General features: G+C 47.5%; 47 protein-coding genes (2 of these 47 only partly in view). 37 read left to right on the forward strand and 10 right to left on the reverse strand.

All coding sequences use genetic code 11. The features are described 5' to 3' along the window. A protein-coding gene (locus QQL66_RS19515; RefSeq protein WP_284383797.1) for an LPP20 family lipoprotein crosses the window boundary here: on the forward strand, positions 1–414 show its 3' portion. It extends 222 nt beyond the left edge of the window; 414 of the gene's 636 nt are visible here — the last part of the coding sequence; its start codon lies beyond the left edge, outside the window; its stop codon occupies positions 412–414. Between the two features lie 91 nt (positions 415–505). Further along, the gene (locus QQL66_RS19520; RefSeq protein ID WP_284383798.1) at positions 506–1699 is read left to right on the forward strand and encodes a flagellar assembly protein T N-terminal domain-containing protein; all 1194 of its coding nucleotides are present in this window, start codon (positions 506–508) and stop codon (positions 1697–1699) included. 86 nt (positions 1700–1785) lie between these two features. Here the strand turns inward: QQL66_RS19520 and QQL66_RS19525 are convergent, their stop codons facing one another. Continuing rightward, positions 1786–2307 carry a DUF4136 domain-containing protein gene (locus QQL66_RS19525; protein ID WP_284383800.1) on the reverse strand — a complete coding sequence of 174 codons (522 nt, stop codon included), beginning with the start codon at positions 2305–2307 and terminating at the stop codon, positions 1786–1788. A gap of 135 nt (positions 2308–2442) precedes the next feature. Between QQL66_RS19525 and QQL66_RS19530 the strand changes: the two genes are divergently transcribed. Continuing rightward, positions 2443–4086, forward strand: coding sequence for an alpha-D-glucose phosphate-specific phosphoglucomutase (locus tag QQL66_RS19530; protein ID WP_284383802.1), 1644 nt, complete (start codon positions 2443–2445; stop codon positions 4084–4086). 91 nt (positions 4087–4177) lie between these two features. On the opposite strand, the gene glpE is transcribed toward QQL66_RS19530, so the two are convergent. The 7 genes from glpE to QQL66_RS19565 form a co-directional block, all read right to left on the reverse strand. Next, the gene (glpE, locus tag QQL66_RS19535; protein ID WP_284383804.1) at positions 4178–4492 is read right to left on the reverse strand and encodes a thiosulfate sulfurtransferase GlpE; all 315 of its coding nucleotides are present in this window, start codon (positions 4490–4492) and stop codon (positions 4178–4180) included. 47 nt (positions 4493–4539) lie between these two features. Continuing rightward, on the reverse strand, positions 4540–5358 hold the full coding sequence (locus QQL66_RS19540) for a symmetrical bis(5'-nucleosyl)-tetraphosphatase (RefSeq protein WP_284383805.1): 819 nt from the start codon (positions 5356–5358) through the stop codon (positions 4540–4542). A gap of 92 nt (positions 5359–5450) precedes the next feature. Further along, positions 5451–5837: a Co2+/Mg2+ efflux protein ApaG gene (gene apaG, locus QQL66_RS19545; protein ID WP_284383806.1), complete on the reverse strand. Its 387-nt coding sequence runs from the start codon at positions 5835–5837 to the stop codon at positions 5451–5453. 102 nt (positions 5838–5939) lie between these two features. Further along, complete coding sequence (rsmA, locus tag QQL66_RS19550) at positions 5940–6728, reverse strand: 16S rRNA (adenine(1518)-N(6)/adenine(1519)-N(6))-dimethyltransferase RsmA (RefSeq protein WP_284383807.1); 789 nt, start codon at positions 6726–6728, stop codon at positions 5940–5942. Between the two features lie 40 nt (positions 6729–6768). After that, the gene (gene pdxA / locus QQL66_RS19555) at positions 6769–7737 is read right to left on the reverse strand and encodes a 4-hydroxythreonine-4-phosphate dehydrogenase PdxA (protein ID WP_284383808.1); all 969 of its coding nucleotides are present in this window, start codon (positions 7735–7737) and stop codon (positions 6769–6771) included. A 75-nt stretch (positions 7738–7812) separates the two neighbouring features. Beyond that, positions 7813–9153, reverse strand: a complete 1341-nt coding sequence (locus QQL66_RS19560; RefSeq protein WP_284383809.1) for a peptidylprolyl isomerase — start codon at positions 9151–9153, stop codon at positions 7813–7815. Then, on the reverse strand, positions 9143–11641 hold the full coding sequence (locus QQL66_RS19565; protein WP_284383810.1) for an LPS-assembly protein LptD: 2499 nt from the start codon (positions 11639–11641) through the stop codon (positions 9143–9145). The genes QQL66_RS19560 and QQL66_RS19565 overlap by 11 nt, the downstream gene beginning before the upstream one ends. Before the next feature lie 300 nt (positions 11642–11941). Here QQL66_RS19565 and QQL66_RS19570 point away from each other — a divergent pair, with 300 nt between their 5' ends. The 3 genes from QQL66_RS19570 to djlA are packed head-to-tail and all read left to right on the forward strand — an operon-like array spanning position 11942 to position 14580. Next, on the forward strand, positions 11942–13003 hold the full coding sequence (locus tag QQL66_RS19570; protein ID WP_284383811.1) for an aminoglycoside phosphotransferase family protein: 1062 nt from the start codon (positions 11942–11944) through the stop codon (positions 13001–13003). Positions 13004–13040: 37 nt separating this feature from the next. Beyond that, complete coding sequence (murU, locus tag QQL66_RS19575) at positions 13041–13784, forward strand: N-acetylmuramate alpha-1-phosphate uridylyltransferase MurU (protein WP_284383812.1); 744 nt, start codon at positions 13041–13043, stop codon at positions 13782–13784. After that, the gene (gene djlA, locus QQL66_RS19580; RefSeq protein ID WP_284383814.1) at positions 13777–14580 is read left to right on the forward strand and encodes a co-chaperone DjlA; all 804 of its coding nucleotides are present in this window, start codon (positions 13777–13779) and stop codon (positions 14578–14580) included. The genes murU and djlA overlap by 8 nt, the downstream gene beginning before the upstream one ends. Positions 14581–14602: 22 nt before the next feature. On the opposite strand, the gene QQL66_RS19585 is transcribed toward djlA, so the two are convergent. Beyond that, positions 14603–15841 (reverse strand): DUF3530 family protein, encoded by a 1239-nt coding sequence (locus tag QQL66_RS19585; RefSeq protein WP_284383815.1) that lies wholly within the window; start codon positions 15839–15841, stop codon positions 14603–14605. Positions 15842–16118: 277 nt separating this feature from the next. On the opposite strand from QQL66_RS19585, the gene rpe reads away from it, so the two are divergent. The 10 genes from rpe to QQL66_RS19635 all read left to right on the forward strand — a co-directional run bounded on the left by rpe (position 16119) and on the right by QQL66_RS19635 (position 29589). Beyond that, positions 16119–16802 carry a ribulose-phosphate 3-epimerase gene (rpe, locus tag QQL66_RS19590; RefSeq protein ID WP_284383816.1) on the forward strand — a complete coding sequence of 228 codons (684 nt, stop codon included), beginning with the start codon at positions 16119–16121 and terminating at the stop codon, positions 16800–16802. Between the two features lies 1 nt (position 16803). Next, entirely contained in the window at positions 16804–17529 is a 726-nt protein-coding gene (locus QQL66_RS19595) for a phosphoglycolate phosphatase (RefSeq protein ID WP_284383817.1), read from the forward strand. 166 nt (positions 17530–17695) lie between these two features. Beyond that, on the forward strand, positions 17696–19189 hold the full coding sequence (gene trpE, locus QQL66_RS19600; RefSeq protein WP_284383818.1) for an anthranilate synthase component I: 1494 nt from the start codon (positions 17696–17698) through the stop codon (positions 19187–19189). A gap of 103 nt (positions 19190–19292) precedes the next feature. Further along, positions 19293–19880: an anthranilate synthase component II gene (locus tag QQL66_RS19605; RefSeq protein WP_284383819.1), complete on the forward strand. Its 588-nt coding sequence runs from the start codon at positions 19293–19295 to the stop codon at positions 19878–19880. An 88-nt stretch (positions 19881–19968) separates the two neighbouring features. Next, positions 19969–21000, forward strand: a complete 1032-nt coding sequence (trpD, locus tag QQL66_RS19610; RefSeq protein WP_284383820.1) for an anthranilate phosphoribosyltransferase — start codon at positions 19969–19971, stop codon at positions 20998–21000. 71 nt (positions 21001–21071) lie between these two features. Continuing rightward, the gene (gene trpC / locus QQL66_RS19615; RefSeq protein ID WP_284383821.1) at positions 21072–21866 is read left to right on the forward strand and encodes an indole-3-glycerol phosphate synthase TrpC; all 795 of its coding nucleotides are present in this window, start codon (positions 21072–21074) and stop codon (positions 21864–21866) included. Between the two features lie 197 nt (positions 21867–22063). Further along, positions 22064–23506 carry an exodeoxyribonuclease I gene (gene sbcB, locus QQL66_RS19620; protein WP_284383823.1) on the forward strand — a complete coding sequence of 481 codons (1443 nt, stop codon included), beginning with the start codon at positions 22064–22066 and terminating at the stop codon, positions 23504–23506. A 210-nt stretch (positions 23507–23716) separates the two neighbouring features. Next, positions 23717–25186, forward strand: coding sequence for a NarK family nitrate/nitrite MFS transporter (locus tag QQL66_RS19625; protein WP_284383824.1), 1470 nt, complete (start codon positions 23717–23719; stop codon positions 25184–25186). Between the two features lie 248 nt (positions 25187–25434). After that, a complete protein-coding gene (locus QQL66_RS19630; protein WP_284383825.1) occupies positions 25435–27654 on the forward strand; it encodes a molybdopterin oxidoreductase family protein in 2220 nt (739 codons plus the stop codon). Positions 27655–27669: 15 nt separating this feature from the next. Then, positions 27670–29589, forward strand: coding sequence for a DmsC/YnfH family molybdoenzyme membrane anchor subunit (locus QQL66_RS19635; RefSeq protein ID WP_284383826.1), 1920 nt, complete (start codon positions 27670–27672; stop codon positions 29587–29589). A gap of 144 nt (positions 29590–29733) precedes the next feature. On the opposite strand, the gene QQL66_RS19640 is transcribed toward QQL66_RS19635, so the two are convergent. After that, positions 29734–30564 (reverse strand): tetratricopeptide repeat protein, encoded by an 831-nt coding sequence (locus tag QQL66_RS19640; protein WP_284383827.1) that lies wholly within the window; start codon positions 30562–30564, stop codon positions 29734–29736. A 607-nt stretch (positions 30565–31171) separates the two neighbouring features. Here QQL66_RS19640 and nirB point away from each other — a divergent pair. From nirB to QQL66_RS19745, 21 genes are all read left to right on the forward strand, one after another. Next, the gene (gene nirB, locus QQL66_RS19645; RefSeq protein ID WP_284383828.1) at positions 31172–33715 is read left to right on the forward strand and encodes a nitrite reductase large subunit NirB; all 2544 of its coding nucleotides are present in this window, start codon (positions 31172–31174) and stop codon (positions 33713–33715) included. Positions 33716–33785: 70 nt separating this feature from the next. After that, positions 33786–34115, forward strand: coding sequence for a nitrite reductase small subunit NirD (gene nirD / locus QQL66_RS19650; protein WP_284383829.1), 330 nt, complete (start codon positions 33786–33788; stop codon positions 34113–34115). Positions 34116–34441: 326 nt separating this feature from the next. Further along, positions 34442–35026 carry an ANTAR domain-containing response regulator gene (locus QQL66_RS19655; RefSeq protein WP_284383830.1) on the forward strand — a complete coding sequence of 195 codons (585 nt, stop codon included), beginning with the start codon at positions 34442–34444 and terminating at the stop codon, positions 35024–35026. Between the two features lie 610 nt (positions 35027–35636). After that, on the forward strand, positions 35637–37010 hold the full coding sequence (locus QQL66_RS19660) for a CmpA/NrtA family ABC transporter substrate-binding protein (RefSeq protein ID WP_284383832.1): 1374 nt from the start codon (positions 35637–35639) through the stop codon (positions 37008–37010). A 126-nt stretch (positions 37011–37136) separates the two neighbouring features. Further along, complete coding sequence (locus QQL66_RS19665; protein WP_284383834.1) at positions 37137–38135, forward strand: ABC transporter permease; 999 nt, start codon at positions 37137–37139, stop codon at positions 38133–38135. Between the two features lie 38 nt (positions 38136–38173). After that, positions 38174–39016 carry an ABC transporter ATP-binding protein gene (locus tag QQL66_RS19670; protein WP_284383835.1) on the forward strand — a complete coding sequence of 281 codons (843 nt, stop codon included), beginning with the start codon at positions 38174–38176 and terminating at the stop codon, positions 39014–39016. Positions 39017–39188: 172 nt separating this feature from the next. After that, complete coding sequence (locus QQL66_RS19675; RefSeq protein WP_284383836.1) at positions 39189–40436, forward strand: alginate export family protein; 1248 nt, start codon at positions 39189–39191, stop codon at positions 40434–40436. Between the two features lie 192 nt (positions 40437–40628). Then, on the forward strand, positions 40629–42713 hold the full coding sequence (locus QQL66_RS19680) for an FAD-dependent oxidoreductase (protein WP_284383837.1): 2085 nt from the start codon (positions 40629–40631) through the stop codon (positions 42711–42713). 27 nt (positions 42714–42740) lie between these two features. Further along, entirely contained in the window at positions 42741–44195 is a 1455-nt protein-coding gene (locus QQL66_RS19685) for a cytochrome c3 family protein (RefSeq protein WP_284383838.1), read from the forward strand. Positions 44196–44429: 234 nt separating this feature from the next. Further along, on the forward strand, positions 44430–45029 hold the full coding sequence (locus QQL66_RS19690) for a Tll0287-like domain-containing protein (protein ID WP_284383839.1): 600 nt from the start codon (positions 44430–44432) through the stop codon (positions 45027–45029). 95 nt (positions 45030–45124) lie between these two features. Continuing rightward, on the forward strand, positions 45125–45469 hold the full coding sequence (locus tag QQL66_RS19695; protein WP_284383840.1) for a c-type cytochrome: 345 nt from the start codon (positions 45125–45127) through the stop codon (positions 45467–45469). A gap of 43 nt (positions 45470–45512) precedes the next feature. Continuing rightward, positions 45513–45866, forward strand: a complete 354-nt coding sequence (locus tag QQL66_RS19700; protein WP_284383841.1) for a group I truncated hemoglobin — start codon at positions 45513–45515, stop codon at positions 45864–45866. 60 nt (positions 45867–45926) lie between these two features. Beyond that, the gene (locus QQL66_RS19705; RefSeq protein WP_284383842.1) at positions 45927–46904 is read left to right on the forward strand and encodes a 2Fe-2S iron-sulfur cluster-binding protein; all 978 of its coding nucleotides are present in this window, start codon (positions 45927–45929) and stop codon (positions 46902–46904) included. Between the two features lie 404 nt (positions 46905–47308). Next, the gene (locus tag QQL66_RS19710; RefSeq protein WP_284383843.1) at positions 47309–48565 is read left to right on the forward strand and encodes an alginate export family protein; all 1257 of its coding nucleotides are present in this window, start codon (positions 47309–47311) and stop codon (positions 48563–48565) included. Positions 48566–48801: 236 nt separating this feature from the next. Next, complete coding sequence (locus tag QQL66_RS19715; protein ID WP_284383844.1) at positions 48802–49635, forward strand: CvfB family protein; 834 nt, start codon at positions 48802–48804, stop codon at positions 49633–49635. Between the two features lie 337 nt (positions 49636–49972). Continuing rightward, a complete protein-coding gene (locus tag QQL66_RS19720; RefSeq protein WP_284383845.1) occupies positions 49973–50923 on the forward strand; it encodes a hypothetical protein in 951 nt (316 codons plus the stop codon). 2 nt (positions 50924–50925) lie between these two features. Then, positions 50926–51789, forward strand: a complete 864-nt coding sequence (locus tag QQL66_RS19725) for an HAD-IIB family hydrolase (RefSeq protein WP_284383846.1) — start codon at positions 50926–50928, stop codon at positions 51787–51789. A 62-nt stretch (positions 51790–51851) separates the two neighbouring features. Continuing rightward, on the forward strand, positions 51852–53075 hold the full coding sequence (locus QQL66_RS19730) for a glycosyltransferase family protein (RefSeq protein ID WP_284383847.1): 1224 nt from the start codon (positions 51852–51854) through the stop codon (positions 53073–53075). Positions 53076–53189: 114 nt separating this feature from the next. Further along, a complete protein-coding gene (locus tag QQL66_RS19735) occupies positions 53190–55037 on the forward strand; it encodes a sugar phosphorylase (RefSeq protein ID WP_284383848.1) in 1848 nt (615 codons plus the stop codon). A 413-nt stretch (positions 55038–55450) separates the two neighbouring features. Then, positions 55451–56668 carry an NAD(P)/FAD-dependent oxidoreductase gene (locus QQL66_RS19740; protein ID WP_284383849.1) on the forward strand — a complete coding sequence of 406 codons (1218 nt, stop codon included), beginning with the start codon at positions 55451–55453 and terminating at the stop codon, positions 56666–56668. Positions 56669–56785: 117 nt separating this feature from the next. Then, positions 56786–57671: the 5' portion of a nitrate reductase gene (locus QQL66_RS19745; protein ID WP_284383850.1), read on the forward strand. The gene runs 1856 nt beyond the window's last position; the window shows 886 of its 2742 coding nt (coding positions 1–886); it begins with the start codon at positions 56786–56788; its stop codon lies off the right edge, out of view.

Consider the following 57671-nt stretch of genomic DNA (forward strand, 5'->3'; position numbering starts at 1 on the left):
ATTCAAAACAACAAAAAATTGAATGCTGCTCAGCAACAATTGATGGGAATGAGAGCGTCCAAGCTGGATGCCTACCGCGCGATGGCAGAGCGTGTGTATGGTACGGCATTGGAAGGTGGATCAAGCATTGAAAACTTGATCATGCAGGACGACCGTTTTAAAACCTACGTAGATGCGTTTGTTCACGGTGCTAAAGTTGTTAGCTCTGAAAAGAAAAAAGACGGTATTTTTGAAACCGTACTTGAGATGACTTTGGATAAAGAGTTCTTTGTTTGTCTTTCTGATGTGAACTATCTCACCAGCAACACCGATTGCCGCTCACCATTGCCGCCTCAGCACCAAGGCCGTTCTAATTATTATCAGCAGAACAAACATATACGTGCAGGCCATAAGCGCAGCTACTTTTTGGACTAACTGAGGCGTAATGCTTCAGTTTGGTCTGAGTTGAAAAACTCGAAGAAAGTAAAGAGCTTGTAAGTTGGGTGAACAAAGAGCAGGTGAGAGTATGTGGCGTGTATTAACCATTAGTGTGTTGATGCTTTTGTCGGTGGTGGGCTGGTCTAAAACTGTGACAGGAACCGGTCATGCCCAAATCGAAGGGGACTTAGAGTTCGCAAAAGATTTGGCATATCGACGTGCGCTTCGGGATGCCACTTTACAAGCAAATGTACGTGTAACCAGTACAGAGATTGCAAACAACGGTTTCATCACGCAGGACAACATTCGCATGCAAACAAATGCGGAGTTCGGTGAAATCAATGTTGTGTCAGAGGTCATCGAGAACAATGTGGTGACCTTGAAAGTCAGAGCAGAAGTGGCACCTGAGCCATTTTGTACGCCGAGCAAATCGCAAAACTATAACAAACGAGTGGCCGTATTAGGCTTCTCCCGTCAGAAGATGGATGAGGCTACCCTGGGGCAGCTGGACGCTATCGAGCGTGAGATGCCTCAGCGTATTGCGTTGACCATGAGCTCATACGGTGGCTTGAGAGTTCAGCCAGCAACCCACATAGGCATTTATCCCGACATCATCAATGCACCAAGCCGGACAATGCCGGATTACACTGTGGCTGAGTTATCTCGCATAGGTCGTGATCTTGGTGTGCAGTATGTGATTTCTGGCGTGATCCGGGACATGAGCCATAAGGGCAACTATCAACGTGAAGAGTTGTTGGCTCAGCCGTTAATGGATTTGGTGTTGGGTGAAGAGCAAAAGCTCAGACGCATTTCTGTGGATGTGTATGTTTACGAAGCCTACAGTGGGGCGCTTGTTCACAGAACGGCGTACTCGGATGAAGGCAACTGGACGGAGAATGAATTCTCCAAAGCCGGATTCGGCACACAAAACTTCTGGAAAACCGATTATGGCTTTGCTGTAGAGCGTGTCATTGAGAACATCAGTCAGGATATGGCGATGTTGATGAACTGCCAGCCATTTATGGCGGAGATTCTACAGGCGGACGGCAATCAGCTTCGTATCAATGCCGGGGCATTGGATGGCTTGCGTCCAGGAGATACCTTGACCGTTTATCGAACCAAAGAACACTATGAGCATCCGTTCCGTATCGATGCCTCGATGAATCGTGTCGAAACCACCGTTCGGGTCGGTCAGGTACAGCCGCATTTTGCCTTTGCCGAGGTGACTGGCAGCATGCCTGTGCTGCAAATCCAAATGAGAGATTTGGTGGTCGCCTGGTAAATGTGTATCTGAAAATCAGGATCCGAAAATCAAACTCGTAAAAAAGCCCTGACTGTTCAGGGCTTTTTTGTGCGTAAAATTAATGTCTATTTGTTAGGGAAACTGCTAAAAATACGTTCTACAGCGTACTGGATGCGCTTTTTCAGCTCTTCACCCTGAGCTCTGTGTTTGCCTTCTGCTGACAGGGTATTCTTCCAGAAAATTTCATTGGTTTTGGTGTCTCTTAAGTGAATCACCAATGCGCCTTTAAGGAAATCTTCCATGCGGTATTCAGTGAACTGACCGGCGGGTGTTGCGATCGGGCGCATGACCATTTTCTTTTCTTCTGTTCGGCGAGCGTAGAACTCAACGGCAAAATCGCCACCGGCTTGACTGAATTGATAGCCTTTTCTGCTAAGTACATCTTTTACTGATTCATAGATGTCTGGTTCTGCGTCGCTGGCTGCCCCAACAAACTGCTTGGGTTCGATAGAAAAACTGCCAAGTTGCTGGTAGTTGTATTCGGTATTGGCAACGACATGTGTCTGAACATTATTGGGGGTGGACGAGCATCCTACGGCCGCCAACACACTGATGCCTAAGGCGAGGGATTTCCATACGTTACTCATGAGCTGAGCTCCTTGTTGTTATTTTTAAGTGGACTAAGAATATTCGCTATAGGTTAGCACTTTGATGTCAAATATCTATGGTAAACTGTTGAGATTAAGACGTGATTGACGGAAGTTTGATTTAAGGACGTATTCATGAAGGAATTCGAGGTAGTAGAGGTCGCAACGCAAGCCTTTACCGATCAAAAGCCGGGAACATCCGGGCTGAGAAAGAAAGTTCAGGTCTTTCAGCAAGCGCATTATTTAGAGAACTTTGTTCAAAGCTTTCTGAATGTACTACAAAAGAACGATCCTCAGTTGATTGTGGTGGGTGGTGATGGTCGTTATCTCAACTTAGAAGCGATTCAGAAAATCATTGCGATTGCCGTGGCGAATGACGTTCCGCAATTACTAATTGCCCGAGATGGTATTTTATCGACGCCCGCTGCTTCCCACTGGATTAGGAAGTATCAGGCCGATGCGGGAATTATTTTATCCGCCAGTCATAACCCGGCCGGTGAACAGGGTGATTTTGGCATTAAGTTTAATGGTGCCAATGGTGCGCCAGCACCGGAGTCTTTGACCTCTGAGGTGTTTGAAGAATCCAAATCCTTGAGTTCCTATAAAATTGCTAAGTTAGATAACTTGGATCTGACCTCCGATAAAGATTTTGTTCTGAATAATACTCGAGTGGCTATTCGTGACGGCGTTGAGGATTATGTGCTGTATATGGCAGATCTGTTTAACTTTACGCAACTGGATCAAGGCTTTAAGTCTAATAAAATCAGTCTGTTATTTGATGCCATGAATGCAGTGACAGGGCCTTATGCTCATCGCCTGTTTGTGGATGCGCTTGGAGCGCCAGCTAGTGCGTTATTAAACGCTGAGGCAAAAGTCGACTTTGGTGGCGGTCACCCTGACCCGAACCTGGTTCATGCCGCAGACTTGGTTGCCGCGATGAACGCTGACGATGCGCCTGTTGTTGGGGCGGCTTCGGATGGCGACGGTGATCGCAACCTAATCCTGGGCAAGCAACAGTTTGTTTCCCCGAGTGACAGTCTGGCGGTGTTGTTAGAGCATCACCGTTTATTGCCTCAATTTGAAGAGGGCATCCTGGGCGTGGCTCGTTCAATGCCAACCAGTACCGCCGTGGATCGTGTTGCGGCGTCCTTGGGCATTGACTGTTATGAGACGCCGACCGGTTGGAAGTTCTTTGGAAACCTTTTGGATGACAAGCGTATTCAATTGTGCGGTGAAGAATCTTTCGGTACTGGCTCCGATCATGTTCGGGAAAAAGATGGTTTGTGGGCGGTGTTGGCTTGGCTGACTATCGTGAATGCCTTGAACAAACCCGTTGCACAAATCATGTTGGAGCATTGGCAGCGCTTTGGCCGGTCTTATTATTGTCGTTATGACTTTGAAGGCATTGAGAACGCGGCGGCGGATCAATTGATGTCTGAATTAACTGCTGGCGTGACGACCTTTAAAGATCAGTCGTTTGGAAATTACATTATCCAATCGGCGGATGTCTTTGAGTACGAAGATCCTGTGGACGGCAGTGTGTCTAAAAACCAGGGAATCCGTATCTTCTTCACGGACGGTTCCCGAGTGGTGTATCGATTGTCTGGAACCGGTACTCAAGGTGCAACATTACGAGTGTATCTGGAACAGTATCAGTCACCGGAAGGCGACTTGCTGGGCGATGCCCGCGAGGTAACCACCACACTGGCTCAAGCGGCTGTAGAGATTGCCAAGGTGAGTACACTAACCGGTCGAACCGAACCGGATGTGATTACCTAAGCACGGTTGATTCAGTAAAAAGCCGAGATTAATTCTCGGCTTTTTTATGCTTGCAACGTTTGAGTTTGCAAGAGGCTTTCTGTATCGGTCTCTATTGAGTGATGGCGTCCGGGAACAGAACTCGCCAGTGTTCAAAACCACCGTCCATGCTGTAACTTTGTTCAAAGCCCTGCTCTGCAAGGTAAGCGGCCGCTGGCTGACTGGAGTTGCCGTGATAGCAGTAAACCACTAACGGTTTGTTGAAATCTGCATCAGCAATGAATTGAGCCAGGTTGTTATTGTCGAGCAACAAGGCGTTTGGAATGTGGCCCAATTGATAACTGCCAGGATCTCGAATATCGACAATGTGAGCATCTTGTTGATCAATCAACTCTTTGGCTTGTTGTGGTGAAATTCGTTCAAACATAAGGTACCTATTAATAACTTGATCCTGAAGGCCGTTATCGGGTCTTCTTAGATTCGTTTATGGGCCAAACAAGGCAAACTGAAACGTTGCTGATCTTCTAATCTTAGCGCCGTCAGCGCGCCACCCCAAACGCAGCCAGTGTCCAGTCCAAAAACGTGTTTGGATTGTGTGTTGCCTTCAAGAGCAGCCCAGTGACCAAAGATAATACGTTCTTTCTTTAATTTTTTGGATTTGAAGGTAAACCAAGGTTGATAACCTTCTGGCCAGTCGTCTGCGGTTTCTTTCGTTTTAAGCTCAAGCTTTCCGTTTTCGTCACAGAAACGCATTCGAGTAAAGTAGTTGGTAATGACTCGCAGGCGATCTAGTCCCTTTAATTCGTCGGACCAGGTGTCGGGTAAATCACCGTACATATGCTCGAAATACGCTTGGCGATGTTCACTCTTAAGTGCCTGCTCCACTTCCTGGCTTAAAGCAATGGCTTTTTTCACAGACCAAATAGGAGGAATGCCTGCGTGAACCAGGGTGTAGCCCAATTCCGAATCATGGTGAACGAGTGGTTGCTGACAGAGCCAATCAAGGAGTTCATCCCGATCGTCAGCTTCCAGGATATCCACTAAAGAGCCTTTAGCTTTTTTGATGCCATGAGCACAGGCAAGTAAGTGAAGATCATGGTTGCCCAATACGGTGATGGCGGATTGGCCGAGGGCTTTGACAAAGCGTAGGGTTTCCAAGGATTTTGGCCCTCGGTTCACCAGATCGCCTGCCAACCAGAGGGTATCCTGCGTCGGATCAAACTGCACCAGCTCCAGTAATTGCTGAAGTTCGTCGTAACAGCCTTGAATATCGCCGATGGCGTAAGTGCTCATGAATGATCCTTGGCCATGCCCGCTACAGGCCGGTTGTTAATTGAGACGGAATCGTAATAAAACATGTGTCAGTGTCGGCATCGAACATTCGACTAGTGAATCATCGCCGAATGCGCTAACCGGAAGCAAGGAATAGGGGCAGTGAATTGAGACCCGTCTGCTCTTTCAAAAATATAATGCCCTTCCATATGTCCTATTGGCGTAGCGATGGCGGTGCCGCTGGTGTAGGTGAAATCTTGCCCTGGTTCCAGCATCGGTTTTTGGCCGACAACCCCTTCACCTTCCACTTCATGCACTTGTTCATTGCCGTCTTGTATACGCCAGTAACGAGACAGAAGTTGCACGGGTTCTGTTCCGTGGTTTCTAATCGTGATGGTGTAGGCGAACACAAATCGATCCTTCTCCGGGTTCGATTGTTCTTCGATGTATTCGGTCGTGACCTGAATCTCGATGGCGTTTGTGTTAGTGGGTTCGCTCATGTACTTTTCCAATAGGTTAACGAATCAAGTGGTAGGCCTGTCTAATGAGAGGCTGTGGTCCCCTTAGGTTCGTAAATAACTGCGTAATTTCAATTGCCTGAGTTAACAGGTCGCGTCACTGATAGCAACGTATTCAGCGACAGTCAGAGTTTCTGGTCGTGCCCCTGGATCAATACCCAGTGCTTCCAGCTCTTCTGAGGAAATAACCCCTTTTAAGGTATTTCTTAAGGTTTTACGTCGTTGACTGAACGCCTGACGAACCACGCTTTCGAGTTGCTTAACGTCTTTCGCTGGGTGCGGTAATTCTTTATAAGGCACCATACGAATCACGGCAGAATCCACTTTTGGAACCGGATGGAAACATCCCGGTTTTACGATAAATAAGGAATGCACCTGGCAGTAATACTGCACCATGATGCTTAACCGGCCATAATTCTTTTCTCTTGGGCCCGCAGCTATTCGGTCGACGACTTCTTTCTGCAACATGAAGTGCATGTCGGTGATGCGGTCGTGGTAGCTTAAAAGATGAAAGATCAATGGCGTTGAAATGTTGTAGGGGAGGTTACCTACGACTTTCATTGGTTTGTCGGCCGTTAATTGGCCAAAATCGTATTCCAGTGCATCGCCTTGATTGAGCTTAAAGCCCGGATAAACGCTAAATTTGCTCAATAGAATGGGGATCAGGTCTCGATCCAGTTCCACGACGTTCAGGTGACCGTCAGTGGCTTTCAAAATGCCTTCAGTAATCGCCCCCTGACCAGGACCAATCTCTACAACGTTGTCACCAGGCTTGGCAGCTACCGCCGCTAAAATATTATCGATGATGTTATGGTCGTGTAAAAAGTTCTGACCAAATCGCTTTTTAGCGCGATGTTGAAAATCTGATGACATGAAACGTCCTAACGAAGAATCTATAAAATAATGTGACCGATTACGCCGACTGACGTCGAGTGGCTCGGGCTTTTGCCATTTTATAACCGTAATCAATGGCTGTTAAGAGACTTCCCTGGTCTGCGAGTCCTTTGCCTGCTAAATCCAATGCCGTACCGTGGTCAACCGAGGTGCGAATAATTGGTAGGCCCAGAGTAATATTAGCGGCGTTTCCAAATCCTTTATATTTAAGCACCGGAAGCCCCTGATCATGGTACATGGCGAGTACGGTATCGGCATGTTTCAGGTATTTGTCCGTAAATAATGTATCTGCCGGAAGCGGCCCGGTGAGCTGAATGCCCGTTTCTCGAAGGGCGTTCAGTGTGGGCTCAATAATGGTAATTTCTTCCATGCCTAAGTGGCCACCTTCACCTGCGTGTGGATTTAATCCACAGACATAAATGTGAGGCTGATCGATACCAAAATAACGTTGCAAATCGTGATGTGTCACCTGAATGATCTCGGTGAGTAATTCAGGTGTAATGGCGTCGGCAACGTTTCGTAGTGGTAAATGCGTGGTCACCAACGCAACCTTTAATCCTTCGGTCGCCAGCATCATAACGACTTTCCTGGCGCCGGTAAGTTCTTCCAGAAACTCCGTATGACCGGAAAACGGAATGCCTGCATCGTTGATCACACTTTTCTGCACCGGTGCGGTTACCATGCCTTGATAGTGATCGTTCATGCACCCGGTAGCGGCATGAGTCAGGGTATCCAGCACGTATTGTGCGTTAGCGGTATTTAACTGGCCGTGATGTGCCGATTCTTTCAGGGCAATGTGGTGAAAGTCCAGGCGATCTGAAAACGCAGATAACTCTTCGTTGGTCTGGGCTTCCAGCCAGCTTTGATCTCCAACCAGTGTCAGATGGAGATCCGGGTATTGTTGAAATAATTGATCAAAAGGGAGTTGGGTTGAAAGCTCTGGGCCGATACCAGCTGGTTCACCCGTTGTAATGGCAAGTTTTATCACTATCTACTCCCTTTGGTACTGCTAGTACTACTAAACGCGCTCTACGATGAAGAGCAAAAAGCGCTATGAAATCGGTTACAGCTTGAGATCAATGTAAGCTTCGTCTTTCAGTTCTTGAAGCCAGTTTTCTAATTCGTCCTGGAATTTACGCTTTCTGAGAAAGTTCTTGGCAATGGCTTTTTGATATTGCGACGCCATGTTTTCTTTCTTGCGTTCCAGTACTTGAAGAATGTGCCAGCCAAACTGACTTTCAAAGGGCTTGCTGATTTCATTGATGTCGGTGTTGTGCATGGTTCGTGCAAAACTTGGTACCAGCTCTTCACCACTCATCCAGCCCAAATCACCCCCGTTTACTGCCGAACCGGTATCGTCCGTATGAGTACGAGCCATAGCAGCAAAGTCGGCGCCGTCCATCAGTTGCTGATAAAGATCATCGGCGATTTGTTTGGCTTGGCTGGAGTCCCGGATCAAATTTGGTTTGATCAGAATGTGGCGGACATGGGTTTTGTCGATAATGAAATCGTCGCCACCGCGCTTGTCGACCAGCTTTAATACATGGAAACCAATGTCACTTTTGATGACATCACTGAGCTCACCTTTTTTCATGTCGGTGATGACTTCAGCAAACAAACTTGGAATGTTTTGGATTTTTGCCCAATCGATGGTGCCGGCACGATAGTCCGGGAAGCGTGCTGTTACTTTTTCAAAGTAATTGTCTGTTTGGCGCCAGAATTTGATGATTTCTCTGGCTTTCTGACGAGTGCTTGCAATGGCGTCCGGTGACGCGCTCGCAGATAGAGGCACGGTAATGTGAGCAATCTGGAATTCCGGTGCAATCTTCTCTTTGCCTTCTTCTGAAGCAAGGAACGCCGCTACTTCCTGATCAGTAATCTTAATACGACGATTTACCAGATTTTGACGAATCCGGCTGACGATCATTTCTCGTTTGATCTGAGCACGGGCACTGCTGTAGTTGGTGCCTTCGGATTCCAATGCCGCTTTAAATTGTTCAAGTGTCATGCCGCTTTTCTTGGCAATATTGGCCACCGATTGGTTCAACTCCTGGTCGCTGATTCGAATGCCTGCGCGTTGCGCCATTTGCAGCTGGAGCTCTTCAACAATCAGTTGGTCCATCACTTGTTGCGTTAATACGTGTTCCGGAGGCAGTGGTCGACCAGAATCCATAAACTGCATTTTAACGATGTCGATGCGCTCTTTGACTTCGCTTTCCATGATGATGTCGTTGTTGATTTGAGCCGCTACACGATCCAAGGGTTGCTTGGTTGCAAAGCTGGGTTCACTGATCAGCAGGCTGGAGCCAAGCAGTGCTGCTGAAAACATCAGAGAAGGAAACTTACGAGCCAGTCCTTTCGTGTTCAAACGTCGCGAAGATGTGTGAAATAACTTAGTAATCATAAATGGTCCGTTGGTTTATTCCTTCAATTAATTCTTGAAGCAGGTCTTCGGTAGAGCTGCCCGTGCCTGCCAAGCCTTTTAATTCAAACATAAAGAAGATGCCGCTATCGAATTCATCGCGCAAGCTGGTGGTGCCATTACGTTCTACGATTTCCCGGTCGCCCGTGTAGTAGTTTCGATAGACGACAGAGGCTCTCCAGCAGCAATTGTTGTATTCCACACCGTTGAGAATATCGGAGGTACGATCCAAAGACAGGTCGTATTCCCAGCGATGGAAGAGTGTCCAGAAAGGTGTGACCTGCCAGCCAGCAGAAAATTCCAAAAATTCTTCCCGTGTGAGTCTGTCGTCTTTCTTCTCATTGTAGCGAAGCGTAGCAACGTGATCCTGATCGAGTCGGTACAGTAATCCGTGACTGCTGCGCTCTGTTTGATTGAGGCGGTCACTCCATTCGAAGTCAAACTGATAGCTCCATTGTTTAAGCGGACTGTATCTAACTTCGCCCACGTAGTTGGACATATCGTAATCATTGTCGGTATTGGTTTTGACCTGATCGTGGTTATTGGTCAAATCGACCTTACGGTCTTTCAAGTAAAGAATGGTACCTGCTCGGGCGACTAAAGTCTGGCTGCCTTGGTCATCAACAAAGCGAGTAGTGACACCCATACTGATCTGAGAGGTGTCGCCTACGCGATCCCCGCCGGTAAAACGATTCGGCTTAAACAGTTGATTGAAGCTTAAATCGGCGTCTTTCGAGTCGAACACCGGGATGTCGCTTTGATCCTGATAAGGGATGTAAGCGTACATGATTTGCGGTTCAAGGGTCTGGGTAAAACTTTGGCCAAAGAGACTGGTTGGGCGTTCTAAAAATAATCCGCCGGTGATGTGTGCCGACGGTAATGTGTAGCTCGCTGAGCTGTCGAATACCCGGTCGTCATACCCTGATAATTGATACTGCCCGTTGTACAAAGTAACGCCCGGTGTCAGGTAAGCCCAAGATTTGCGAAGATCATAATCCAACGTCAATTCAGATACGCCACGCAGTGCAGAGCTGACAGTGCGTGATGCCTCAAAGCTGTTAAGGTCATCATCTGAACCGATTCGGTCAAAGTAAGAGGTCTGGATGAAGAGCGACGGCCGCCAGCCATCGAAGTCTGTCCACAGGCCGGAAATGGCTAAATCCGGCATCAGTTTGTACTGATCGGCATCCACTTCTTCCTCGTCGGTGATTTGATAACTGCGGAATTGGGTATTGATCGCCAGGTTGTCACCTGACCAACTGGCTCGGGCAATTTGATCTACCGTTCCGTCAGCAGAACGGCTCAACAGGCCGCCAAAGTCAGAGCGATAATCGTCGTCACTGACGCGGTTGAAGTCCACCTCGGTTTTCCAGTCGTTTACTTTGCCTAAATGATCAAAGTGCAGCGACCAGCGATCTTCTCCGGCAGGAACTCCTTGAGTCTGACGAATGTCTTCTTCCGGGTAATCGTCATCGTCGCCAAGATATCCACCACTGATACGGTTCATGCCCCATTGATTGAGGTAGCGGAATTCGGCTTCCAGCATTTCACCCCGGTTTTCAAAGAAACGAGGGGTGATGGTGGCATCGTAATTAGGTGCGATGTTCCAATAAAAGGGTGTAGAAATGGCATTCTCGCCCGATTTTACTTCGACCGATGGATAGAGGAAGCCGGTTTTACGGCGGTCATCCAACGGGAAGTTCATCCAAGGGAAATAGAAAACCGGCACATCGTGAATTTTTAGTTTGATGTGCGAGGCTTCCCCCCAACCTTCGGCAAAGTCCAGTTCGATGTCTTGGGCAGTGATTTTCCAGGCATTGCTTGATGGTTCACAGAAGGTGAGATCACCCTCATCGATATCCACTTGTTGGGTTTCGCCCATGAAATTGAAATTCATCTGATGAGATTGACCTCTCAGATGAGCATCGGCGACGGAAAACAGCGCATTATTAATTTGGCCGTTGTTTTCAGTCAGATCCACTTCCGCACTGTCACCCAACATGCGAACGCCTGAGTGACTGACCAGAACGTCACCAAATAAACTGGCCTGGTTGGCCTTTTTGTCATAGCAGGCCATGTTAGAGAAGCTTTGACTTTTTTGTTGGGTAATAACCACGTTACCGTCGAAGCGACTGGTCTCTGCCTGAGAGGAACCGCGTACATTGTCGGCTTCAATGCTGATCGGTGCTTGCGAGTCGTGAGTGATTTTTTGACCACTTTCGATATAGAAACCATCACATCGCGGCGATGCTTTGTCTTTTAAATGCTCTGGTAAATCTTCTTTCTTTACCCAGCCCAACTGATCGGCGTAATTTAGGATCTCTGAGTAATCTCTGGCCGGAATCGAAGCATCCAGTTTACAAAAGTCCGAAGTGTTTTCCGCCGCCAGGGCTGATTCTGAAAATACCGCGAAGGAGCCTGTAAGGCTCAACATCGTCAAGGCGGTTACTGGCAAAATACGTTTCAACATGTGTGTACTCTTTATGTATGAACTAACCATGTATGAACTAACAAACGGATGGTTGGTAAAAAAGGTGCCAGTAAAAGGGACGCGAATTAACGGCGTGCCAATATCAGAATCCAGCTCGGGAGCCGGTAGGCGGTAGGTTCGAATCTTCATATAAAGAGTGATAAGGTTAGATGATTACCAGCATTGACGTTTTTTAGGCCTGAGATTCTATACTGATTTAAGGCTGGCTCCAATTCATCGATCCGGTTATTTGAAAATAAAGTCGTATAAAGGTCTGCTCTAACAGGGAGAGGGTGTCGCATGTTAAGCCAAGCAGAGAAGCAATGGTTGGATGAAAGTCTGGCGTATTTGTCGGTGAAGGCGGTTAACCAAACAGAGCCTGCTATCGAAGCGATGACAGGGGACGCCAGTGCCCGACAGTATTATCGAATCAAAGTAGATGCACGAACCTTCCTGTTTTGTCGCAGTCTGGATACAGAAAGCAACGCCCGATTTCGATTGGTTGCTTCGGCGTTAGAAAAAGCTGGGGTGATGGCTCCGCTAGTGTTTGCCTTTGATGATGATCTGGGGGTTATGTTGCTGTCGGACTTGGGTAACACCCTGCTGGTTGATGTCTACCAAATGAATGCTCACGGTCAGCGTTATAGCATTATCCACCGAGTATTGAATGATTTGATTCGTTTAGCAAAGATGCCTGATGAGTATTTGATGGCATCGGATGACCCGGCGGTTCAGCTCAGCACCTACAACCAGGCTTTGCTGGATCGGGACTTTGGCTTATTTACTGAATGGTGTCTCGGTGAAGCATTAAACCTGTCACCAACTCAGCAAGAGCAGGCTATGCTTGGTGAGTTCGCGGCGCAGTTTCAGCGCAGTTTTACAGAGCAACCTCAAGTATGGGTGCATCGGGACTTTCATTGCCGGAATTTGATGTTGACCGATAACGACATCGGCGTGATTGATTTTCAGGATATGGTCAAAGGTCCTGTGTGTTATGACCTGATTTCGTTGGTCTATGATGCCTACTGGGATATTCCGGCGGATCAAAAACAGGCCATCGTCGAGGACTACCATAAATTGCTGACTTCGGAGCAGATGATTTCTGTGACGTTGTCTGACTTCCTACCTTGGGTGGCCGTGACCGCTATGCAGCGTTTGATCAAAGTTCTGGGGATTTTCTGTCGATTAAGTTTGAGAGACGGAAAAATGCAGTACCTGGCGGATTTGCCAATGGTCATGCAGCACCTGGATCACCTTCATGAAACGTATCCTGAGGTCTGGTCTGAGGCTTGGTTGTTCTTTTGGCAATCTCAAGTGAAGCCGGCATTAGCGACCTTTTTGCAGAGTCATCATGTAAAATAGCAAGCAGATTCAACAAACCATTACAGAGTACACAGTTATGACCCAGCCTTGTGTCGATTGCGTCGCCATGATTCTTGCTGCAGGTAAAGGGACGCGCATGAGGCCGTTAACCGATCATTGCCCCAAACCGTTGCTACCAGTGAATGGGCAGCCCCTGATTGAATGGCATCTTCAGAAACTCAAAGCCGCCGGGGTGACTCAGGTGGTGATCAATGCCTCGTATCTCGCACACCAAATTGAAGATTACATTGCCCAACGTAGTGCCGACGGTTTGAATATCCAAGTGATTAATGAAGGTGAAGAACCGTTGGAAACAGCGGGTGGTATTGCCAATGCCAAGGCGTTACTTGGGGCTAACCCCTTCATTCTTATTAATGGCGATGTCTGGGTGGATCTGGATTATCGTCATTTGGTAACGCGGGCTCAAACCGAAGAGGCGAGCGGTTGTCTGATTTTGGTCTCCAACCCGGAACACAATACTCGGGGCGATTTTGGTATTGGCCAATCCGGTCGGTTGGTTAATCTTTCTTGCGAACCTGATGCTACTTATACCTACAGCGGTCTTGCTGTGTTTGATAGCGCGTTGTTTGAATCCCTCTCTTCCGAGGCGGGGGCTTTAGGCCCTCATCTTCGACGTTGGGCGGATGATGGTCGTCTGTCTGCCGAGGTCTTTGATGGTTACTGGTTGGATGTTGGAACACCGGAACGTTTGGCTGAACTCGATGAAAAGTTGCTGAGTGACTCCGGCGGTATTCAGGCTGACGGATGTCGTCATGGCTAAGTGGTTAGCCTTATTTGTCGGCGGACTGATAGGTAATACCATTAATACTGCAGCCTTGGTGCTGCTTGCTCTGGCAGGGTATTTATTCGGCGTATGGTTGGAGCGTCGATCTGATCCTCTGTTACGCCATCGTAAGTATTTATCTAAAGATCAGGAAGCCTTTCAGCATCTGCTGCATTATTCCACGTTTATGATGATGGGCTATCTGGCGAAGGCCGATGGCCGTGTCAGCGAACAAGAAATCGCGGCGGCAGAACAAGTCTTTGATTCTTTTCAACTAGATGCCAATGGCCGTAAAGATGCCATTCGGTTGTTCAACGCAGGCAAACACCCTCAGTTTCAATTAGACAGTATCTTGCTGCCACTGGCGTCGGTGTCGAGGCGGCACAGAGCCTTAATGAAAGTGTTTTTGGAAATTCAGGCTCGGATGGTCATTGCGGATGGTGGTCGGGGGGACCAGATTCGGCGGCGACCTTTTATTATGATCGCTCAGCGCTTGGGATTTTCGGAACAAATGGCAAGCAGGATCTTGAGGCGGGTTAGTGCCCGTGCCCAAGCTCGGGCTGCTTCAAAACAATCCGTGATGACGATTTCAGACGCCTATGCGATGTTGGAAGTCCGCGAGCAATGTTCTGCTCAGGAGTTGAAACGGGCTTATCGTAAGGCCATGTCGGAACATCATCCCGACAAGTTGATGAGCGAAGGTGCGACGGAGCAAATGATTCAGGCCGCTACCGAGCAAACACAGTTGATTCAGGAAGCCTATCAAATCATTCAAGAAGCACGCGGTCGCTAAAGGGCGTACTTCTTACCAGTAATTATCGAATTGGTTGTTCTTCACCGGGCGCGTTTTGAGCTAACCAACCTCTCACCCGTTTCACAATGCGGTGGTGTTCTGTCCACGGATCATTGACAGGGCGTGTAAATAACTGTTGGAAGGAGGGCAGCTGTTTACGGCGGGCAATGTTAATGCGCTCTTTTGCCTGGCTCTTGGAAAGCTGGGTTTGCTGACTGATGATGTCCATGATCGGCAAGTTCCCAAACTCCCCGATTCGAGTATTGATGTAATTCTTGTCGCTCTCTGTTTTAGGCAGTTTGGGGTCGACCATTACCAAGGTGAACATTTCCTGGCTGCCAGAAGATTCGAGATAGCTTACGGCCCAGCTTGCGCCAATGCCTTGGCCGATCAGGACGATGTTCAGTTGACCCCGGTTGATCAGATCTTTAATGGCAGCGTCGATTCGCATCATCGTGATTTCTTGTGCAGTTGGGCCTTTGGGTTCTGCCGCTGTGTCGTTAGAGTCTGCTGTTCCATCTGACGCCGTATCAGCTGTTGCCTCATTATTTGCTGTGTCGTCGGTTGATTCGTCAGACGCTGTATCTGAAGAGTTTTCATCTTTGTTGGCGTCATCAGACGCGTTATCTGTTTCAGCCTCTTCATCGATGCTGTCTTCCATAGGAGGATTAAGAGTGAAATCCGCAGGATAGGCTGGCCACTTACGATCTGGTAGTGGTGTTATATCGGGTTCCGGGATAGCGATAGCCAGCGTATTCCAGCCATAATCTGGCAGGTACTTCCTAAGCGGTGCTACTAACTGATTATTATCCGGGTGTAATCCTTCGTCATGAAGAATGAGGACAGCCCCCAGCGGTTGTGGGGTGTTGTATTCCAAGAACAGACCGACGAATTCTTCATCACCTGCTTGGAGTTTTAATAACTCGCGTTCGTCAACTTCTTTCAGTAACAGGTCAATTTTCGTCTTGTCGGTGGATACTTTTGGCCGCTCTAAGTCGTGCCAGTCTTTCGTGGTGAGGGTCATTCTTTTCGGAGTATTTTCTCCGTCTTCGTTGTCCTGATCGGTTTCTTCTGTGGCCGCGTCATTGGTTTCAGCTGATGTTGGTTCAGAACTGCTGGAACCTGCAGGATCTTCCGCGTATACCTCAGGCGTGGCTATACAGAGACTGAATACGCTGATTAACAGACCGAGAGTGATGCTTCGAAAGTCAGGCATTGAACGACGTATCGATAAAAGTAGGGAAAGCGCTGATTGAGTCATAACGTTTTTTTGACAAAAATTAAAAATATAACAAAGCATACAAAAATCGAGCCGATTTAGGTGGTTTCGGTTTTTCCCTGGCTCTCAGGGAGTATTTCTTCCTTTTCAGTTTTTCAGATTACCCGTTATTGGATGTTCTTGTCAGAAATCTTTATTTGCTGGTGATTTAGTCATGATTTCGTTCATTATTTCGGCTGAAAGCTAAACTAGGCTAGGGTAGAATGCACAGCTTAGAGTATGAGGTCACCCTCAAAGCCAGAATCACCGAGGTTTTTCCATGAAGTCATTTAAGATCGCTCCTTCCATTTTATCTGCGGATTTCGCACGTTTGGGTCAAGACGTGGATGCTGTCCTTGAAGCTGGGGCGGATATTGTCCATTTCGATGTGATGGATAACCACTATGTTCCTAATCTGACCATCGGTCCTATGGTGTGTAAAGCGCTTCGAGACTATGGTGTAACGGCACCGATTGATGTGCATTTGATGGTGAAGCCTGTAGATCGCATCATTGGTGATTTCCTTGAAGCAGGTGCTTCTTACATTACTTTCCATCCGGAAGGCTCAGAGCACGTCGATCGTTCTTTACAACTTATTAAGAGTGCGGGCTGTAAGGCCGGTTTAGTGTTTAACCCAGCAACGCCTCTGCATCACATGGATTATGTGATGGATAAACTCGACATGGTGTTGTTGATGTCTGTGAACCCTGGTTTTGGTGGTCAGAAGTTCATTCCAGGAACGTTGGATAAGCTTCGTGAAGCGCGCGCTAAAATCGATGCCTCTGGTTTGGATATCCGTCTGGAAATTGATGGCGGTGTGAACACTCAGAATATTCGTGAGATAGCAGAAGCGGGTGCAGATACCTTCGTTGCAGGATCTGCCATCTTTGGTGCGGACGATTATAAATCCGTGATCGATATCATGCGTGCAGAATTGGCGAAAGCCGGAACAAAAGAAGCATAAGATGACAAGCGTATTAAACGACCTTCCAACGCGCTTACCTAGCGCAATTTTGTTTGATCTTGATGGCACTCTGCTCGACAGTGCAGCTGATCTGACCTATGCCATAGGCGAAATGTTGGAGTCTCTAGGTCACCCAAAAGTCGGGATTGAGAAAATCGTTACTTGGGTGGGGAATGGCCTGCAAAAGTTGATTGAACGCGCCTTGGTGGATGCCAAGCTGAGTTTGTCTGAAATGTCGGAAATCTATCTGAAAGCGAAAGAAGTGTTCGATCGCGCATACAATGAAGCTTGTGAAACCCCGAGTGGTTTGTATCCTGGTGTGCGCGAGCTGTTGAGCTATTGTAATGAGTTAGAGATCCCCATTGCATTAATTACCAATAAGCCGGAACACTATACGCATATGTTGTTGAACGGCTTAAATTTGGCCTCTTATTTCGGTGTCATTATTGGCGGCGATACCTTGGCGGAGAAAAAACCGTCGGCATTGCCTTTATTGCATGCGGCTAAAACTCTCAAAGTAGACATTTCTGAATGTTGGATGGTTGGTGATTCGGCCTCTGATGTTGAGGCCGCAAAAGCCGCTGGCTGTCCGGTCGTTGGATTAACCTACGGTTATAATCATGGACGCCCGATTTCAGTGGAGTCGCCGGATTGGCTGTGTGATTCACTAAAAGAGTTGCAAGACAGGTTAGTAAACCTTTACTCTCAGTCTTCTGCACTCGTTTAACCCTTTACCCGTCTTGATTGTCAGATTGACTTTGATGATCCCAAGACGTTCCCAATCTCAACCGATTGGGAATTAGCACTGTTAGAACTAATACAGATTTAGGATTCCTAACAGTAAGAACAACATCGCAAATTTGCACTAATTGAAACCCATAATTGAGTAGATAATGGACAAGCAAGAATTCTTAGCGTTTGCCCAAGAGGGCTATAATCGGGTTCCTGTGTATCGTGAGATCACAGCCGATTTCGATACTCCGCTGTCAACTTATCTTAAGTTGGCTGAAGGAGCTTACTCTTACCTCTTTGAATCAGTTCAAGGCGGTGAGAAGTGGGGACGCTATTCCATCATTGGCTTGCCTTCAAAAACATTACTCAAGGTTTCAGGCCCGAACATTGAAATCATCGAACAAGGGCAGGTGACAGAATCCTTCACCAAAGAAGATCCTCTGGAATTTGTAGAAGAGTTTCGTGAGCGCTATAAGGTGCCAGAGCTTGATGCGTTGCCACGGTTCCACGGTGGCTTGGTTGGCTACTTCGGTTACGACACGGTGCGCTTTATTGAAAAGCGCTTGAAAGATTCCGTGCCAGAAGACGACTTGAATACGCCGGACATCCTATTAATGGTGTCTGACGAGCTGGTGGTGTTTGATAACCTGAAAGGCAAGTTGCAGTTAATCGTTCATGCGGACCCTGCAAACAGCGATGCATTTGAACAAGCGCAAGCTCGTTTGGATGAGTTGACGGATAAGCTTCGTAAGCCGTTACCGGCGAAAATCCGTAATCGCTTGTCGGCGGAGAATGCACCGGGTACGGACATTGAAGAGAGCGATTTTAAACCACGTTTTGAACAAGACGACTTTATGGCGTCGGTCGAGAAGATTAAAGAATACATTCTTGCTGGGGATGTAATGCAAACGGTGATCGCGCAACGGATGTCGATTCCGTTCGAAGCAGAACCGATGAATCTGTACCGCGCACTGCGTTGTCTGAATCCTTCTCCTTATATGTATTTTCTGAATTTAGGTGACTTCCATATTGTGGGCTCGTCTCCTGAAATTCTGGCTCGGGTTGACCATGGTGAAGTGACGGTACGTCCGATCGCGGGCACGCGTCGTCGTGGTCATACCGAGGAAGAAGATTTAGCGCTAGAACAAGAGTTACTCGACGATCCTAAAGAGATTGCCGAGCACTTGATGTTGATCGACTTGGGTCGTAACGATGCCGGTCGTATTGCTGAAATCGGCACCGTCAAAGTGACCGACCAGATGGTGGTTGAGCGTTATTCTCATGTGATGCACATAGTGTCGAATGTGACTGGCCAGCTGAAAGACGGCATGAGTGCGATGGATGTCCTTCGTGCGACCTTACCGGCGGGTACCTTAAGTGGTGCACCAAAAATTCGTGCAATGGAAATCATTGATGAATTGGAGCCTGTGAAGCGTGGCATTTATGGTGGTGCGGTGGGATATGTGTCATGGCAGGACAACATGGATACCGCCATTGCGATTCGTACTGCAGTGATCAAAGACAAGACCTTATACATCCAGGCGGGTGCCGGTGTAGTGGCTGATTCTGTTCCTCGTCTTGAATGGAAAGAGACCATGAATAAAGGTCGAGCGGTATTTAAAGCGGTTGAAATGGCCACCAAAGGCCTCGTATAGAATTGGGTTTAACAGCGCCGTTTTTAAATGGCGCTGTTTTGGCGATGTTGGGCGTATTTGGCAATGTTGAGCATCGATACAGAATTTAAGGCAGGACATTCTCATGCTAGTCATGATTGATAATTACGACTCCTTCACCTACAACGTGGTTCAGTACTTAGGTGAACTTGGCGCAGACGTACGCGTATTTCGTAACGACGAAATCACCATCGAAGAAATTGAAGCCATGAAACCGGATCACTTGGTGATCTCACCGGGGCCATGTACACCGAACGAAGCAGGCATTTCAGTAGAAGCCATCAAGCACTTTGCCGGCAAACTACCGATTCTTGGAATTTGTCTTGGTCACCAAAGTATTGGCCAAGCGTTTGGCGGTGACATCATTCGCGCTGGTGAAGTAATGCACGGTAAGACCTCGCCGATACGTCATTTGGACAGTGGTGTCTTTGAAGGTTTGGAGCAAGACTTCAATGCTACGCGTTATCATTCGTTGGTGATTGATAAGCACACCATTCCGGATTGCCTGGAAATTACTGCATGGACTGAAAACCCGGATGGCAGTATGGATGAAATCATGGGCGTGCGTCATAAGACGCTGTCGATTGAAGGCGTTCAGTTCCACCCAGAGTCGATTTTGACTCAACATGGACATGACATGCTTAGAAATTTCTTGAAGCGAACCAAACACTAAAACGCACCAAACAAATTAGTCATCGAGAAAGAAGTCTGAAAAAGAAGGCCGGATTAAGGCTAGAGTAGGCTCGGTAAAAGGGAAAGACATGGACATTCAACAAGCATTATCCAAAGTTGTAGATCGAATTGATTTATCCACCGACGAAATGCAGTCGGTGATGACCCAGGTAATGACTGGTGAGGCAACGCCTGCGCAAATTGGTGCGTTGTTGATGGGGCTTCGTATGAAAGGCGAAACCATCGAAGAAATTACCGGAGCAGCGAAGGTAATGCGTCAATTGGCGTCTGGTGTCAAAGTGACAGGTGATCATGTGGTCGATACCTGTGGAACCGGCGGTGACGGTGCCAACCTGTTCAACGTGTCTACGGCGTCTGCGTTTGTTGTGGCCGCGTCAGGTGGTACGGTGGCGAAGCATGGTAATCGCAGTGTTTCCAGTAAAACCGGCAGTGCGGACTTACTTGAAGCGGCTGGTGTGAATCTACAATTGGATTCAGAACAAGTGGCTCGGGCGGTGGAAGAAATTGGTGTAGGTTTCATGTTTGCTCCGGCTCATCACGGTGCCATGAAGCATGCGATTGGCCCGCGTAAAGAGATGGCGATGCGTACTATCTTTAATATGCTTGGCCCGCTAACCAATCCGGCCGGTGTTAAGAATCAGGTCATTGGTGTCTTCAATAAAGCCTTGTGTCGCCCGTTGGCCGAGGTTCTTAAGAACCTGGGCAGTGAGCATGTATTAGTTGTTCATTCCGATGATGGCCTGGATGAAATTTCTGTGGCCAGCAAAACCTTTGTGGCTGAGTTGAACAACGGTGAAATCACTGAATATGAAATTACGCCAGAGGATTGCGGTGTCGAAAGCCAGACTCTGATTGGTTTGAGTGTGAATTCAGCCCAAGAGAGTCTGGATTTGATTAATGACGCATTAGGTAAGCGTGAAACGGAAGCGGGCCAAAAGGCGGCTGATATCATTGCACTTAATGCGGGCGCTGCTATTTATGCAGCCGGGTTAGCAGTCAACCTTAAAAATGGCGTTGAAATGGCACAAGACGCTATATACAGCGGTCTGGCCAAAGAGAAAATGATTGAACTGGCAAGCTTTACTTCTGCGTTAGCTTAGTTGTTGACGAGCTCAGTCTTGCATAAGTCAAAGTTTCTGAGCTCGTGTTGAATATCGAATAAGTGAGATCTATGAACACTCCTACCATTCTGACCAAAATTGTGGACCGTAAGCGTGAAGAAATTGCTGAACGTTCCAAGACCGTCTCTTTGGCAGATCTTAAAGCCATGTCTCAGGACATCGCGCCAGCTCGTGGTTTCGTAAAGGCCATTCAAACCAAGTTGGATCAAGGTCATTCAGCGGTGATTGCGGAGATCAAGAAGGCGTCGCCGAGCAAAGGCGTGCTTCGTGAGCACTTTGTGCCTGCGGACATTGCTAAAAGCTATGAGCAAGCGGGTGCGGCGTGTATGTCCGTACTGACTGATGCGGATTTTTTCCAGGGTCATGAAGATTATCTTAAACAAGCGCGAGCGGCGTGTTCATTGCCGGCGATTCGTAAGGATTTCCTGGTAGATGAGTATCAAATCTACGAAGCCAAAAGCATTGGCGCCGACTGTGTGTTGTTGATCGTCGCGTGTTTGTCGCAACAACAATTGGCGGATCTGACCGGTTTGAGTCATGAGTTGGGTATGGATGTGCTGATCGAAGTGCACGATGGTGACGAGCTGGATGTGGCTCTGACCGTTGATAACCCGCTGGTGGGCATCAATAACCGTAACTTGCACACCTTTGAAGTGTCCTTGGATAACACCTATCAATTGTTGGATCGTATTCCTGAAAACCGCATTGTAGTGACTGAAAGTGGTATTCATACCACGGCTGATGTGGCGGACATGCGTGCACATCAGGTGAATGCTTTCCTAGTGGGTGAGGCCTTCATGCGAGCTGAAAACCCAGGCGATGAGCTGGCTAAGTTGTTTGTCTAATTTCACTGTTGGATTTGAGAAAGGCGTGGCTGAATAAGTCGCGCCTTTTTTAATACCTAAGTGGAAATTACTGCTGGCGGAGGCCAATTCCGGCTTCTTTGATTGACCTGATTAAGCAGTCTCCCTACCATTTGGCTTCTGTTTATCCTGAATTCTATATTTTCTTATTTCTTCTTTTTATTTCGTGTGGAGCAAGTATGAGTTATCAAGGCACCTTTTATTGGTATGACTATGAAACCTTTGGTGCCGATGCTCGGGTTGATCGAATTTCTCAGTTTGCGGGTATACGCACCGATGCCGATTTAAACATTATTGGTGAGCCTGACATGTTCTATTGTCGTCAGGCCGAAGATTATCTGCCTGACCCGATCGCTTGCCTGGTGACAGGTATTACCCCGCAGCAAGCTAATCGGGAAGGGCTATCGGAAGTGGAGTTCGCGCGACGCATTAGTGATCGATTCAGTGAACCGGGTACATGCGTACTAGGTTATAACTCCATTCGTTTTGATGATGAGTTCACCCGCAACCTGTTCTATCGCAATTTTATTGATCCCTATGCGCGTGAGTATAAGAACGGTAACAGTCGGTGGGACTTAATTGATGTGGTGCGTTTGACTCATGCGCTTCGCCCGGAGGGGATCAAGTGGCCTAAGAAAGAAGACGGCACGACCAGCTTCCGATTGGAAGAGCTGACGGTAGCCAATGGCATTGGCCATGAAAACGCGCACGATGCGTTATCAGACGTCTACGCCACTATCGCGATTGCCAAGTTAGTGAAAGATAACGTTCCCAAGCTGTTTGATTATGCATTTTCGCTAAGAAACAAGCAGACCGTTTTTGAAACCTTGTCGGTTGGTTCCAATAAACCTGTGCTGCATATTTCGTCCATGTTTGGTGCAGAGCGTGGTTGTATGGCGTTGGTGCTGCCTTTATGTGCCGATCAGACCAATGCCAATGCAATACATTCAATTGATTTGTCTTTTGACCCGGATTTACTGGAAGGGCTGTCGGTTGAAGAAATTCAACGACGGGTGTTCACCTCTCAACAAGAGTTAGGCGAAACGCCACGCATTCCCTTTAAAACCATTCATGCTAATAAATCACCGATGGTGGTGGCGGCGAAAATGATGACGGATGAGTTGGCTCAGAAATGGGGCCATGATCTGAATCTTTGTCGTCAGAACTGGAAAAAGTGGCAGTCAAAAGCGCATTTACTACCGATCATTCAACAGGCATTTGCTTTTGAGGGCAGCGAAGAAACGGATGTAGATCGTATGATTTACAGTGGCTTTTTCCCTCGTCGAGATAAAGAAGCCATGGATTACATCGGCCGTTCCGACATCGAGCAACTAGATCCTAATGCATTCAGTTTTCAGGATATCCGCTGTCCAGAGTTACTCTTTCGGTGCAGAGCCCGTAGTTACCCGGATGCACTGACGGACGAAGAACGCATGAAATGGGAGCAGCATAAGTATCGTGCGCTTATGGAGCAAAATTATGGTGCGCCTCGTTGTCTGTCCAATTATCCCGAGTTGCTTAATAAAGCACACTTGGAGTTCCAAGATAGAGCGGATGCGCAGTTTTTGCTCGAAGAATTGATGTTGTACGCTCAGTCTATCGCCCCTTTTGATAGCTTTTAGTGAAACTGACCCATTCCTAACGTTTTTGGTGCACGATTGCGTGCACCAAATCGATAATTAGGATTAGGAATAGTGCATCTTTTTTTGTTACTTCCAGTTTTATGAGGAAAAAATACATATAACTATTTGAATTTATTGGTGATTTGTTTAAGTGGTGCTTTCTTTGCTGTTTCTTGGTATCCGATTTCTAATTTAGCAAGGACCTCGAACATGAGTACTTCTGATAAATTCAACCTCTTTTCCTTTACGGGAAAAATGAAAATCCTTCACATGAGTTGGATTGCATTCTTTATTACCTTCTATGTGTGGTTTAACCACGCACCGTTAGGTGGTGTTATTTCAGAATCTTTGGGCTTAACTAAAGCGCAGTTTAAAACGCTGTTAATCCTTAACGTCGCACTAACCATTCCTGCACGTGTCATTATCGGTATGTTGACCGATAAATATGGTCCTCGCATTGTCTACTCCGCTATTTTGTTCCTGGGCAGTATTCCTTGCTTCATGTTTGCTTTGGCTGACACCTTTGAACAGGCAGCGATTGCTCGTTTTCTATTAGGTTTCGTAGGTGCAGGTTTCGTTGTTGGTATTCGTATGGTGTCTGAGTGGTTCCCTGCGAAGCAATTAGGTACTGCAGAAGGTGTCTACGGCGGTTGGGGGAACTTTGGTTCTGCAGCGGGCGCTATGAGTCTTCCTGCGATTGCCTTGTTGTTTGGTGGTGAAGATGGCTGGAGATACGCGATCGGTATCACTGGTTTACTATCACTAGTGTTCAGTATCATTTGGTACAAGAACGTTACTGATACACCAAAAGGTTCTACTTACTTCAAGCCGAAAAACAACGGTGGTATGGAAGTAACGTCGAAAGGTGACTTCTATTTCCTTCTTATCATGAAAATTCCTATGTACGCGGCATTGGCGTTGTTGACCTGGAAGCTGTCTCCAAGCGGTGTGTCTATGCTGTCTGCAATGACTGCGGATCTTATCTACGTTGGTTTGGCTGTGCTTTATGTTTACGACAGCTATAAAGCTTACAGCGTGAACAAAAACATCTTTAAAGAAGAAGTGCCTGAGATTCATCGCTATGAGTTCAAGCAAGTAGCTGTTCTGAACATCTTGTACTTCGCTACCTTTGGTTCTGAATTGGCAGTGGTTTCTATGTTGCCATTGTTCTTCGCTGAAACGTTCGAACTATCAATGGTTCAAGCGGGTCTTGTAGCTTCTGCTTACGCGTTTATGAACCTGATGTCTCGCCCTGGTGGTGGTCTGATTTCTGATAAGTTTGGCCGTAAGAAAACGCTTCTTATCTTAACTGCAGGTTTGGCTGTGGGTTATCTGACAATGGCGATGATCGACTCAAGCTGGCCGCTAGTGGTTGCCGTGATTGCAGCGATGGCGTGTTCATTCTTTGTGCAAGCGGGTGAAGGTGCGGTATTCGCAGCGGTTCCTCTGATCAAGCGTCGTTTGACGGGTCAGATCGCAGGTATGACTGGTGCGTACGGAAACGTGGGTGCGGTGTTCTATCTAACGGTTCTTTCTATGGTGAGCTACCAGACTTTCTTCTTGGTGATCGCAGCGACGGCGGTACTTGGTTTCGTAACCTTGTTCCTGATGAAAGAGCCAAAAGGCGAAATCGCTGAAATCGACGAGAATGGTCAGGTACAAATGATCAGCGTTGGCTAAGCCATCGATAGCATGCTCTTTTATTAAAAATGGCCGGTTTTGAACCGGCCATTTTTATGTGTGAATGAAAGTGGTGCGATAAAGTTGAGTGATTTGGTTTGATTTTTGCTAATTAACGCTAGTGATAAATTAAAACTTATATAAAACAATAAGTTATATCTTGGTGCTGCTTAGATCTGGTGCGATAAAGGGACTGATTTAGCTGGATTGCTTTGTTGTGGTGCGAGATATGGTGAGGAGAGCGAATCATGCTTTTTGGTCGTAAAGACAGAAACCCCATTCGAATTGCTGATAAAAAGGTAGTTGAGTGGAAATACACAACGTGTGGCTATTGTTCCACCGGGTGTTCTATTCATGTTGGCTTGGATAAAGACGGTAATGCAGTGGCAACCCAAGGGGTGGCTGATGCTGATGTGAATCGAGGCAAGTTGTGCATTAAAGGTATTTTCGAGCATGAACTGTTTGAAGCACCAGGTCGAGGCAACAAACCTTTGATGCGTCAAAGACCGTATGAAGATGAATTTCAGGAAACCGATTGGGATACCGCACTGGATCACATGGGTTCTGAAATCCAACGCATTCAAAACACCTATGGTAAAGACAGCTTTGCCATTATTTCTACCGGTCAGCTGTTAACGGAAGAGTTTTATACGCTAGGTAAGTTAGCGCGTGGCTGTATCGGTTCGAACAACTACGATGGTAATACGACGTTGTGTATGGCCTCGGCGGTATCTGGCTATAAGCGTTCTTTCGGGTCGGACGGCCCTCCGGGATGTTACGACGATTTTGACCACACCGAGTGTTTGATTGCTTGGGGATCTAACCTTCCAGAGCAACACCCAATCATTTATTGGCGTTTAAAAGAAGCGCTGGAAAAACGTAAATTTCCACTGATCGTGGTTGATCCGCGAGTCACCATGCTGGCTCAGTTTGCGGACATGCACCTGCCAATTACACCAGGCACAGATTTGGTGCTGATGAACAGTTTGATGCATGTAATTCTGGCCGAAGGTCTGGAGGATCGTGACTACATCAATGCTCACACTAAGGGCATTGAGGATGTAGAAGCCTGTGTTAAGGATTACGACCCGATCACGGCATCAAAAATTTGTGGTATTGATGAAGACACTATCCGCAATGTAGCTCGTTTGTATGCGAATGCCGGCGCGGCGATGTCGATCTGGACGATGGGAATCAACCAAAGTACTCACGGTTCAGATGGTGTTGTCGGCATCAACAGCCTGAACCTGATCACCGGTAACATCGGTAAGCCGGGTGGCACCTCGCTTTCTATTACCGGTCAATGTAATGCGATGGGTACTCGTGAGTGGTCTTCATGTTCAGGTTTGCCAGGCTATCGTGTGTTGGAGAAACCAGAGCATCGTAAAGAAATTGCCGAGTTTTGGGGCATTGATGAAGAGTTCTTCCCGAAAAAACGCGGCCTGACCGAAACCGATATTTTCCCGGCCATCGAAACCGGCCAGATTAAAGGCTTGTGGTTGGTAGCAACCAACCCGATGACCTCGATGCCGAACACCGCGCGTATTCGTAAGACGTTAGAGAAACTCGACTTCCTGGTGATTCAGGACGCCTATGCGGATGTGGAAACCACTCATTACGCGCACATGTATCTGCCTGCTGCAGTGTGGGCTGAGAAGGAAGGCTGTTTCACCAATACTGAACGTCGCATCAATATTGTGCGTCAGGTAACCCAGCCAAAAGGTGATTCAAAACCGGATTTCTGGATCTTCAAGGAACTGGCGAAGCGTTTCCCGAACGGTCAGAAAATTCATTTCCCGGAAACACCAGAAGGTGCTTTCGAAGAGATGAAGCAGTTGTCCAAAGGCGATAAGCGCACTCTGGATATCTCAGGCATGAGCCATGACTTGATTGAAAAGTCGCGTGGTATTCAGTGGCCGTTCCGTGAAGGCGAATTAGAGAAGGTGGACGACGCGCAGGAAAATGGCGTAAAAGGTAATTCTCGCCTGTATACCGATGGTGTCTTCCAAACACCGGATGGCAAAGCCAATTTGATTCCGTTGCCATTCATTAATAACAACGAAGTGCCGGACGATGAATATCCGTTCTGGATGAATTCAGGACGCGTAGTGGAGCATTTCCACACTCGTACTCGTACCGGTAAGTTGGGCAACCTGAACAAATTCAGCCCGACGCCGTACATGGAAATGAACCCGGACGCGGCGGCGGAATTGGGCATTCAGCACCAGTCTTACGTCCGTATTGTCAGTCGTCGTGGTGATGCGGTGGTGATGGTGCAAACTACCCAGCGTGTACCGCGCAACATGGTCTTTATTCCATTCCATTTCCACGATTGTGTTAACCGTGTGTCATTAGGTCTGTTAGACCCGCACTCCCGTCAACCTGCCTTTAAACAATGCGCGGTGCGTATTGAGAAGGTCGATCAGCAATTAGCGGCTGAATTGAATGCAGAACGACGCGCGTTTTAAGAGGAGTGACAGAATATGTTGATGAATGCTTGGTATAAAGTTCGCGATCGTCTTGATCAGATCGGAACCGATAACTCTGATTTGGACGCGACACCGCGTCCGATTTTCCAACCTCGCCCTGGCGAGCAAGAGTATGCAAAATTGAAAGATCCTGCGGTTCAGGATGTGAACCGTTATGGTGAGAAAATTAACCTGCTGGACATCACCCACAGTACGGGTGGCGAAGGCAACTCCATGTTTATTAACGGGAACCCGGAAGTCGGCTGTAACCCGAATCGAAATAAACAACACGGGTTCCACTTTACTGCAGATAACTGTATTGGTTGTCACGCTTGTGAAGCGGCGTGTAGTGAGAAGAATGACAACCCGGCGCACATTGCGTTCCGTTCGGTGGGCTATGTGGAAGGGGGCTCGTACCCGGACTTCAAACGTCTGAATATTTCTATGGCGTGTAACCACTGTGATAATCCGGTGTGTTTGAAAGGCTGCCCGACTAAGGCCTATACCAAACACTCGGAATACGGTGCCGTGTTGCAAGACCCGGAAACCTGTTTCGGTTGTGGTTACTGTACTTGGGTGTGTCCGTACAATGCACCGCAACTAGACCCGATCAAAGGTCGTGTTTCCAAGTGTAATATGTGTGTGGATCGTCTTGAAGTCGGTCTGAAACCTGCGTGTGTCTCCGCCTGTTTGGGTAATGCACTGAACTTTGGTGTGATCGAAAATACGCCGGAGAATCGTGAACAGATTAAAACCCAGATTCCTGGTTTCCCTGATCCATCGATTACTCAGCCGAATATTCGTTTCCAGCAAACGCGTACTATGCCGAATGAAATGGGTCGTACCGATTCGATGCCGATTAAATATCGTAAGGAAGAGGATGGTTCATTCCGTTCTGTTGTTGACGAAAAGGCTGGTAAGGATCGTTTCTGGAACTTGGGTCGTTTGAGTTCTCGTGAGAATCCGTTGGTGATCTTTACCTTAACTACGCAAGCAATTTTGGGTGCGTTCCTGATGTTGTTCCTTGGTTCGATGTTGGGTGTGGATGCCATTGAAGCGGTTGAGCAGAGTGCGGTGTATTTCCCATTGTTGTTCAGCATGGTTGGCTTGCAGGTGTTGGTGTTAGTGCTTTCAACCTTGCACCTTGGTAAACCACTGCGTTTCTATCGAGGCTTCAATAACCTACAAACCTCGCCGTTGAGTCGAGAAGCTTTGGGTATCGCGATGTTCCTGGCGGGCTTATCTGGTTTTACCTTCTTCAAGCTAGTGAACGTGTTGTTGGAGTTGGGTGTTGTTGATTTGATTGCCAATGGCTTTGGTGTCTTTGCGGTGGTTACCGGCTTGATTGGTCTGTACTTCATGCATTGCATTTACCGCATTGAAGCACGCCCGTTCTGGAATCACTGGCAGGTGCTAACGTCATTCTTTGGCACTATGTTCAGCTTGGGTGCAGTGTTATTGGGTGTGTTTGTGATTCCGACGATGTTGATCGCGGGTGAATCTGTTGCAACCATGCTTCCGATGTTGGCGGCTTTCTCTGCGCTTGGTTTGATCGCTGAAGGTGCAGGTCTGGTGGCTCACGCCAAGTACTTGAATACGGAAAGTGGTGAAGGTGCGGCAGCGCATTACATTCAATGGACCACCTTTGGTAAAACTTACCTTCTGCGAAATGTGTTGATCGGTGCTGGTGCGCTGATCATGGCTGGCTTGGCCATCTTTGGTGGTGACAATGCGGTGTCGGTAACGGCAGCGGCCTTAGTGTCTGTAGCAATTGTGCTTGCCTTATTGGCGGGTCGTGCCTTGTTCTATGTGTTGGTGATCCCAACAACTATGCCGGGTGCCTTCTTCTGGAAGAATAAAGGTTTTGAACAGCACGCGCGTGATATTGGTTTGGCCGAGATGCCGCAGGTGGGGGTTGTGCCAGACTTGCACTAATTCATCTACAGTGCCCTGAAAACGTAATTTAATCTTCAATCGGGATTAAATTACGTCCATAAAAAAACGGAGCTTTAAACAGCTCCGTTTTTTTATGCTTGAGAAAAGGGAAAGAAGTTATTCCTCTTACACTTGATAAGAACTCTACTTCACTTCATAGAAGTTATCATCATCGTCTGAATCATTGTTCTCGTTAGCTGATTTTGGTTCTTCTGAGTTAGGCGTTGCCTTTGAGGAAGGTGGCAGGTAATCCGAAAACTGTTCCTCTAACTGCGCCAGTAGTTCTTTTCCTGCCAGAATTTGTTCGCTTTTGAGCTCTTCGGTGAATACCGGTTCGGTTTCCTGGGCTTCTTTCAGTCCGGCTTTGGCCGCCAATAATACCCAGGCGTAAGCGGTAATCGGGTTACGTTGTGTGCCTTTGCCAGAATAATGCATCAATGCCAGGTTGTGCCATGCAGTAACGAACCCTTGATCGGCGGCCGCTTGATACAGTTCAAAGGCTTTTTTGAGGTCTTCGACACAACCTAGTCCGTCTTCGTAAAAGGTGGCTAGATTGAACTGGGCTTGCGCCAGGTTGTGTTTCGTCGCTTCGGTGAACCAGTAATGGGCAGACACCAGATCCACTTGGCCTAATTGCCCTTGGGCATAGAGCAGGCCCAAATTGTATTGTGCTTCTGCAATGTCGAACTTGCCTGCGCGCCAGTAACATTCTGCTGCTAATTCAGGATAGGTTTTTTGGCCATCTCCTTGCTCGTAAAACACGCCCAATGTGTAGAGAGCCTGAGTGGCGCCTTTTTCCGAAAATTGAACAGCTAGGTCATAACGGGCTTGCGGGTCTTCTAGATTGTCGAGCCTGTCCATGAAGGTGTGATTTAGCTTCTCACGTTGTTTATCTGTGAGTCTTGCTTCTGGGTGAGACTGTTCATTTGCTGCACGTCTGCTTAATAGTTTATCGATCAGTTGTTTTATAGCCATCTGTGTCTCCTGACAGTACCCAGAATATAAGTCGTACTAAACCTAGTGCGTTAAACCCAAAAACCTTGGATATACCTTTAAGAACTCTTAAATCGTCCTTAAAGGGTACTTGCTTCTATTTTGAGGATAGTAACAAGGCTGGGTAATCACGATGAAGCCGATTTAATGCAAGGTCTGAGCCTTAATGCTAACACTTGTGGCATTTAACCGGATTATGCTTCGAGCTGGCACATAAAAAAGTTCGCTGTTCTGTGCCGATTTTCGATGCCACGCTTTTAAGTGGCTGAATTGTGTGAAGTTGGGGCGGTTTATACCTATGTCATAGAGCATAACGATGTTTTTGCACTGAACTTATTCAGAAAGATAACTATAAAGTTAGGAAAAAACGGTTCTGCCTCATTTTGGTAATTTTAGTAAGGATATGTGGTTTTATTTGGTGCGCCTTATTAAAAGCGGGCACGGCGCTGGAGGGTAGAAGTCTTCTTTGAAGTTTTTAACTTTATGAAATATAAGGGGAAATTAAGTATTTTTTATGTTGGCACACTAACTGCTAAGACTAGGGTAATAGAAACAATCGTGAATTTCTAAGAGTAGCGGGAAGAGTTCCATGAGTAAGCAAAGAATAGTAATTGTCGGTAATGGTATGGTTGGTCATAAGTTTATCGACAACGTGCTAGAAGGTGAATCGCGTGATCAATATCAGCTAGTAACCTTCTCTGAAGAACCAAGACAGGCTTATGACCGTGTTCATTTGACGGAGTACTTTGCAGGACGCTCAGCCGACGATCTATTGATGGCACCGAAAGGCTATTACGAAGAAAACGGTGTTGAGTTACACATCAATGAAAAGATCGTTGATATTGATCTGGAAACCAAAGAAGCCATTGCTGCCAGCGGTGCTCGTGTTGCATACGACAAGCTGATTCTGGCAACGGGTTCTTATCCTTTTGTTCCACCAATCCCAGGCCATGATCAAGAACATTGCCTTGTTTATCGTACCATTGAAGACCTTGAAGCGATTAAAGCGTCTGCTCAAGTGTCTAAGTCCGGTGTGGTTGTTGGTGGTGGTTTGCTTGGTTTGGAAGCCGCGAAAGCATTACACGATTTGAATCTTGAAGCACACGTTGTTCAGTTTGCTGATCGCTTGATGAACGTTCAGTTGGACGTGGGCGGCGGCGCCATGCTTGAGAGCATGATTGAAGAGCTGGGTGTAAAAGTACACTGCTCTAAGAACACGCTGAACATCTCAGCAGGTGAAAACGCGCGTTATAAGATGGAATTTGAAGATGGCGAATCGCTTGAGACAGATATGATCCTGTTCTCTGCGGGTATTCGTCCTCAAGATGAGTTGGCTACAAAAGTCGGTCTGGAAGTTGGTCCTCGTGGCGGTATTGTTGTTAATAACCAGTGCCAGACGTCAAACGAAGACATTTACGCGATCGGCGAGTGTGCTCTTTGGAATGGTCAGATCTTCGGTCTGGTAGCGCCTGGCTATCAAATGGCTCAGGTGGCTTACGATCACATTGCAACGGTTGGCGCATCTGACAATGCCTTTACCGGTGCAGACATGTCCACAAAGTTAAAATTAATGGGTGTGGATGTAGCGAGTATTGGTGACTCTTTAAGTCAGACGCCGGGTTGTCATAACTACACCTATGTAGATGAAGTGACGTCTGTTTATAAGCGTATCGTTGTTAGCGCAGACAAGAAGAAATTGTTGGGTGCGGTATTGGTTGGTGACGCAGAAGATTACGGCACACTGCTTCAGTACGCATTGAACGGTATTGATCTGCCTGAGCATCCAGATGCCTTGATCCTACCTAACCGTGATGGTTCAGAGCCTGTTGGTCTTGGTCCTGATGCTTTGCCTGAAACCGCTCAGATCTGTTCGTGTTACGACGTGAGCAAAGGTGCAATTTGTTGTAGCGTCCAAGAAGGTGCACACACCATCGGTGATGTGAAGGCTGCGACGAAAGCGGCAACCGGTTGTGGTGGTTGTGCGGCGCTTGTTACTCAAGTGATGAACAGCGAACTTGCCAAGCTGGGTGTTGAAGTGAATACAGACATCTGTGAGCACTTTGCTTATACCCGTCAAGAGCTGTTCCACATCATCAAAGTAGAAAAAATTAAGTCGTTCTATGAGTTGCTAGAGAAGCACGGAAAAGGTCACGGATGTGACATCTGTAAGCCTGCCGTTGGTTCTATCCTGGCGTCCGTATGGAACGAACACGTAATGGAATCTCAAAACCATCCATTACAAGACACCAACGATTACTACATGGCGAACCTTCAGAAAGACGGTACTTACTCCATCGTACCTCGTATGGCGGGTGGTGAAGTGACGCCGGACAAACTGATCGTGTTAGGTGAAGTTGCTCGTGACTATAACCTCTACACCAAGATAACCGGCGGTCAGCGTATCGACTTGTTCGGTGCTCGTGCAGAACAGCTTCCTGAGATCTGGAAACGTCTTGTTGATGCAGGCTTCGAAACGGGCCACGCCTACGGTAAGTCGCTGCGTACCGTGAAATCTTGTGTGGGTAGCACCTGGTGTCGTTACGGTGTGGATGACAGTGTGGGCTTGGCGGTTGAAATTGAAAACCGTTACAAAGGCTTGCGTTCTCCTCACAAAATCAAATTCGCAGTATCAGGGTGTACCCGTGAGTGTGCGGAAGCTCAAGGTAAAGACGTGGGCATCATTGCAACAGAAAACGGCTGGAACCTATACGTCTGTGGTAACGGTGGTATGAAGCCTCGTCATGCAGACCTGATCGCAACCGATTTGGATAAAGAAACCCTGATCAAGTACATCGACCGTTTCTTGATGTTCTATGTAAGAACAGCGGATCGTCTACAGCGTACCTCGGTATGGTTCGAGAACCTGGAAGGTGGTTTGGATTATCTGAAGAGCGTCGTGATTGATGACAAATTGGAAATCTGCGATGAGCTTGAGAAAGACATGCAGTACGTCGTAGACACTTACGAGTGTGAGTGGAAGAAAGCGATCAATGACCCAGAGAAATTGAAGCGTTTCCGTCACTTTGTGAACTCAGATAAGAAAGACGAAAACATCGTGTTTGTTGAAGAGCGTGGTCAGATCCGCCCGGCAACCGAAGATGAGAAGAAAATTCCAGTGGCTGAGTTAGCGTAAGGGGTCGTTTATACGATCCCCCGGTTACAAGCTAACTATTGAAGCTAACGAGTAAAGAGAGATAGAAATCATGAGCGAAACCTGGATTGAAGTGTGTAAGTTAGACGACATCGTTCCTGACACTGGTGTATGTGCCTTGATTGATGATAAGCAAGTGGCGTTGTTCAGAACGCGTACTGGTGAATTGTTTGCCATCGATAATTACGACCCATTCAGTAAAGCCAATGTGCTTTCAAGAGGTATTGTGGGTTCTGTAGGAGACAAGCTGGTTGTGGCTTCTCCGATTTATAAACAGCATTTTTGCCTGGCGACAGGTGAGTGTCTTGAAGACGAAAATGTGAAGTTGAATGTTTACACCGTTAAAGCTGCGAACGATGCGGTTGCGGTAAAAGCAGGCTAACTCTCTGTCGCTAAAAGATACGAACGATTAAAAAATGTGCACCATTTAAATACGTGCACAGTAAAAACTTGAACAGTAAAAGATTTGAATACTAAGTTTTTCGATTTGTTACTTCGGTAACATCTTCCCCCACTTGCCCAATACTTTGTGTTGGGCTTTTTTTCTCTCTCTTGTGTTTAGGAGGAACAATAAATTTACTCAAGATGTTCGAGTGCTTGTCAGAACTAAGCATTCTCCAACGTTGATCGATCCTGAAGTTTGGGCCACTGCTAACGTGCCTTCAGGTGTCATGGAATACGCCCCTTTTACACACTAGGGTTAGTGATATGAGTCTTACTTCGCCATCTACTGTCTTTTTAGTCGATACGACTCAGGTTCAGAGTCCATTATTGAAACACGCTTTGGAAGATGAGAATTTCCAGGTGGTGGATCATACCTCCGACATCATAAATATGGTTGATAAAGTCGCTGTTTCTAATGCCGACATTGTGGTGTTATCGACGGATTCTCCAAATCAAGAGCTGATCCATCAACTCAGCTTGCTGAATCGGCGCAGCCCGAAACCCGTGATCATGTTTGCCGAACAGGATGCTCCAGCCGTTATTGAGGAAGTGGTGAAATCAGGCGTCAGTGCCTATGTCGCTGCGGAAGTTCATCCTCATCGCATTCGTTCTATCATTACCGTTGCTGTGGCTAGGTTTAAAGAGCAGCAAAATCTGTTGGTTGAACTCAATAAAGCCAAGAATCAGTTGGCAGGTCGTAAGATCATTGATCGTGCAAAAGGCTTGCTTATGGATCAACAGGGGATTAATGAAGAAGAAGCCTATTCAAAGCTGCGTAAAATGGCGATGGATAAAGGTGAACCCTTATCGAACGTTGCCCAGTCCGTTGTGGATGTTCTGTCCCTTTAAGGGCCGTTCCTTTCCTGATCATTTGTCTTTTCCTTTTCTTATTCCATGCTGTGTCAGCATAAGTGCCTATTTTTTGCGCGAATTTTATAGTTCTTTGTGCATCCGAACATTTTTTGTGCGAATTATTGACTTTACGGTCAGGCTATTCTGATGTTTATCCCTGTTTTGCACACAGTTTGGGCGATGCTTGAAGGATGCGTTGCGAAATGGGCCATTAAAACGGCTGTTTGAAATAACTAATGGCTGCAGCCCTTTAAAATCAAGGGATTCAAAGTTGGCACACTAGATGCTATATAAGAAATGGGTTTATTGGACAGGGGTATCTGTCTAATAAGCCCAAATTAAAACTGGTCATCAACGGCGGTGATTAGTGAAAGAACATAAATGTCTCTGAGAACAATGGCGTTCTTGTTGAGGCAGAGCAAAGGCGCTCATTCGGAGGTTCCGGTTCGTACCGGAAACCCTCTGAGTGAGCGCCTTTTTTTGTGGTTTGAATTTAGGGCCAGAGGTTGGATGAACGCTGTCTGGTACTGCTAATAGCAAAAACGACTAATAACAAACATTGAATAGTAATTCCAAATAAGAACGAGCAATTAGATAGGAGCTAGCCATGAAAAAATGGTTGAAACCGTTTAAGTATGCAGCAATCGCTGCGTGTGTAAGTCTGGGAGCCACAGCAGTTCAGGCAGAGAAGTTAGGTTATCCAGAGAAAGAAGAGCTGAAGTTCGGCTTTATCAAACTCACTGACATGGCACCCATCGCGATTGCCTATGAAAAGGGTTACTTCGAAGAGGAAGGTCTTTATGTGACCATTGAAGCGCAGGCCAACTGGAAGGTTTTGTTGAACGGCGTGATTGATGGCAGCCTGGATGGCGCACATATGTTGGCAGGTCAGCCTATCGCGGCGACGATGGGCTTCGGAACGAAAGCAGACATCATTACTCCGTTCTCGATGGACTTAAACGGTAATGGCATCACGGTTTCCAATGAGATTTGGGAGCAAATGAAGCCTCACATTCCTAAGATGGCTGATGGTCGTCCGGTACACCCAATCAAGGCAGATGCCTTGAAGCCGGTTGTTGAAAAGTACAAATCGGATGGCAAGCCGTTCAACATGGGCATGGTATTCCCGGTATCAACCCACAACTATGAGTTGCGCTATTGGTTAGCGGCGGGTGGTATTCACCCAGGTTATTACGCACCGCATAAAGGTGATATTTCAGGGCAAATCGATGCGGATGCCTTGTTGTCCGTAACCCCGCCACCGCAAATGCCAGCCACTCTGGAAGCCGGTACTATCTATGGTTACTGCGTGGGTGAACCTTGGAACCAACAAGCCGTATTCAAAGGTATTGGTGTACCGGTTGTTACCGACTATGAGATCTGGAAAGACAACCCGGAAAAAGTATTTGGTATCACTAAGCAGTTTGCTGAAAAGTATCCGAACACCACCATTCGTTTAACTCGTGCCTTGATTCGTGCGGCGAAGTGGTTGGATGAAAACAACAACGCAAACCGTCCTGCGGCGGTGAAAATTCTCTCTCAGCCTAACTACGTGGGTGCAGATTACGACGTAATTGCAAACTCTATGACGGGCACCTTTGAATACGAAAAAGGCGACAAGCGTGACGTGCCGGATTTCAACGTGTTCTTCCGCCACAACGCGACTTACCCATACTACTCAGATGCCATCTGGTATCTAACGCAAATGCGTCGCTGGGGCCAAATCAGCGAAGACAAGTCGGATGACTGGTACAAAGACATGGCTAAGAAAGTCTATCGCCCGGACATCTACGAGAAAGCGGCTCAGTCGCTTATCGAAGAAGGCTTGATGGTATCGAAAGACTTCCCTGATTTCTCAACCGAAGACGGCTACCGCGATCCTCAGACTCACTTCATCGACAACATTGTCTATGACGGCACGAAACCGAACGAGTACATCAATAAGTTCAGTATCGGTCTGAAACAAGGTCAGAAGCTGTAATCAGAAAACCATTGCACTTGGCTGTGTGTTTTGGATGAACGCTGTTCCAAATGAAAGCAGGTGCAAAACGAGAGAGAAGGCTCTTGTCTTCTCTCCGGCAAAAGGGTTGAAACAGGAGTGAATGTTATGTCCAGCACAACATCCTTAGTTAAAAAACTAGAAGAGCAGTTTGAACTGCCGAATGTCGCTCAAGAGTTCATTAAAAAGAGCGTTCAGTATGTGGGAATTCCAATGATCGGCATCTTGGTGTTCTTATTTTTGTGGTCCATCGCGGCTCAAAACATTGATACCTCGCTTGGTAAGTTTCCTGGGCCATCGGTGGTGATGGAACAGTTCGGAAATCTATACGAAGAACATCAAGCCTCCAGAGAAAAAGAAGCTGCGTTCTATGAGCGTCAGGATGAGCGTAATGCCAAGCGTATGGAAGCAGATCCGAATTATGTGCCGAAGGTGCGAGCGTATACCGGCAAAGAAACCTTCCTTGATCAGATTGTTACCAGCTTAATTACAGTGATGAGTGGCTTCTTGTTAGCTGCGGTCATCGCCATTCCATTAGGGATCGCCATTGGTCTGAACAAGACTCTGAACACGGCGGTAAACCCAATCATTCAGATCTTTAAACCTGTCTCACCATTAGCCTGGTTGCCTTTGGTGACGATGGTGGTATCGGCGTTGTATGTCACGCCTGATCCGACCGTACCTAAGTCCTTCTTGAACTCTATGATCACAGTCACCTTGTGTTGCTTGTGGCCAATGGTGATCAACACCTCGGTGGGTGTGGCATCCATTGACAGTGATCTTGTTAACGTTAGCCGTGTATTGCGTCTACCTGCTCTTAAACATGTTCAGAAAATTGTTCTGCCAGCGTCCATTCCAATGATCTTCACCGGTATGCGTCTGTCTCTGGGCATCGCCTGGATGGTACTGATCGCTGCGGAAATGTTGGCTCAAAACCCTGGCCTTGGAAAGTTTGTTTGGGATGAATTCCAGAACGGTAGCTCAGACTCACTGGGCCGAATCATGGCCGCTGTCATCGTAATTGGTTTCATCGGTTTCCTTCTTGATCGTTGCATGTTGCAGATCCAGCGCTTCGTCTCTTGGGACAAAGCTTCAGCTGCACGATAGTCACCAACCAACGAATTGAGATAACGGAGAAGAGAACAATGAGCGCACTACTAGATATTTCTCAAATGGACATGGTGTTCGACACACCGAAAGGCCCTTTCACCGCATTGAAAGGCGTAGATTTAAAAATCAAAAAAGGCGAATTCGTCTCCCTGATCGGTCACTCTGGCTGCGGTAAATCCACCGTATTAAACGTGGTGGCGGGTCTTTATCAAGCGTCCCAAGGGGGCGTGGTGTTGAACGGAAAAGAAGTCAACGAACCTGGGCCGGATCGCGCCGTGGTGTTCCAGAACCACTCCTTGCTGCCTTGGCTAACTGCCTACGAAAACGTCGAGTTGGCCGTGAAGCAGGTCTTTGGAAAAGCAAAGAGTAGAGCTGAAGTGAAAGAGTGGGTGGAGCATAACCTCAAATTAGTGCACATGGATCACGCCATGCACAAACGCCCGGACGAAATTTCAGGCGGTATGAAGCAACGTGTGGGCATTGCCCGTGCCTTAGCCATGCAGCCGGAGATTCTATTGATGGATGAGCCGTTTGGTGCATTGGATGCCCTGACTCGTTCACACATGCAGGACTCGTTGATGGAGATTCAGAACGAACTCAACAACACCGTGATCATGATTACTCACGATGTCGATGAAGCAGTGTTGCTGTCGGATCGCATTGTGATGATGACCAACGGCCCGGCTGCAACGGTAGGTGAGATTCTCGATGTCACCCTAGAGCGTCCACGTGATCGCTTGGCATTAGCGGAAGACGCGGAATACAACCGTCTGCGCTCTGAAGTGCTCAAGTTCTTGTACGAGAAACAACGAAAAGTTGAGCACATCAGTAAGGCTGCTGCCGCGAAGAAAGAGCAAAAAGCAGAAGAGGTGGCTTAGACGAGGTCACCTGGAATAGGTCGCCTAGGGCAAGTAAGGGAAGGTAACAAGGATAAATTGTGCACCGTGATCAACAGAAGTCATTGGCACTGTTTAGCCGAGAACGTTAAACAACAAAACCAACTAGCAATTAAAAAGTAAAAACAACTCATAAGCACTTGGAGAAGCGTAAATGAAAGCGTATTCACAAAACACTAAAGTGAAGCAAACCAAAGTTAATCTTCTTGGGTTAGCCGTAGCGGCTGTCATGGCAGGTCAGGCATCTGCCGTGTCTGCCGACTTGGGCAGCGACATTACCGATGCTTTCAAAAACGGTAAGGCGTACGGTGATTTTCGTCTTAGATATGAAACGGTAGATTCTGAAACAGCCAATAAAGATAAAGCTGAAGGGCTAACACTACGATCTCGTCTTGGGTATAACACTGGTGAAGTACAAGGTGTCTCGGCAACTATTGAATTTGAAGATTCGCGCGTCGTAGCTGGCATTGATGATTATAACGATACCAACGGTCATAACGGCAGTAATGAAGTGATTGCAGATCCTGAAACCACCGAGATGGATCAAGGGTATATCCAATATAAAAATGACATGGTAACTACAAAGCTTGGTCGCCAAGTATTAACTCTGGATAACCATCGTTTTGTCGGGCATGTAGGCTGGAGACAAGATCGTCAGACATTTGATGCAGGCACTATCAAGTTGACGCCAATGAAGAACCTGACCGCTGAATACGCCTACTTGATGCAGCGAAATCGTATCTTTGGTGAAGAGAAAGACCTGGACTCTAAAGATCACCTATTCAATATTGGCTATAAAACCCCGTTCGGTAAGGCCACTGCGTATGCTTACCTTTTAGAAGAAGATAACGCATCCGAAAAATCGTATGACACTTATGGTCTTCGTTTTTCAGGCAAAACTGAAATCAACTCAGATCTTAAAGCCCTATACACGGCCGAATACGCACAGCAAGACTTCTCTGAAGAAGGGAAGGATGATCGTGACGCTGATTATATGAATCTTGAAGCAGGTGCCGAATTCAAAGGCGTAACGGCAACCTTGGGTTATGAAGTATTGGGTTCTGATGACGGTGCTTATGGCTTCTCAACGCCTTTGGCGACATTACACAAGTTCAACGGTTGGGCCGATCAGTTCTTAGGTACACCAGCACAAGGTTTGGTGGACATGTCTGTGAGCGTCAGCGGTAAGTTAGCTGGTGTAAAACTGATGGCGGTATATCACGAGTTTGAAGCCGACGAAGAGTCAAATGGAGTGGATGATCTGGGCAGCGAAGTGGATTTTCTCGTGGCTAAGAAGTTCAGCGACAACTACTCCGGTGGTTTCAAGTATGCCGCTTACTCAGCGGGTGATACCAAAGCTGATACCGACAAAGCATGGTTGTGGGTGAGTGCGAAATTCTAAGTCGTGCTGATCTGAGTTCTTAAAACAGAACTGCACAAGAGTTTAAGAAGTACTATCAAGTGACTTGAAGATAACTGAAGCAACACCGGTACTTAGTACGCGAGTGCCACGCAACTAAGTATTGGTGGGTGTATGTGCCATAGGGTCACTTGATAGGTTTCCGTTGGATAGTAAACGCTGTATGTGACCGTGATGACCAGTTCAAGTATTTCGCTCAAAGATGTAGATGTATTTGATGCTTCTGATGTGGACGCTTTAGCAAGCACAGAAGTACAGCCAGTCGATGCTTTGGCATCGCAGTTTACTCAACGCGTTGTGGTAATTGGTTCCGGGCCAGTGGGGATGCGCTTTGTTAAAGAGCTGTTAAAGCGTCATCCGTTAGCCAATATTCAACTGTTTGGTAATGAACCGTTCCAACCTTATAACCGTGTTCAGCTTTCCGCGTTGTTGGCGGGGGAGGTCTCACGGGATGACATTGACTTGTCGTTACCAACTGCTGATACGCATCCTAATTTTGAATACATCATCGCTACCGTCAAAGCCGTGGATACGGAACAGAAAACGCTGGTGGATGCGAACGGCACAAGCCATTCCTATGATCGACTCGTCTTTGCTACTGGAGCCCGAGCCCATGTGCCGAATATTCCTGGTGTGGAGCAAAGCGGTGTCTATACCTTTCGAAATTTAAAAGACACAGAATTCTTATACGCACGCGTTGCAAGTGCCCGCCATGTGGTGGTGGTCGGCGGTGGCCTACTTGGTCTGGAAGCTGCGCGTGCTTTGTCTCGTCTCAATACCAAAGTGACCTTGGTACAGCAGGCATCGCGGCTGATGAATCGTCAACTGGACGACCGTGCCGCAGAGATGCTTCAAGATCAAGTAGAAGCCTTGGGCATTCGGGTGATTACCTGTTCCGGTGTCCGCGCAATCCATTCTGCTCAATACGGTGTACCGGGTCGGAGCAGCGTGATCGGGGTCACCACCTATTACGGTGAAGATATTGAATGCGACACTGTCGTGCTGTGCGCGGGCATTAAACCGAATATCGAATTAGCCCGAGAAGCCAAGCTCAAAGTGGCTAATGGCATCGTGGTAAATGATGACCTTCAAACTTCAGACTCTTCTGTCTATGCCATCGGTGAGTGCTGTGAACACCAGGGTGCCACTTATGGCTTGGTGAATCCCGGCCTTGAACAAGCGGCGGTCGCAGCGGATGTCATTGCGGGTGGTTTTTCGAAATATTTGGGGTCGCTGACCGTTAGCAGATTGAAAGTGGTCGGACAAAAAGTCTACAGCATGGGCGATGTTACCGAGTTGGTGCGGCGTCCCTTCCAGACTGTGGTTTGCTATGAAGATTCACGTCTGGGCATTTACCGAAAATTTGTGTTCTTCAAAGGCAAGCTGATTGGTGCTCTAGCCTTTGGGGATTGGCCAGAACTGAATCGGGTACAAGAAGCCTTTAAGCAAGGTCGCACCGTCTATCCCTGGCAGTTGATTACGTTCCGGCTAACTGGCCGATTGTGGGTCAATGAACAAGCGGAAGAGATCATAAAATGGCCCTTTGAAACCGTGGTGTGTCAGTGCAATAACGTCACTCAGGGCGAACTAACTCACCAATTGGCTTCGGGGTGTCAGTCTGTTGCAGATTTATCGATGGAAACCGGTGCTGGCAGCGTCTGTGGTTCTTGCAAACCGCTGCTGGGGCAATTAGTTGAACAGTATTCCGGTGACACGGCGGAACGTGAAAAAGAAAGCGGTTGGCTGCCTGTGTTATTCGGCAGTGTGATGGCTGTGTTGTTAGCGTTGATGATGGTGTTCCAGCCTGAGTCGCAGGTGGCGAACAGTGTCCAGCAACAAACGTGGTTTGAACACATCTGGAATGATGGATTCTGGAAACAGGTAACCGGTTTTTCCTTATTGGGCTTGACGTTCATCGGCTTGATTATGTCTTTACGGAAACGCTTTGGCTGGCATTGGATGGGCCAGTTTTCCCATTGGCGAACGTTGCATACGGTGTTGGGCATGGTATGTGTCGCGCTGTTGATCTTCCATACCGGGTTTCATCTCGGAGCCAACTTGAATCTACTACTGATGGTGAATTTCTTAGCGGTGATTGCCTTGGGATCTATGGCAGGAGGCGTCGTTGCACTTAGTCATGCATTGCCTTCCTCGATAGCGATGACCTTCCGAAAGCTCTGGACCTGGTTACATATTCTGGTGACGTGGCCGCTGCCTGCGTTGTTATCCATTCACATCTTGTCTGTGTATTACTTTTAGCGAGAAGACGGTAGCGGAGAAGACGAAATGAAGAAGTGGTTATGGATTTTTTGGGTACTTATTACGCTGTCAGTCACCGGCTTTTATGGCTATAAAATGACCCTGGACGAAGACAAGTCGGAGTTGTTGATTGGTGATGCGACTCACGGCCATTTCCAAATTGAACTGGCTTGTGAATCCTGTCATACCGAACCCTTTGGCGGACAGGAAGTGATACAGACTGCCTGTACTAATTGCCATCAGCAAGAACTCAAAGACGCCCATGATTCGCATCCGAAAAAGAAATTTACTGATCCTCGTAATGCGGATCTCTTGCAAGTGATTGATGCCCGCTATTGTGTCAGTTGCCATACCGAACATCAGGAAGAACAAACCCAGGATATGGGGCTTACCCTGCCAACGGATTATTGCTTCCACTGTCACCAATCCGTGGGTGAAGAACGTCCTAGTCACAAGGATTTACCCTTTGATTCCTGTGCCTCGTCAGGCTGTCACAACTACCACGACAACAAAGCCTTGTATGAATCCTTTCTGGTGGCGAACAGTGGTGGCGAATGGATCAAACACTTGGATGAGATTAATGCAAACCGCCCGGCCCCTAATGCAGCGGCTTCTATCGCTCCTGAACTAATAGCTCCTGAACTAATAGCTTCTAAATTCATAGCTTCTAAATTAATCGCCTCTGAATCGGCTGTCACTGAAAAAGCAAGCTCTGCGATCAACGCATTGTTTGCAGAGAAAATGGCCGAGCATCCTGACATCAATAACCACTGGCAAGCCAGCGCTCATGAGCAAGCGGGAATGTCATGCGGCGGTTGTCATCTGACCGGAGCCAGTACGAACGAGCAGACCTCTTTGGCGGCCGCCTGGATTGAAAAACCGGGTGTCGAGCAATGTCAAAGCTGCCATCAAAAAGAGGCCAAAGGTTTTCTTGAAGGTAAGCACGGAATGAAGCTGGCTCAGGGCTATATTGCCAAGATCTCAGAAATGTCATCAGAGCATTCAGGGCTGTCTTTTTCTGAGCTGGTTCAAGACAACCAACATGGGTGCAACAGCTGCCACGGCGCGCACTCTTTTGATACCAAATACGCCGCCACAGAAGCCTGTTTATCCTGCCATACCGATGAACATTCGCAGAACTTCAACACATCGCCACATGCTTTGTTAAAAGACAACGTGCTGGAAGGCAGTCTTGCTGCGGCTTCGCAAGTAACTTGCGCGACTTGTCACCTGCCAAGGGTAAAAGAGAAACAAGCTGGCACAGAAGTTGTTCGTGTAGAACATAACCAGAACCTGAATCTTCGACCTAATGAAAAGATGATTCGGAGTGTCTGTATGGATTGTCATAATTTGGAATTTTCCATTGATGCCTTGGCTGATGAGACGCTCATTCAAAGCAACTTTAATGGTAAACCTGGCAAGCACATTGAATCCATTGATTGGGCTTTAAAGCGTGATCAAAAGAAGGCTAAGAAAGAATAAGAAACACTGGATCGGCTAAATAAAACGAAACCGAAGAAACAACACAATAACTATAAAAGGGTAACTCATTACCCAATGCAGCCTGAAGAGAGGAACTAAGTCATAGCTTCTCGATTAGAGAATGATTTATCCCAGGTTGCCGGAGTGAAAACGGATTTCAACGGGCTCATAGAAGTTCATGAAATACCCATAACTGATTAGCACATTAGAACGATTTGCACTGATGAGGAAGCAATGATGAAGAAACTAATGAAAGGCAAAGCAATCAAGTTTGCACTCACGGCCAGCGTTGCTGCAGCGGCGTTATCCATAACGGGCTGTGGAGAAACCGAAGCAAGCAAAGGCATTGAACCTAAGTTATACACAGACTCTTTGTTTGCGGTAATGAAAGCCGATCGAACCAACTACACCAAGTACATCATTAAACGTTTAGGGCCAAACGGTGTGGGTGCCATTAAACCGGATGAACACTGGCAGGATATTGAAAACGGTGCCTTGCTCCCTGCTCAGATGTTCCGTGCCGGTGCCGAAGCGGTCGCCGAAATGACGGACAAGTTCACTTATTCCTTGCAATCAAACTGGCCGATTAATTCCCAGAATGCACCGAAAACCGCTGTTGAAAAAGAAGGACTTGATTTCATTGCGGCGAATCCGGGAGAGAACTTCTATGGCGAAGAAACCTTGGGCGATACAACCTATTTCACAGCGGTTTACCCTGACGTAGCCGTGTCGGAAGCCTGCACCAGTTGTCATAACAAACATAAAGATTCCCCTAAGACCGACTTCAAGATTGGGGAAGTGATGGGTGGGGTGGTGATCCGCGTCCCTCTTTAAAGCGCTGTCAGTACTTATGAGCGAGGTCTGAATAAGGAGGGTTGTTCAGAAAAGCCAGGATGGCTTGCCTTAACTCATGAGTAGGAGAATATCTTATGGAAAAGAGCAGTAAACGCTTACGACAGAAATCCATTGGACAACTAGGGTTAGTAAGCTTGGCCGTACTTTTTTTGTCGGCCTGTGGTAATCCCGAGCTGGAATTGGGTGAGCAAATCTATAGTGGCACCTGTAAAGCCTGTCATGCCGGTGGCATTAACGGTGCGCCTATTTTGGGAAATAAAAAAATGTGGTCAAAACGGGCGCCTCAAGGTGTTCCGACCTTAGTGCAACATGCCAGTAACGGCTATGGCCTGATGCCTGCCAAGGGGGGTAATACCAGTCTTAACGAACAAGACATTACCGCCGCAGTGAAGTTTATGTTGAGCAGATTAGAGCAGTAGCCTGGTTGAGACCGAACGATTAAAACAATGATGAGGAAATACTATGTCTGTATACGAAAAGATTGGTGGTGAAGCAGCTGTGAATGCTGCGGTAGATATCTTTTATCGCAAAGTGTTGGCGGATGATCGCATCAGTGACTTCTTCGACACTGTGGATATGGAAGCGCAACACGCTAAGCAAAAAGCCTTCCTGACCATGGCCTTTGGTGGCCCGAACAGCTACACCGGGAAGGACATGCGTGAAGCGCATAAGCACATGAACCTGACTGAAGAGCACTTCAACGCGGTGGCTGAGAATCTGGTGGGCACCCTTGAGGAACTGGAGGTTCCACAAGAGTACATTGATGAAATCGTCGGCATCGCCGTCAGTGTTAAAGACGACGTGCTTAATAAGTAATTCATACATTTATTAAGAAATACATCAACTCAATGATTATTCGCAAAGCAGGTTTGGGTTATGTCTCAGGTTCAATTTGAAGACGCAGTGATCGACTTAAACGAAGGTGAAAGTGTGCTGGATGGATTGCTCCGGTCTGGTATCGACATGGCGTTCGGGTGTAAATCCGGAGTGTGTCAATCATGTTTGGTTGAGGTCACAGAGGGTGTCCCTCCGGCCGCTGCTCAAAAAGGCTTGAACGACGCCCAAACCGCTTTGGGGTATATGTTGAGCTGCCAATGTCGTCCTGAGCAAGCCATTCGGGTCAAACGCATTGATGCTTCAACCCAAATGGTTTCTTCAGAAGTGCTCGACAAACAGTGGCTCAATGAAAATGTACTTCGTTTGAGAGTACGATCCGAACTTAACTATCGTGCTGGTCAATACATCACGCTCTGGCGAAATGAAACTCTGGCACGGAGCTATTCGTTAGCGAGTCATCCTGAGTCCGACGATTTCCTCGAATTCCATATCAAAGTCATTCCTGACGGACAGTTAAGTCCGTGGTTGGCGAATGAAGTGATGGCTGGCAATAGATTATCGCTGCAAGGCCCAATGGGGCAATGCTTCTACACCGCGACGTCTCCTGACCAACCTCTGTTAATGGCAGCAATAGGCACAGGGTTAGCGCCGATTTACGGTATTTTGAAAGATGCGCTCAGTCAGGGACATTATGGCCCGATTGATGTGGTGTTAGGAGCCAGAGAAAGCAATGGATTCTATTTGTTGGATGAGCTGGCGGATTTGGCTCATCAACATTCCAACTTGACCATCCATGTGGTCAGTCAGGCCGATCTTCCCGAAGACCAGGATAATATCCAGTCGGTTCAAGCCGACCTCTACGATTACTGCAATGAACTCTGGCCTAGTCTCAAAGGGTATCGGGTGTTCTTATGCGGTGCTGACAGCTTTGTTAAAAAACTCCGTAAACAAAGTTTTCTGGCGGGGGCGGACATGGGCGATATCTCGGCGGATGTGTTCATCCCGGCGGGTGGCTAAACCAATCAGGTGGTTAAACCAATCAATAGCTGAAGTAATCAATGAGCTCTGACGTCAGTTTTGACTTACTCAGACTCCATTGATTCCACAGATTTCACTCCTTTGAGCCAATCATTGAAGCGATTCACTTCAATGGGCGGCTCCTTTTTCCATGTATTCCACTTTGCTTTGTTCTCCCTGTCCTCTATTTCCTGTTTCTATTTGTTAACTATTTGTTACAGATCAATGAAATTTTTAAAACTTGATCATTGTAGTCGGGTATTGATCTCGATCAGTATTTAGCCCTTGGTCAGGCGTAGCATTCGCTCTGTGGAAGCCCATTTGTTGTGACATTACATGGGGTTCATTACCTACAAAAATTGGTGATAGAGGATGCCTCAAAAGGGACATCTCTGGAGTTCGATATGAAGAAAGCTAGCTTGACAGTTCGTAGTTCAAAAACGCGAGGAGTAAACGTTCTGGGTTTGGCAGTTGCAGCGGCAATTGCTGGTCAGGTAACCACAGCCTCGGCGGATTTAGGAAGTGACATCACGGAAGCCCTAAAAGGCGGTACAGCGTATGGCGATTTTCGACTGAGATATGAGATGGTGGATCAGGATAACGCTTTAAAAGACGCTGATGCACTGACATTACGATCAAGACTGGGCTATAAGACCGGCGAAGTACAAGGCTTCTCCGGTGTCATCGAGTTTGAAGATTCCCGAAATGTAGCCGGGATGGATGATTACGACAATACGCAGGGTAAAAACCAAGGCGAATATTCTGTGATTGCCGATCCTGAAACCACCGAGCTGGATCAAGGCTACCTCCAGTATAAGAATGAGTTGGTGACCACCAAATTTGGTCGTCAGGTACTGACCCTGGATAACCACCGTTTCGTGGGGCATGTAGGCTGGAGACAAGACCGTCAGACCTTTGATGCGGTGACTCTAAATGCTACGCCAATTAAAGACCTATCCATCCAATACGCTTTCCTTGATCAGCGTAACCGTATTTTGGCTGAAGAAGCGGATGTTAACTCCAAAGACCACTTGTTGAATGTGGGTTACAAAACGCCATTTGGTAAGCTATCGGCTTATGCATACCTTCTGGAAAATGAAGACGTAGAAGATGATGCGTTAGACACTTACGGCCTGCGCTTTAACGGTAAGGCAGAAGTGAGCTCTGACCTGAAAGCTCTGTACACCCTTGAATATGCAACTCAGGATAAAGAAGCAGTGGCTGGTGATAACGATGCCGACTACATGAATCTTGAAGCTGGTGCAGAATTCAAAGGTGTGACCGCTAAACTGGGGTATGAAGTGCTTGGTTCAGACGACGGTGATTATGGTTTCTCCACGCCATTAGCGACACTGCACAAATTCAACGGCTGGGCAGATCAGTTCTTAGCAACACCTAAACAAGGTTTGGTAGACATGTCAGTGGCAGTCAGTGGCACCTTGGCGGGTGTGAAGCTGGCGGCGGTTTATCATGAATTTGAAGCAGACGAAGAGTCAAACGACGTGGATGATCTTGGTAGCGAGCTGGACTTGTCTGTCACTAAGAAATTCAGTGACAACTACTCAGGTGGTATCAAGTACGCAGCGTACTCTGCCGGTGACAGCGGAGCAAATAAAGTCGACACCGACAAGGCTTGGTTGTGGGTTAGCGCCAAGTTCTAACGTTTGTACCAAGTGCTAACGTTTGTGTAACGCCAAGCGTTCCACTGCGTATCAGGCTCTAGGAGTTTGCTGGAGGGTGCCAGTCCAGCTAACTTACTAGGGCCTCCTTGTTTTTCCTTCCTCTGCTACTTTTTAGTTCTCTTGGCGACTCCAAGCCAAATGAAGAACAAGAGTTTCTTTAGTGCGGCCTGCCCCTCAGCTATAATGCTGTCTGTTTTTAATAAGTGAGCACCGTCATGATCCGTATCGGCCGTTACAATGATTTACCCGTTTTAAGCCAGTTACCACGAGGGTTACAGCTGGATGGTGGTCGATATGGAGAAATCCTGTTGCCCAAACAATATCTGACAGGCGATGAGCAAGTCGGTGATGTGCTTCGTGTCTTCATCTACTGTGACAGTGAAGATCGTCTTATTGCCACGACCGAAACGCCAAAAGTTCAGGTGGGGGAGTTTGCCTACTTGAATGTGGTGGATGAGAGTCGACATGGCTGTTTTCTGGATTGGGGATTACCGAAAGATCTGTTTGTGCCGTTCAGTGAACAAAAGCAAACCCTTCAAAAAGGCCGACAGGCGTTGGTGCGGGTTTACCTTGATGACTCAAACCGAATCGCGGCATCGGCCAGAATAGATCGTTTCTTGCAGGATACCGATGATTCCTGTCAGTTCAAACAAGGTGAAGAAGTCACCATTGTCGCGGCGGATAAATCGGATCTTGGGTTGAAGGTCATCGTTAATGGCACTCACTGGGGGTTGATTTACACCACCGACTTATTTGAACCGCTAAAACGTGGTGAAACGCGTCAGGCGTATATCAAACGGGTTCGTGAAGATCAGAAGCTTGAAATCAGTTTACGACCACTTGGCTTTGCCAAGGTTGAAGGCTTAGCAGCGGAAGTATTGCAAAAGCTGAAGGATGAAAAGGGTTTTATTGCGATCAGTGACAAGAGCTCGCCAGAGGCCATTAAACGCGTCTTCAAATGCAGTAAAAATGCCTACAAACAAGCCATTGGCAATTTGTACAAACAGAAGTTAATTAAAATTGAAAAAGACGGCATTCACTTGGTTTAGCCGGCTTCACTTTTCTTTTAGAGTCAAGAATCAATGGGGTCAGTAGGTACTTACTCTGACTTCATTGATTTTTGATTTTCCATTGATTTTGAGCTCTCCTAGCCCAGATCTTTAATGATCTCTATTGTGCACTTAAATGGTGCATTGCTTTTCGGAAACCCCGTTATCTCTTGATTTCTACGCGCATGATTCTGGTGCGTTAATCCCTTACTAAACTGACCACTGTTACTTTCTACTTTTGCCGAACCTGCTGATTTAAGGGGCTGGAGGGAGTTGGTACACATCCTGCTCATCTAGACTTAGGTTTATACACTCCGAAGTAAGAATCGGTGAGCGCATGGTCCATATGAAAGAACAGCAGGCGTTTTATCAAACGTTCCTCGCGAAGCACAGGTTACCCGAGAGTTACGGGAACAGTGCTCAGGTGAATTTTGAGCCCGTTGCTCAAGCCATCCTTGAACAGCAGGTAATCAAGCAAGCCCCTTATTTTGTCGGGGTAAATGGTTGTCAGGGTTCCGGGAAAACCACTCTGGCGGATTATCTGGTGCAGTGGTTTGAAGCGCAGGGTAAATCAGCGCTGGCGATTTCATTGGATGATTTTTATCTCACCAAGGCTGAGCGTCGTGAGCTTGCTGAGTACGTACACCCGTTATTTAAAACCCGTGGCGTACCTGGCACACACGATACCGCGCTGATGGTGAATGTGTTGTCATCATTGGCGGTAGGAAAAGCTACGAACATTCCTCGTTTCGACAAGTCGATAGATGACCGTGTTGAGCTCTCTGAATGGACAACGATAACTCAGCCAGTGGACATCATCGTCTTCGAAGGCTGGTGTTGGGGTGCCCGACATCAAACAGAAGATGCATTAGACGCACCGGTCAATTCTCTGGAATCAGAACAGGATGCGGAAGGCATCTGGCGTCGGCATGTGAATACACTGCTGACCACCGATTATGAACCTCTTTATGCCTTTATGGATTGCTGGTTGATGCTAAAAGCACCGTCTTTCGAGTGCGTGTATCAATGGCGATTAGAACAAGAAGAAAAACTGAAGGCGAAGCTGCAATCATCTACAAATAAGGCTTCTATGTCCGGTTTGATGTCCCCCGAGCAAATCGCTGAGTTCATACAGTTCTATCAACGCATCACGGATGAACTATTGAGCCGCTTACCGGAACAGGCCGATGTGGTCTGGCAGCTCAACGCCGACCAGGGCATTCAGGCATGGACGGCACGTCATACCTTCTCCCATCTAAATTCAATCTCCCACTCAGAAGGAGAGTAACTGTGACCGAAAACCAACAAGGGAAATTACTTCGATCCTCGCATCAGGTTCTGATTTTTACGGACCTCGATGGCACGCTGTTGGATCACTATAACTACAATTTTCAACCGGCAATCAGTCTGCTGCACATTCTGGAAGAAGCTCGCATTCCGGTGATTCCGGTAACCAGTAAAACGCGGGCAGAACTCTTATCCCTGAGAAAAGAACTCAATAACAAAGACCCCTTTGTGGTCGAGAACGGTGCAGCGATTTTCATTCCGAAAAGCTTCTTCAAGTCTCAGCCCCAGGGCACCGACGAATGCGAAGAGTTTTGGGTTCGGTCCTTTGCCCCAAGGCGCAGTTACTGGGTTGAGTTGTTGGAACAAATGTCCGAGCGCTTTCCGAATCAGTTCACTTATTTCAGCAAGTTAGGCACCGAAGGCATTCAGGAATTTACCGGGCTGTCGGCGGAAGACGCACAACAGGCCAATCAGCGGGAATACAGTGAGCCAGTGCTGTGGTTCGGTGATGACATCACCAAAGAAAAATTCAGAGACGCCTTACTGGAAGAAGGCATCTGGATTGTGGAAGGCGGGCGTTTTCTTCACCTCAGCAACGGCTGTGACAAAGGCAAGGCGGTGGCGTGGCTGAAAGCCTTTTATCAGGCCAGAGATCCTGATATGCCCATTCACACCATTGCGCTGGGCGACAGCCACAACGATGTCTCCATGCTGGAGGCCTGCGACCAGCCGATTATCATCCGTTCACCCACCAAACATCCCCCGCAGTTAAGAACATCCCAGTCGATTATTCAAAGCCATCTTTCGGGGCCGGAAGGCTGGGCCGACACCATCAGTCGTTATTTGGGTTTTCGTATTGGTAATTAATAACGGGAGTGTCGGATCGGCTCCCGGAACAGAATTTTTATGAATTAAACATTGAGGTTGTTATGGCAGATTTTTATCAGAATGGAATCATCACTACGCTGCACAATTTATCGGAACGCACTCATGAGGATTTGGAATCAGAGTTGGTCGAGTTTTCCAAATCTCGCCCAATGTCGTTGATCCTGCCGTCGTTGTTTTCTGAGTTGGAAGGCGAAGCACTTCCCAACATCATTCAGCATTTAAAAGACGTACCTTACCTGTCGGAGATCGTCATTGGCCTCGATCGTGCCGATGAAGCGCAATATCGCCATGCACTGAAATTCTTTAATGAATTACCGCAGCATCACCGGGTGTTGTGGAATGATGGCCCGCGCTTGAAAGCTTTGGATGCGGAACTGAATGAACTGGGCGTCGCCCCCCGTGAGTTGGGCAAAGGCCGAAATGTGTGGTATTGCATGGGCTATACGTTGGCCTCTGGTCGTGCGGAATCGGTGGCGCTGCATGACTGTGACATCCTTACTTACGATCGCGAGTTATTGGCCCGTTTGATTTATCCGGTGGCGAACCCGCGTTTCAACTACGAATTCTGTAAGGGCTATTACGCCCGCGTGGCGGACGGCAAGATCAACGGTCGAGTCTCACGCCTGTTAGTCACGCCGTTATTAAGATCGCTTAAACGTGTGGTGGGTTATCGCGATTACATCGAATACATGGACAGCTTCCGTTACCCGCTAGCGGGTGAATTCTCCTTCCGTCGTGATGTGCTTAATGACATTCGTATTCCAAGCGATTGGGGCTTGGAGATCGGTGTTCTGTCTGAGATGTACCGTAACTATGCACACAACCGCTTGTGTCAGGTGGACATCGCCAAAACCTACGATCACAAGCATCAGGATTTGTCGTTCGGCAACGATGAAGGGGGCTTGTCGAAGATGTCCATCGACATCACCAAAGCGCTGTTCCGTAAGTTGGCAACGCAGGGTGAAACCTTTACCACCGAAACCTTCCGTTCGTTGAAAGCCACCTATTACCGAATTGCCCTGGATTTTGTCGAAACCTACCACAACGACGCGGTGATGAATGGCCTGAAGCTGGACATCCATAACGAAGAAAAAGCCGTTGAAATGTTTGCCGAAAACATCATGAAAGCCGGTCAGCATTTCCTGGAACGCCCGATGGAACGCCCATTCATTCCAAGCTGGAACCGCGTTGTCAGCGCCATGCCGGACGTGTTCGAACGTCTGAAAGACGCCGTCGAAAAAGACAACGAAGAGTTTCTTGGCTAACGCTCTAGAACTAAAGGGGTAGAACTAAAGTGCTAGAACTAAAGGGCTAGAACTAACGTGCTTGGATAAAAAAATCGGGATTTAACGGTTGAAGGTCAAAGGGAGAAAACAGTGATGTCGGATGTGTTGGAGCAACTTCGTCAGCGCTTGGAAACTCAACTCGAATTTATCTATCGAGAGATTGATGGGGTGTCGGATTACCCGGGGATTGCCGAAGCTCTGATTTCAGCGATGGGGCTGAATGAAAAGGTCGAAGAAATGTCTGATCCTGTGCCGTATCAAAACCACTGGACTCAACAGGATGTGGTGTTGATTACCTACGGCGACAGTCTTGAAAAACGCCGTTCCAAGAAGAGCCAGCAAGCCTGTTTGTCTGGCGAGCAGGAATACGGCTTTTCGGACATGGATGGCGACGTAAGTCTGGCGGAAAAACCGCTGAAAACTCTGAAACGCTTTTTGGACGAGCGTTGTAAAGAGGTGATCAACAGTGTGCATATTCTGCCGTTTTACCCGTACAGTTCCGACGACGGTTTTGCGGTCATTAACTATTCCGCCGTCAATGAATCCCTCGGTGGTTGGCCCGATGTTAACGCCATCGCCGAAGATTATCGGTTAATGGCAGACTTGGTGATCAACCATTGTTCCAGCCGCAGTATCTGGTTTGATAACTTTCTCAAGGGCGAAGGGCCGGGGTACGATTTCTTCTTTACCGCAGACCCTAATCAGGACTTGTCAGACGTAGTACGCCCAAGAACATCTTCCTTATTGAAAGAAGTGGAAACGGCGCAAGGCACACAACATGTGTGGTGTACCTTCAGTCATGATCAGGTGGATTTTGACTTTACCAACCCCAAGGTATTGATTGAATTTATCTGGATCATTCGTCTGTATCTCGACAATGGCGTGCGCCTGTTCCGCCTTGATGCGGTGGCCTTTCTGTGGAAGAAACTGGGCACCAACTGTTTGAATCTGGAAGAGACGCACGAGATCGTGCGACTGATGCGAAGCCTGATTGAACACGCACAACCGGACGCCGTGATCATCACCGAAACCAACATTCCGAACCGGGAAAACCTGGCGTACTTCGGGAACTCCAACGAAGCCCATTGTGTGTATAACTTCTCACTGCCGCCGTTATTGGTGAACACCTTGGTCACCGGCAGTTGTCATTATCTCAAGCAATGGATGATGAGTATGCCGCCGGCACAACACGGCACCGCCTATTTTAATTTCATCGCCTCACACGACGGCATTGGCTTACGACCGGCAGAAGGGCTGCTGGAAGATCAGGAACTCAACACGCTGATCAGCACCATGCAATCCTTTGGTGGACGCGTCTCCATGCGTGCGCTGGATAATGGTCAGAACAAACCGTACGAGATCAACATTTCCTTATTCGATGCCTTACAAGGCACCACCAAAGGGCCGGACCGCTGGGCGTTGGATCGCTTTGTGTGTGCTCATGCCATCATGTTTGCGTTGGAAGGTATTCCCGGTTTGTACATTCACAGTCTGTTGGGCACACGCAACGACTACGAAAAACTCAAGCACACAAACCACAACCGCTCGATTAACCGACATCGTTGGGATGTGGAAGCCTTGCTAGAAAATCTCGATGATCCGCTGAATGATCACCATAAAGTCTTTCATCGGATAAAAGACTTACTGAAGATTCGTACTCAACAGCGCGCATTCCACCCGAATGCCACTCAGTTTACTTTGCATCTGGGGGATCAATTGTTCGGCTTCTGGCGTCAGAGCATGGATCGCCGCCAGAGTATTTTCTGCATTTATAACATCTCCGATGAACCGCAAACGCTGGCTTTAACGGAAGTAAACCTGATCGGGTTGGATCGTTGGTATGAACTGATCTCGGGTGAGGAAATTACCGATTTATCACAAGAGATGATACTCGCGCCGTATCAGGCCCTGTGGATAACTAATGTGTTGGAGTCGGAATAATGTGAACTAGCATCAAGAATCAATGGGGTCAGAGTAAGTGAATTTGATAGTTGAGTTAGGGGCTGGCTTTATCCTGCCTGGATTGTTCTTACTCTGACCTTATTGATTTTGACCTTATAGATTTGCGCACCAAAATAGGGATGCTTTACCTAGGGGTACCTGTGGGTATGTGTTCTGTTTTGGTGCGTTTTAGTGTTTGTTCTTCCCGGAAAATGATTCGGTATTTACGATATTTCCTTTAATTTTAATGGGTTAGTTCCTGTGGTATAGCAATTGCTAAATTTAATGGGTGATGATTATAAAAGCTCAATTTTGGGGCTTTGAATCAATGGGATCAGAGTAAAGGAATCTCTTGTACTTACTCTGACCTCATTGATTTTCACATTTCTTCATTCGCACCATTGGAGTTAGAAATGAAACAGCAGTTAGTGGTCATTGGCAATGGTATGGCCGGGATGAAAGCCGTAGAAGAGTTGCTTTCTGCTGCCCCTGATAAGTTTGAAATTACGGTGTTCGGTGCCGAACCTTACGGCAACTACAACCGCATCATGCTTTCCCCTGTGTTATGTGGGGAGAAGTCCATTGACGACATCATCATTAATGATCGTCAGTGGTACGAAGACAATCACATTACGCTTCACGCCGGGCCAGACAAGGCTGTAGTGGAGATTGATCGCACCAGCAAGCGCGTGATAGCCAAAGATGGCACCGAATGCCATTACGATAAGCTCCTGATCGCCACCGGCTCCAACCCCTTTATTCTGCCGATTCCCGGTCATGATCTGGACGGCGTAATTGCCTTTCGTGACATTTTCGATGTCAACAAAATGCTCAGCTACAGCGAGAGCAAACGCCATGCGGTGGTGTTGGGTGGCGGTTTGCTTGGGCTGGAAGCAGCCAACGGTCTGGTGCAGCGCGGCATGGACGTGACCGTCATTCATAGCAACGAAATCCTACTGAATCGTCAGTTAGACGACACCGCCGGACACCTGCTGCAATTGGAGCTGGAAAAGCGCGGCGTGAAATTCAAAATGTCCGCTAAAACCACGGCCTTAATCGATAACGGTGAAGGCCATGTCTGTGCGGCTCAGTTTGCCGATGGGGTTGAGTTGCCTTGCGATTTGTTTGTGATGGCCATTGGCGTTCGACCGAATTACAAACTGGCCGAAGCGGCGGGCATTCATTGCGAACGTGGCATTGTGGTCAGCGACACCTTACAAACCTTTGACCCGTCGATTTATGCGGTGGGCGAATGCATTCAACACCGTGGCGATACCTTTGGGCTGGTGGCTCCGTTATTTGAACAAGCCAAAGTCTGCGCCAATCATTTAAGCGGTCACGGTATGGCCGAATACAAAACCTTACCGAGCGCGACTAAATTAAAAGTAACGGGTATTAACCTGTTTTCCATTGGTGATTTTATTGGTGATGAAGACTCTGAAATCATCAAGTTCTCTGATCCATCGGCACAGGTTTATAAGAAGATCGTGGTGAAAAATAACGGCATCATCGGCGTGGTGCTTTATGGCGATACCAAAGACGGTGCCTGGTATCAAAGCCTGCTGGAACAGCGAACCAACATTGAAACCATGCGCGAGTATTTAATTTTCGGTCAGGCGTATTTCCAATAGAGAAGGGCGCCTCAGTATCAGGTTCCCGGCTCACGCCAACAAACAGGGATATAGGGTTCTTAACCCGAGATCAGACGATAGCTTTATCAGGTACAGCGTCTTTCCAAGGTAGCTTTCATGACAGTAGAAACAATTGAAATTCCGGTAAAAGAAGTGACGGACCTTCAAACCATCAAAACGACGTGCGCCTATTGTGGTGTCGGTTGTGGTATTCAAGCGACGGTGTCTCCCTCGCAACGCACCGTCGAAGTGAAAGGCGACCCGGAACACCCATCCAACTTCGGGCGTTTATGTTCCAAAGGCTCTGCCTTGGCTGAAACCCTGGATTTATCGAGCCGTTTGTTGGAACCACAGATCTATGGCCGTCCCGCCTCGTGGGACGATGCCATCAGTATGGTTGCCAGCAAGTTCCAACAAGTGATCGACGAACATGGCCCAGACGCGGTGGCCTTCTACGGTTCCGGTCAGCTGCTTACCGAAGATTATTACGTGGCGAATAAGCTGATGAAGGGCTTCATAGGCAGCGGCAACATGGATACCAACAGCCGCTTGTGCATGTCGTCCTCTGTGTCTGGGCATAAGCGCGCCTTTGGTTCTGATACCGTGCCTAACTGCTATGAAGACTATGAGCACACTGACCTGATTGTGCTGGTGGGTTCCAACACCGCATGGTGTCACCCGGTCTCCTTCCAACGCATTCGTCAGGCCAAAGAGAATAACCCGAACCTGAAAGTGGTGGTGATCGACCCACGCAAGACCGACAGTTGTGACATTGCCGATCTGCATGTGCCTGTAAAAGTTGGCTCCGATGTGGCTTTGTTTAATGGCTTGTTGGCGTACCTTTATCAAGAAAACGCATTGGATCAGGACTACATCGATCAACACACCGAAGGTTTTGATCAGGCCATTCAAGCCGCTCAGTTGGATGCCTTTAACGTCGCGACCGTGGCGGAGAAATGTCGCTTGGCGCCGCACGTGGTCGAGACCTTCTATCGTTGGTTCA

Origin of the sequence: Litoribrevibacter albus, assembly GCF_030159995.1 — a bacterium.
GTDB classification, from domain to species: Bacteria; Pseudomonadota; Gammaproteobacteria; order Pseudomonadales; family Litoribrevibacteraceae; genus Litoribrevibacter; species Litoribrevibacter albus.

What these genes read in the sequence shown, in the direction of transcription:
- QQL66_RS19730 (WP_284383847.1), top strand. Translation starts at nt 51,852, where the DNA reads ATGGCAGATTTTTATCAGAATGGAATCATCACTACGCTGCACAATTTA.
- glpE (WP_284383804.1), bottom strand. Translation starts at nt 4,492, where the DNA reads ATGTTTGAACGAATTTCACCACAACAAGCCAAAGAGTTGATTGATCAA.
- QQL66_RS19680 (WP_284383837.1), top strand. Translation starts at nt 40,629, where the DNA reads ATGACCAGTTCAAGTATTTCGCTCAAAGATGTAGATGTATTTGATGCT.
- rsmA (WP_284383807.1), bottom strand. Translation starts at nt 6,728, where the DNA reads ATGTCATCAGATTTTCAACATCGCGCTAAAAAGCGATTTGGTCAGAAC.
- trpC (WP_284383821.1), top strand. Translation starts at nt 21,072, where the DNA reads ATGAACACTCCTACCATTCTGACCAAAATTGTGGACCGTAAGCGTGAA.
- apaG (WP_284383806.1), bottom strand. Translation starts at nt 5,837, where the DNA reads ATGAGCGAACCCACTAACACAAACGCCATCGAGATTCAGGTCACGACC.
- QQL66_RS19715 (WP_284383844.1), top strand. Translation starts at nt 48,802, where the DNA reads ATGATCCGTATCGGCCGTTACAATGATTTACCCGTTTTAAGCCAGTTA.
- QQL66_RS19570 (WP_284383811.1), top strand. Translation starts at nt 11,942, where the DNA reads ATGTTAAGCCAAGCAGAGAAGCAATGGTTGGATGAAAGTCTGGCGTAT.
- sbcB (WP_284383823.1), top strand. Translation starts at nt 22,064, where the DNA reads ATGAGTTATCAAGGCACCTTTTATTGGTATGACTATGAAACCTTTGGT.
- QQL66_RS19740 (WP_284383849.1), top strand. Translation starts at nt 55,451, where the DNA reads ATGAAACAGCAGTTAGTGGTCATTGGCAATGGTATGGCCGGGATGAAA.
- trpE (WP_284383818.1), top strand. Translation starts at nt 17,696, where the DNA reads ATGGACAAGCAAGAATTCTTAGCGTTTGCCCAAGAGGGCTATAATCGG.
- QQL66_RS19530 (WP_284383802.1), top strand. Translation starts at nt 2,443, where the DNA reads ATGAAGGAATTCGAGGTAGTAGAGGTCGCAACGCAAGCCTTTACCGAT.
- QQL66_RS19690 (WP_284383839.1), top strand. Translation starts at nt 44,430, where the DNA reads ATGATGAAGAAACTAATGAAAGGCAAAGCAATCAAGTTTGCACTCACG.
- QQL66_RS19640 (WP_284383827.1), bottom strand. Translation starts at nt 30,564, where the DNA reads ATGGCTATAAAACAACTGATCGATAAACTATTAAGCAGACGTGCAGCA.
- QQL66_RS19720 (WP_284383845.1), top strand. Translation starts at nt 49,973, where the DNA reads ATGGTCCATATGAAAGAACAGCAGGCGTTTTATCAAACGTTCCTCGCG.
- nirD (WP_284383829.1), top strand. Translation starts at nt 33,786, where the DNA reads ATGAGCGAAACCTGGATTGAAGTGTGTAAGTTAGACGACATCGTTCCT.
- QQL66_RS19685 (WP_284383838.1), top strand. Translation starts at nt 42,741, where the DNA reads ATGAAGAAGTGGTTATGGATTTTTTGGGTACTTATTACGCTGTCAGTC.
- QQL66_RS19665 (WP_284383834.1), top strand. Translation starts at nt 37,137, where the DNA reads ATGTCCAGCACAACATCCTTAGTTAAAAAACTAGAAGAGCAGTTTGAA.
- QQL66_RS19635 (WP_284383826.1), top strand. Translation starts at nt 27,670, where the DNA reads ATGTTGATGAATGCTTGGTATAAAGTTCGCGATCGTCTTGATCAGATC.
- QQL66_RS19565 (WP_284383810.1), bottom strand. Translation starts at nt 11,641, where the DNA reads ATGTTGAAACGTATTTTGCCAGTAACCGCCTTGACGATGTTGAGCCTT.
- murU (WP_284383812.1), top strand. Translation starts at nt 13,041, where the DNA reads ATGACCCAGCCTTGTGTCGATTGCGTCGCCATGATTCTTGCTGCAGGT.
- QQL66_RS19670 (WP_284383835.1), top strand. Translation starts at nt 38,174, where the DNA reads ATGAGCGCACTACTAGATATTTCTCAAATGGACATGGTGTTCGACACA.
- QQL66_RS19540 (WP_284383805.1), bottom strand. Translation starts at nt 5,358, where the DNA reads ATGAGCACTTACGCCATCGGCGATATTCAAGGCTGTTACGACGAACTT.
- QQL66_RS19675 (WP_284383836.1), top strand. Translation starts at nt 39,189, where the DNA reads ATGAAAGCGTATTCACAAAACACTAAAGTGAAGCAAACCAAAGTTAAT.
- QQL66_RS19520 (WP_284383798.1), top strand. Translation starts at nt 506, where the DNA reads ATGTGGCGTGTATTAACCATTAGTGTGTTGATGCTTTTGTCGGTGGTG.
- QQL66_RS19585 (WP_284383815.1), bottom strand. Translation starts at nt 15,841, where the DNA reads ATGACTCAATCAGCGCTTTCCCTACTTTTATCGATACGTCGTTCAATG.
- trpD (WP_284383820.1), top strand. Translation starts at nt 19,969, where the DNA reads ATGGACATTCAACAAGCATTATCCAAAGTTGTAGATCGAATTGATTTA.
- QQL66_RS19735 (WP_284383848.1), top strand. Translation starts at nt 53,190, where the DNA reads ATGTCGGATGTGTTGGAGCAACTTCGTCAGCGCTTGGAAACTCAACTC.
- QQL66_RS19560 (WP_284383809.1), bottom strand. Translation starts at nt 9,153, where the DNA reads ATGATTACTAAGTTATTTCACACATCTTCGCGACGTTTGAACACGAAA.
- QQL66_RS19630 (WP_284383825.1), top strand. Translation starts at nt 25,435, where the DNA reads ATGCTTTTTGGTCGTAAAGACAGAAACCCCATTCGAATTGCTGATAAA.
- rpe (WP_284383816.1), top strand. Translation starts at nt 16,119, where the DNA reads ATGAAGTCATTTAAGATCGCTCCTTCCATTTTATCTGCGGATTTCGCA.
- QQL66_RS19710 (WP_284383843.1), top strand. Translation starts at nt 47,309, where the DNA reads ATGAAGAAAGCTAGCTTGACAGTTCGTAGTTCAAAAACGCGAGGAGTA.
- QQL66_RS19625 (WP_284383824.1), top strand. Translation starts at nt 23,717, where the DNA reads ATGAGTACTTCTGATAAATTCAACCTCTTTTCCTTTACGGGAAAAATG.
- QQL66_RS19605 (WP_284383819.1), top strand. Translation starts at nt 19,293, where the DNA reads ATGCTAGTCATGATTGATAATTACGACTCCTTCACCTACAACGTGGTT.
- QQL66_RS19595 (WP_284383817.1), top strand. Translation starts at nt 16,804, where the DNA reads ATGACAAGCGTATTAAACGACCTTCCAACGCGCTTACCTAGCGCAATT.
- QQL66_RS19695 (WP_284383840.1), top strand. Translation starts at nt 45,125, where the DNA reads ATGGAAAAGAGCAGTAAACGCTTACGACAGAAATCCATTGGACAACTA.
- QQL66_RS19655 (WP_284383830.1), top strand. Translation starts at nt 34,442, where the DNA reads ATGAGTCTTACTTCGCCATCTACTGTCTTTTTAGTCGATACGACTCAG.
- nirB (WP_284383828.1), top strand. Translation starts at nt 31,172, where the DNA reads ATGAGTAAGCAAAGAATAGTAATTGTCGGTAATGGTATGGTTGGTCAT.
- djlA (WP_284383814.1), top strand. Translation starts at nt 13,777, where the DNA reads ATGGCTAAGTGGTTAGCCTTATTTGTCGGCGGACTGATAGGTAATACC.
- QQL66_RS19705 (WP_284383842.1), top strand. Translation starts at nt 45,927, where the DNA reads ATGTCTCAGGTTCAATTTGAAGACGCAGTGATCGACTTAAACGAAGGT.
- QQL66_RS19660 (WP_284383832.1), top strand. Translation starts at nt 35,637, where the DNA reads ATGAAAAAATGGTTGAAACCGTTTAAGTATGCAGCAATCGCTGCGTGT.
- QQL66_RS19525 (WP_284383800.1), bottom strand. Translation starts at nt 2,307, where the DNA reads ATGAGTAACGTATGGAAATCCCTCGCCTTAGGCATCAGTGTGTTGGCG.
- QQL66_RS19700 (WP_284383841.1), top strand. Translation starts at nt 45,513, where the DNA reads ATGTCTGTATACGAAAAGATTGGTGGTGAAGCAGCTGTGAATGCTGCG.